Here is a 48,438-nt window from a genome sequence, read left to right as displayed (position 1 = left end):
TCGCCTCTCGTGCAGCCGACCAGCCCATCAGCAAGCGCGGCACGCGGCGTCCGGGTCACGGCGATCACGGCCGCGGTCACCGGACTGCTCGGGCTCCTGTTCGCGCTCCTCACCCCCGTGATGCCGGTACACCAGACCACGGCGGCGCTGAACTGGCCGCAGCGCGGCACGCTCCAGTCGGTGACGGCGCCGCTGGTCTCGTTCGTGCCCGACCGGATCGAGGCGTCGGTGCCGTGCGCGGCGGTCGATCACCTGCCGCACGGTGTGGGCGTGCTGGTCTCGACCGGCCCACCGGAGTCCGACGACACCCTCGGCCGCGCGCTGCTGATCCAGGTCTCGGGCACACCGGACGCCCCACCCGACAAGCGCACCCTCGAGGTGATAGTCCGCAACACCCCGCTGGTCACGGCCACGGTGGCGCAGGTCCGGCAGGCGGGATGCGACCGCATCACGTTCACCGGCTCGTCCGACCGCGTGTACGGCGAGATCACCGGTATCAAGGATCCGCGCGGCGGCACCTACAAGGGTGAGAAGGAGAACGGATTCGACTACCGCCCACAGGTCGTCGGCGTCTTCTCCGACCTCACGGGCCCGGTCACGTCCGACACCGCGATCGACTTCCATGCACGTATAGACACCCGCTACACCACCACGCCGACCCTGCTCCGATGGATCACGATCGTCCTGGCCGTAGCTCTGATCGCGATGTCCCTCGCGACCCTGCACCGCCTGGATCAGGCGACCGACGGCCGACGCCACCGACGGATCTTCCCCCGGCACTGGTTCCGCCCGACGAAGCTCGACACCACCGTCCTGGTGACGCTGGCCGCGTGGCACATGATCGGCGCGAACACGTCCGACGACGGCTACATACTCACGATGGCCCGCACCGCCGGCCACGCCGGCTACACCGCCAACTACTACCGCTGGTACGGGGCGCCCGAGACGCCGTTCGGCTGGTACTACGAGGCCTTCGGTCTGCTCGCGAAGATCAGCACGGCAAGTCCCTGGGTGCGCCTGCCCGCCCTCGCGTGCGGCATCGCGACATGGCTGATCATCAGCCGGGAAGTGGTCCCGCGCCTGGGCCGCGCTGCACGCAGCAGGTACGCACTCTGGGCCGCGGCAGGAGTCTTCCTCGTCTACTGGATGGCCTTCAACAACGGCCTCCGCCCCGAGCCGGTCATCGCCCTCGGCGCCCTCCTCACCTGGTGCTCGGTAGAGCGCGCCATCGCGACGGGCCGCGTCCTCCCGTTCGCCGTCGCCTGCATATTCGCGGGGTGGACTCTGGCCGCCGGTCCCACGGGCATCATGACCGTCGCAGCGCTCCTGGCCGGAGTACGCCCGGTCGGCCGAAGGATCATCGCCCGCGCCCGAGCATCGGACGAGGGCTTCCGCCTCACGCTCCTCGCATACGTCGCCCCGGTCCTCGCGGCCGGTGTGCTGCTCGTCCCGATCATCTTCTCCAAACTCACACTCGCCGCGTTCCTGGCGAAGTCGGCGATGCAGCAGAACATCGGCACGGTCGTACCGACCAAGCACTGGTTCAACGAGATCGACCGCTACTCGGCACTGTTCACCTTCACCGCCGACGGCGGCATCGCTCGCCGCTTCGCAGTGCTCGCGACCCTCGCGTGCCTGGCCATCGCCGGCGCCGTCGTACTGCGCCGCTCCCACGTCCCCGGCGCGAGCCTCGGCCCGGGCCGTCGGTTGATCGCGGTGACCTTCGGGGGCCTGCTGCTGCTCATGTTCACACCCACCAAGTGGACGCACCAGTTCGGCGCGTTCGCGGGCCTGGCCGGTGCACTCGCGGCGCTGACCGCCGTCGCCCTGTCCCGGCACGCGATGCGCACTCCGCGCAACCGCGCGCTTGCGACGGCGGTGGTCCTGTTCGTCCTCGGCCTCAGCTTCTCCGGGCCGAACGGCTGGTGGTACGTCGCCAACTACGGCGTCCCCTGGGGCACGTCCACGGTGCTCGGCCTGGGCGGGGTGTTCTTCGTCCTGGCCGGCCTGGCGGTGCTCTACGCCGGCTGGTTGCACTTCCACGAGGACAGCCCCGGACCGCACCTCGAACCCCATGCGGTCGGCGAGAAGGCGGACGGCCGGCTACAGCGCATCGGCCGGTTCGCCGCCAGCCAATCCCCGATCACGTGGGCCTCCGGCCTCGTCGTGGTGCTCAGCGTCGCCACGCTCGCGGTCACGGCGACGGTGACGATGCACTCTTCGTACTCGGTCGGCAAAGCGAACTTCCGTGCCGCCGCGGGCAAGGGATGCAACTTCGCCGACTTCGTGATGACCGAGCCGGATCCGAGCGGCGGCCTGCTCACTCCCATCGCGGGGGCGCAGAAGGACTCGCTGGCCGGACCGGGAACCGTGGGGGTGACCCCGGACGGCGTACCCACGGACATCACCGCCACATCCACCGCGAGCGACTCGCAGACCAGCCTCGACGCCATGGCGTCACTGCCTCAGGAGACGACGTCGGGACGCACCGCGACGGCTGGCGTCAACGGTTCGCACATCAAGCTGCCGTACGGCCTGGACCCTGCGGTGACGCCGATCCTCGGCTCCTACTCGCCCGACATCCAGACCCGTGCCCGGATCGATACGGCGTGGTACCGGCTCCCGGCCGCGCAAAAGGACCAGGATCTGATCACGTTGTCCGCGGCGGGCAAGTTCACCGGCGACGAGCTCTACCTCGAGTACTCGACCGACGGCGGGGCCACCGTGGCCGGCAAGAAGTCGTTCATCGACATCGGTCCGGATCCCGCGTGGCGGAACCTGCGGCTGTCCCGCGGGGACCTCCCGAAGAACGCGACCGCCGTGCGGATCGTCGCGGTCGACGACGACCTCGCGATCAATCACTGGTTGGCGATCACGCCGCCGCGCATGTCGAAGCTGGAGACGCTGCAGCAGCTCGTGGGATCGAAGGATCCGGTGCTGATCGACTGGACCTCCGGCCTGGCGTACCCGTGCCAGCGGCCGTTCGACCATCGCGACGGTGTCGCCGAGGTGCCCAAGTGGCGGATCATGCCCGATCAGAACCTCTCGCCCGTCACCACCGACTGGGAGGGCAACGTCGGCGGTGGGCCGGTCGGCTGGGTCGAGCTCTTGATGGACGAGACCAAGGTGCCGGCGTACCTCCGCGGCGACCTCGGACAGGACTTCGGCGAGCTGGAACGCCTCGTCCCGTACGACTCCACAACGCGGCCCGCGGACATCACGACGGGCACCGAACAGGTGTGGGGCGTAGACCGAGAAGCCCCGATCCGGCAGGACTGAGAACCGCCGCGAAACTGAGAACCCCCTGATGAAGGGGTCGCTGAGCCGAGCCGGAACACAGGCGGCTCAGGCCGAGCGCCTACGATGGGCACCCGTGTCAGTGACGTCTGCTCAGAGCTCGAACGGGGATGGGGGCTCAAACAGGGATGGGGGCTCGATCGGTGACGGGGGGAACCCCCGATCCGGCGCCCGCCGGCCGGGCAGACCGATCGCTAGAGCGGTGGCCGTTGTGGCGGGGCTGGTGGGACTGGTCCTCTGCGTCATCACACCGCTCCTGCCGGTTCAGCAGCACACCGCGCAGCTGAACTGGCCGCAGCTCTCTGGGGCCACCGACACCGCGAACCTCACGGCGCCGCTCGTCTCGCAGTCCCCGCAGGAGCTGCACGCAACGGTGCCGTGCCGCGCGATCGCGGACCTGCGCGAGGGCGGCACGGTGCTCTCCACCGTCTCGGGGAACGCCGACGCGGGCAGCGGCCTGGGTATGAAGGTCGTAGTCGCGAACAAGACGGCGACGGTGACGTTCCGCAACACCGTCGTCGCAGCGGCACCGGTGAACAAGCTGAACGGCTGCACCACGTTGCGACTGTGGTCGACCATGAAGGACGTGGGCGCGAGCTTCGACGGCCTCGGCATCGACGGCACGTCGAAGACCGAGGACCGCCCCGTCGTCGCGGGTGTGTACACCAATCTCACCCCCGATCAGGTGCGTTCCGCGGGCGCTGGACTGAAGCTGAACGCCACCGTCGACACCCGCTTCGATCTCTCCCCGTCCCCGCTCAAGCTGGCAGCCATCGTCATCGGACTGCTGGCCGTCCTCGCCTCGGCGGTGGCGCTCTTCCTACTGGACCACGGCTTCGGCTACCACCGCCGCGTCGGACTGTTCGGGTGGCGTTCCCTGGTGCGACCACGGCCGGTCGACGCAGCCGTGATCGGCGGCCTGATCCTGTGGGACCTGCTCGGCGGCGGCACATCCGATGACGGCTACATCCTGACCATGGGCAAGGTTGCCGACAAGGCCGGCTACCTGCCCGACTACTACCGGTTCTTCGGCGCCCCCGAGGCGCCCTTCGACTGGTACTACAGCCTGCTGGGTCACTGGTCCTCCATCTCGTCGGTAGGCGTCTGGACGCGCATCCCCTCGGTCGTCGCGGGGATCGTGACGTGGCTGCTGCTCTCGCGCGTGATCCTGCCGCGGCTCGGGTCGGGCGTGCGGCGCTTCCCGCTCGCCATCTGGGCCGCGGGCGTGATGCTCCTGGCGTTCTGGTTCCCCATGAACTCGGGCCTGCGATCCGAGCCGATGATCGTGCTCGGCACCGTCGTCACCTGGGCGGCGATCGAGCGCACCATCGCGACGCACCGCGCCCTGCCGGCCATGATCGCCACCCTCGCGGCGGGCATGACGTTCGCGCTCGCCCCGCACGGGATCATCGCGGCGGCCCTTCTCGTCGCGTCGGCAGCGCCGGTCCTGAAGGTGCTGATCACGCGGCGGCGCGAGGCCGGGGTCGCGGCCCTGCTACTTCCCGTGCTCGCCGCGGCCGCGGTGTGGGTGCCGATCGCCTTCCGCGACCAGTCGCTCGCCTCGGTCGCGGAAGCGATCCGCATCCGGGTCGAGGTCGGGCCCGCGTCGGCATGGACTCAGGAGTACCTGCGGTACTACTTCCTCACCGTGACCACTACCGACGGCTCGCTGGTGCGCCGGGTGCCGGTGTACCTGCTGGTGGTCTGCCTGTTCGTGGCGACGTTCGTGATGCTGCGCGCCAAGCGCATCCCGCGCATCGACCCGGGGCCCGTGTGGCGGATGATCGGCGCGGTGTTCATCGGCGCCGCGCTGATGAGCCTCACCCCCACCAAGTGGACCATCCAGTTCGGCGGGTACGCAGGCTTCGCGGCCGCGCTCGCGGCTGTGGCGACGGTGGGCGTGGTCGAGGCCGCGCGGCATTCGATCCGTAACTTCACATTCTTCCTGTGCGGCATCCTGTTCGCGCTCGCAGCCGCGTTCGCCGGCTACAACAACTGGATCTGGCCGTACGCGTGGGGGGTGCCCTGGTTCGACCGGCGGCCGCAGCTCCATGCGATCACGTTCTCCAACGTGCTGCTGGTGCTGGCGGGCCTGGCCGGCGCCGTCGCGGCGTGGCAGCACTTCCGGATCGACTTCCGCCAGCGCGGCCACGGGGGCCTGGCCGACGAGGCGGTCGTCGACGCAGCGGACGCAGACCTCGCGGGACGCAGTTCGGCAGACCAGAAGCTCGCGCGCCGGGGCCGGCGACGCCTGCAACTCGCATCCCTGCCCCTGACGGTGGTCCTCGGCCTCCTGGTGGTGGGCGAGGGTCTCATCTTCGTGAAGGCCGGGGTCTCGAACCACAACACCTTCTCCGTCATGGACTCCAACCTGGCGGCGCTCCGCGGCGACCGCTGCGGCATGGCATCGAAGGTCCTGGTCGAGACCGACCCCAGCGACGACCTGCTCCAGCCCGCCGACGGCCACCCGGCCGCCCAGGCCCTTACGGGAGAGGGCACGCACGGCTTCACGCCAGACGGTGTCTCGTCCAGTCTCAAGCCGCAGCCCTCGGGAGCGGCACCCGGACAGATCAACGTCGCGTCCCCCGTCATGATCCCGTTCGCGTCCGCCGCGACGACCGCGGGCACGGGCGGCGGCACCGGGCCGCGCACCATCAACGGCTCCACCGCCGCGCTCCCCTACGGCCTGGATCCCGCGCGGACGCCCGTCGTAGGGAGCTACGGCGAGAACAACGCGCCCGCGGAGCTCTTCTCCGACTGGTACACGCTGCCTCAGCGCTCCGCCGACGCGCCTCTGGTGTCGTTCTCCGCGGCCGGCTCGATCGCATCGGTGGACGCGACCGGCAACTCCACGTACGGCCAGCAGGTCTTCCTCGAGTGGGCGCACCGCGACGCCACCGGCGCCGTGACGAAGCAGGGCAAGACCGCGCCGATCGACCCGGGCCCCAATATGCCGTGGCGCAATCTGCGCGTGCCGATGACGGCGATCCCGTCCGACGCCAACGTGGTCCGCCTGCATGTCATCGACTCGAACCTCGGTGCGCAGCAGTGGGTCGCCGTGACGCCCCCGCGTGTGCCGCGTATGCAGACGTTGCAGCAGGTCGTGGGCAGCGACGATCCGGTGCTGCTGGACCTCCTTGTGGGGCAGCAGTTCCCGTGCCAGCGCCCCGCGGGCATCGCGGGCGGGGTGTGGGAGGTGCCCAAGTGGCGCATCCTGCCGACCCGCAAGGACGCGATCGCCTCGTCCCGGACGTGGCAGGCGACGGAGGCGGGCGGCCCCCTGATGCTGCCGGACACACTCCTGAAGACGACGACGTTGCCGACCTACATGATGGGCGACCTGCAGCGCGACTGGGGCGACCTGCAGCGATATCGCGAGGCCTCGCCCGCGCCGGCCGCGCACCTGAGGGTGGGCACCGCGACTCGCTCCGGGTGGTGGCGCCCCGGCCCGATCCGGGCGATCACCGACCAGACCGTCTACACCGGACACTAGGACTGACATGGCTTCCGCGACTGACATTGCTGCCGCCGGGTCGGCCCGGGGCGTTCTGCGCTACGGACGTTGGCGCATCGTCGCCGCCGTGTTCGGCGTGCTGGGTTTCCTCCTCGCCTGCCTGACGCCGCTGCTTCCGGTGCACGAGCGCACGACGACGCTGAACTGGCCGCAGGGCGGCCGAGTCGCCAGCGTGGCGGCGCCACTGGTCTCATACGTGCCGGTCGACCTGCACTTCTCGGTGCCGTGCAGCGTTGTGAAGGACGTTCCGCAGCGCGGCGGGCTGATCCTGTCGACGCTGCCACCCCAGGGGGAGCGCCCCACGCTGCAGGGCATGTTCGTGCGGGCGACCGCCGACGATGTCACGGTCAGCGACCGCGACGTCCCGCTCATCTCCGCGAAGCGCTCCGACCTCCTCTTGACGCCCGGCTGCGCGATCACCGTCGACGCCAACCCGACCAACACGGTCGCGTCGTTCACCGGGATGAGCGGGCCGAACACCTCGAAGACCGTGAACGATCCCAACATGCGGCCGCAGATCACCGGCGTCTATACGGAGCTCCCGGCCGGAACGTCCACCGCGGGTATGAGTCTGACGGCGAAGGTGGACACCCGGTTCAACACGTCGCCGACCCTGATCAAGCGGCTGGCGATCATCGTGGGACTACTGTCGACGATCCTGTCGGTGGTAGCGCTCGGCTTCCTCGACCTGCGCGACGGCCGCGGCGCGGTGCGGACCATGCCGCGCGGATGGCTGAAGCCGCGACCCGTCGACCTCACGGTCATCGGAATCCTGTTGCTGTGGTGGTGGATCGGACCCAACACCTCCGACGACGGCTACCAGTTCACCATGGGTGGCCAGGCCGGACACACCGGCTACATGATCAACTACTTCCGCAGCTTCGGCGTACCGGAGAATCCGTTCGGCTGGAACGACTACATCTTCACCGCCATCATGCATTTCACGAGTGCGGCGCCCGCGCTCCGGCTGCCCGGTCTGGTCATGGGGCTGCTGTCGTGGCTGGTGATCTCGCGCGAGATGATCCCGCGACTCGGGCGCGCGGTGGTGCGTTCACAGGCCGGGCTGTGGGCTGGCGCAGCGGGATTCCTGCTCATCTGGCTGCCGCTGAACAACGGCCTGCGGCCCGAGCCCGCTGTCGTGCTGTTCTCGCTTCTGACCTGGGTGTCGATCGAACGCTCGATCGCGACGGGGCGCCTACTGCCGGTGGCGATCGCGCTGCCGTGCGCGGCGCTCACGCTCGGCGCGGCGCCCGGTGGCCTCATCGCCGTGGCCGCGATCCTCGCGGCCTCGCGGCAGATCATCACCCGGATCGTGAAGCGCCGGAAGCGCGACGGCCTCGTCGCACTCGTCGCGCCGCTGCTCGCCGCGGGCGCGTCGTATCTGTTCTACGCCTTCTACACGCTCACGCTCGGGGCCACTCGCGAGGCATTGTCGGTGAAGACCGTCACCGGCCCGACCCTCGAGTGGTACGAGGAGGGCGTCCGCTACTACTACCTCATGATCGACACCGTCGACGGCTCCGTGAACCGCCGGATCGGCGTCCTGGTCGCCTTCCTGTGCCTGCTCACGGTGCTCACCGTGATGCTGCGGCGGCGACGCCCGACGGGGATCTCCGCCGGCCCGGTGTGGCGACTGATGGCCGTGTTCTTCGCGACGATCATCATGCTCGCATTCACACCGACCAAGTGGACGCACCACCTAGGCCTGTACGCGGGCTACGCGGGCGGCATCGCCGCGCTCGCGGGCACCATGACGGCGTGGCCGCTCATGCGCTCCAAGCGCAATCGCGTGCTCTTCACCGCAGCGGTGCTGTTCGTTATGGCGGTGTCCTTCGCGGGCATCAACGGCTACTACTGGGCCGGCATCTACGGCGTCTCGTGGGGCGACAGGCCGGTGCAGCTGTTCGGGATCCAGGTCTACTGGGTGCTGTTCGGGATCTCGATCCTGGTGGCGCTGTACGGCCTGTACCTGCACTTCCGCCGGGACTACGCCCCGGAGCCGGTGCACCGTGGCCGCGTGATCCCGGTGCTCGCGCTCCTCACGCTGCTGGTGGTGGCCTTCGACGTCGTGACCGTCGCCAAGGGTGCCGTGAACCAGCGCGGCAGTTTCTCGTGGGCGGCCTCGAACGCCCGGGCGCTGCAGGGTAAGACGTGCGGCATGGCCGACGACGTGCTGATGGAGACCGATCCCGACGCGGGTCAGCTCGCGCCGCTCGCGTTGCCGGGCGGCCGCGTGCCGACCGCTGCGGCCACGCTGGCCGGCGAGAACACGGGTTTCACCCCCAACGGCGTTCCGGCGTCGGTACATCCGGTCAAGTCGAACCCGGGCCACAACACCGACAACACCAACACCGACCTGGTGGACACCGTCACCGCGGGCGGCGGCGGCACCGACGCGACGTCGCAGGGCGGCGCATCCAGCGGCGCCGCGGGCACCGATCCCAACGGTGTGAACAGCGGCTCCAACGGAACGAGCGGCTCCGGTGGCAGCGGCACGTCCGGCTCGTCCTCGGACGACTCGTCGACCGGATCATCGGACGAGGCGGGCAGTGCCGCAGACAAGGCCACCGGGGCCGCGGCGAACGCCCCGTTCGGCGCCCCGATCACCGTCAACGGCTCGAACGTACCGCTGCCCTTCGGGCTGAATCCGAAGACCACGCCGGTGCTCGGCTCGAACGGCGCCGTCGGGCCGGCGAACCTCACGACGGGCTGGTATTCGCTTCCGGCGCGCACCGACCGCACGCCGCTGGTCACGCTCTCGGTCGCGGGCTCCGTCGCTGCGACCGGCCTGAACAAGGCCCAGAAGCCGGGCCGGACACTCTCACTCCAGGCCGGCCGCGCCGCCCCCGATGGACACGTCACGCCGCTCGGTTCCCTGAAGCCGATCGACGCGTGGGACGCCCCGTGGTGGCGCAATCTGAGGTTCCCGACGGCATCGCTACCGAAGGGCACCAACACTGTTCGCGTCGTGATCGATGACAAGACACCGTCTCCCAACTTCGTGGCTCTCACCCCGCCACGCATGACGTCGATGCGCACCGCGCAGGAGGTCTTCGGCCGGGACACGGTGGTGCTGGCCGACTTCATGGTCGCTTTCGCGTTCCCGTGCCAGCACCAGATGCGGGCCCTCGGCGGCGTCTTCGAGACACCGGAGTACCGGATATCCCCGGATTTCAACGCCACCCGCCAGACGTCGAACACATGGCAGGGCTGGAAGACCGGCGGGCCACTGGGCTTCACCGACGCGACCATGCAGGAGCAGGTGGTACCGAGTTACCTGCGCGGCAACTGGTACATCGACTGGGGCACCATCACCAAGCTGACGCCGTGGATGAAGACCGAGCCGGCGCAGTTCCAGCACGGGGAGGCGACGCGGAGCGGTTGGTACACCCCCGGCAAGATGCGTTCCGCACCCTACTGATCCACCACTCCTTAGTAAGGAACCGCCTCCCGCCTGTTATTTCAGGTGGGAGGCGGTCATCTACTAGGGAGGGCTAGCGGAGACCGTCCCACAGGGCGCGTCGCTCGGGGTGCGGGTCGGTCTCGGTGCGTGACTCGAGGTCGAAGACGCGCACGGTGCGGGCATCGGGGGTATACGGCGCCCACCCCGGGTCGCCGTCGACGATGAAACGCACCCAGGCCGCGTGCATCTCGTCCGCGACCGACTGCGGTGGGTTCGGTCCCGCGAGGGCTTCGAGGCCCTCCGTCCCGAGGGTATCGAAGGCGAACCCGATCTCCAGAGCGTGGCAGGAGCCGAGGATGCCGCCGCGCACCGGGGACGCCCAGTCGAAGCGGTAGACATACGACGTATCGGGCGCCGCCTCCGCCAGGCGGACCGCGGGGATACCGAAGAACCAGTCGCCGATCAGGGCGGCGGCGGCGAGGCCGGCCGTCGGGTGCCGGTCGTCCCGATAAGCCTGCACCGCAGCGAGCGGGTCGACGAAGCCGTACCTCGCGATCATGGCCGCCGCAGCTTCGAAGCCGGCCGCATCGACGCCGGCGACGATGCCTGGAATCGCCAGGAAGAACAGCATCTCGTCGGCGTTGTGCCCCACCAGGACTCGCACACCCGAGCCAGCACCCGCCCGCACCGATTCAATGGGCGTGCGCGGGACCACGTCGTCACCGAGGCGCGGCTCGAACGGCATCGTATCGGCGACGATCTCGCCCCACTTCTCGGGATCGGGATCGGTCTGCACAGCGAGGCCGAGCTTCTCCTGCGCAGCCAGAAGCTCGGCTACCGGGAGCGCGGCGAACGCCTCCCGCGTACCGTCGACGCCGAGTTCGTCTGCAAGCCAGGAGCTCACGGCCCTGGCGGTGCGCTCCGACAGCGCGAACTGGCCCGCCCCGCTCTGCGCGATGACGCCGCGGAACATCCCCTCGGCCAGCGGCGACGCCAGCAGCGACGTGACGCTCATACCGCCCGCGGACTCGCCGCCGATCGTGACCCGCTCGGGGTCGCCGCCGAACGCCGCGATGTTCTCGCGGACCCAGCGCAGCGCGCAGATCTGATCGCGCAGGCCCACATTCGTCTCGCCGTCTCCCGTATCGAGGAAGCCGAACAGTCCCAGCCGATAATTCATGGTCACGCACACGACGCCGTCGCGGGCGAATGCGCTGCCGTCGTACTGCGGCACCGAGCCCGAGCCGTTACGGAAGGCACCGCCGTGGATCCAGACGAAAACCGGTGCGGCCCCGTCTGTCCCGGGCGTCCACACGTTCAGGACTAGGCAGTCGTCGCCTGGGGCGTCGGGTTCGGCCAGCAGCTCCCGTGAGGGTATGGGGTAGGGATTCTTCGGAACCGTCGCTCCGTGCTCGAGCGCCGGTCGCACGCCCTCCCAAGGCGGCGCAGGCACGGGCGGGCTCAGCCAGCCGCTCCGCGCGGGCGACTCGGCATAGGGGATACCGAGGAAGCGGGCGACCCCACCCTCAATCACGCCCGACAGCGCGCCGGAAGCGGTCTGCACGATCGTCTGCACGATGTCCGAGTCAACGCGCCGCATCACGAGGTGTCAATGGCGGGCACCCGCCCGACACGCCGCCGCAGTGCCCGTTGCAAGGGGTTGCAACAGACCATCTCGAGGAGACGGGTTCGCATCGGCCGGTCCTTACCAGTATCTTCGTACCAACGAAAGCCGAAAGGGGGCCCGGTGGCTGCCATCCGCGCGGCGACTGACGGTACGCCGATGGGGCGCGCTGAGGTCGCTCAGCACTGGGCGCTGTCCGTCGATGCGCGCCACGCGCTCGGGGACGAGGTCGATTCGGCCGCACGCAGGATGAGTCGCGTCCTCAGCGAGATCGCCCGGCTCGCTGCACAACCCGACGGAGCCGCCACGGCCGCCGAGCGGTATGACCTGGGTGGACTGCTTACGCAATCGCCCCTCGACCGCCTCCCTCCGCTGGTCGCGGAGACGTTCGCGGCGTTCGCCGCGGCCACGCCCGATGGTGCGGAGGGTGCGGCCTGGACGTCGGTATGCGCCGACGTGCTGGCTGGATACTCCGACGCACTCAGCGAGCTGGCCCTCGCCGCGCAGGAGACCACGCTCGCCGCCGCGATCTCGCACCGTGAGCGCGCGATCGAGGCGCTACAGCGGACCGTCGAGCATCGGGCCACGCACGATCCGCTCACCGGGTTGCTCAACCGCGCGGCGTTCGACGAACTGCTGCGCAGCATGTACCTCGATCGTGGGCACCGAGCGCTGAGCGTCCTGGTGCTCGACCTCGACGGGTTCCACCGCATCAACGACTCGTACGGGCATGTGGTCGCCGACCAACTGCTCAACGCCGTCGGCGAGCTGCTCGTCGGGGAGGCCGGCGGCGCGGCCGTGATCTCCCGATACGGCGGCGACGAGTTCACGATCGCCGTGCACAACGGCACCGTCGAGACCGATGAGCTGGCTGCGCGGCTCCTCGAGGCGCTGACCGAACCCTTCGAGCTCTCGGCCGGATCCGTGACGGTGGACGCCTCCGTCGGCATCGCGACCGCATGGCCGGGGGTCGCCCTGAGCGACTCCGACCTGATGCACCACGCCAATCACGCTCTGGCCGAGGCCAAGTCGGCAGGTGGCCGGCGCGCGGCCCGCGACGATGTGCGCTCCGATGTCGACCACGACCGCAACCGGAGGCAACTCCGCGAACGCCTCGAGGTCGCGGCCGCCCTGCGTCACGCCGCGACCGACGACAGTCTCGTGCTGCACTACCAACCCATCGTCGACACGACCACGGGCCGCGTCGTCGCCTTCGAGGGACTCGTACGCTGGCGGTACCAGGGCACCCTGCGGCGGCCCGCCTTCTTCATGGACATCGCCGAGAACTCCGCGATGATCGTGGACATCGGCCACTGGGTGATCGACACGGCGCTCGGTGACCTCGCCCGGCTGCGTGGTGCCGCCGGCGGAGCCGACGTGACCATGTCCGTGAACGTCTCCGCGCGGCAGCTGCGCGACCCCGGCCTGATCGACTGCGTGACCTCCGCGCTCGAGCGGCACCAGCTGCCACCGTCGGCACTGTGGCTGGAACTGACGGAGACGGCCCTCATCGCCGACGTGGAGAACGCGGGCGAGACACTGACCGACCTCGCCCAGCGGGGGATTCGGATCAGCCTCGACGACTTCGGTGTCGGCTACTCGGCGCTGTCCAACCTCAGCAGCTTCCCTATCAGCATCGTGAAGATCGACAAGTCGTTCGTGACCGCGCTGCGCGGCGGGGACAGCCTGCAGGAACGGCGTCGGCGGATCATGCTGTCGTCCATCCAGTCGATGGCAGACGACCTGGGCATCGACACGGTCGCCGAGGGCGTCGAGGATCTGGACCTGCACCGTCGAATACGGAAGACGGGCTGCACGTATTCGCAGGGTTGGTTCCACGGCATTCCGCAGCCCTGGGACCGTGCCTTCGAATGGTTCGGCCGGGGGGCCGGCCAGGCATGAACGACCGGGCCGCACGGGCCGGGCCTGACGGGCCGGGCGCGTCGGCCGCGTGAGACCCTGATCGAAGACCAACGGCGGTTCGACGAGAGGTGAGGCGCAATGCGCATCGGGCTGGGCATCAACTACGCGGGCGGATTCAAGGAGGTCGCGGCCGAGGTCGCCGACCTCGAGAAGGCGGGGCTCGACATCGTCTTCGTTCCGGAGGCGTACTCCTTCGACGCGGTGAGCGCACTGGGCTACCTCGCCGGCCGCACCGAGAGGGTGCAGCTGGCCTCGGGAATCCTGCAGATCTATACCCGGACGCCCACCCTGACCGCGATGACCGCGGCGGGCCTGGACTACGTGTCCGACGGCCGATTCGTGCTGGGGCTCGGTGCGTCGGGACCGCAGGTGATAGAGGGCTTCCACGGCGTGCGCTACGACGCGCCGATCGGCCGCACGCGCGAGATCATCGAGATCTGCCGCAAGGTGTGGAAGCGCGAACGCCTCGAGCACCAGGGCAAGTACTACACGATGCCCCTGCCCGCCGATCAGGGAACGGGCCTGGGCAAGTCGCTCAAGCTGATCAACCACCCTGTGCGCGAACGTATCCCGGTCCTGCTGGCGGCGCTGGGGCCCAAGAACGTCGCACTTGCTGCCGAGATCGCCGAGGGTTGGCAGCCGATATTCTTCCTGCCGGAGAAGGCCCGCGACGTCTGGGGTGAGTCCCTCGATGCCGGATTGGCGAAGCGCGACCCGTCGCTTCCGGACCTGGACGTCTACGCCGGGCCCGTCCTGGCGATCGGCGAGAACGTCGAGCATCTGCTCGAGCTCGTCAAGCCGAACCTCGCGCTGTACATCGGCGGTATGGGCGCCAAGGGCAAGAACTTCTACCACACGCTCGCCACCCAGTACGGCTACGGCGCCGAGGCCGACCGCATCCAGGAGCTGTACCTCGCGGGCGACAAGCAGGGTGCGGCGCAGGCCGTTCCGACCGAGCTCGCGCGCTCGATCTCGCTCATCGGCCCGGAGTCCTACGTGCGCGAGCGGATCGCCGCCTTCGCCGAGGCCGGGGTGACCGTGCTCAACGTCGTGCCACTGGCCGAGGACCGTGCAGGCCGCGTGGCCCAGGTGGAGAAGCTGCGCACACTGGTGTGAGCGCGGCCCGGCGCGTCACGGCCTGCTGGCGAGGCGCTCGAGCAGGGCGGCGGCGTCGCGCAACGTGCGGCATTCGTCGTCGGTACACCGCTCCTCGATGACCTCCGAGAGCCAGCCGTGCCGCGCCACACGGTTGCCGGCCTCGGCATCGCGTCCGGCATCGGTGAGCGCCACGATGCGCCTGCGGCCGTCGTCGGGGTCGGACATACGCTCGATCAGACCCAAATCCTCGAGCGATGCGATCGTCGTCGCCATGGACTGCGGGCGGACGCCCTCGACCTCGGCGAGGCGCGCGGCATTGGCGGCCTCGCCCTTACCGATACGAGCTAGGACGGACGCCTGCGCGGCGCTGAGCTCACCCTCGGTGCTGACCTCGCGAAGGCGGCGGATGACGCGCTTCATCGCTACCCGGAGCTCCATGCCCGTCTGCTGTGCAATGGGTCGTTTCGCCATATTTGCCAGTCTAGACTGATCAGGCTCTGCTGACTATATTGGGGCTATGACCACAGCACTGCTTGTCATGGACTTCCAGAACGGCATCGTCGAGCGCCTCGGCTCACCGGACGTGCTCGCCGCCGCCGACCGCGCGGTCGAGGCCGCGCGGGCGGCCTCCATCCCCGTCGTCTTCGTCCGGGTGGCGTTCCGCCCCGGCTTTCCGGAGGTCGCGGAGTCGAACCTCGGGTTCGGCGGCCTCGCCGCGAACGGCGGCGAGGCGATGACCGTCGATCACCCGGCCACCCAGATCCATGCGGATCTGGCCCCACGCCCCGACGAGCCCGTAGTGGTGAAGCGCCGTGTCAGCGCTTTCAGCGGAAGCGACCTCGAGGTCCTGCTGCGCGGACTCGGTGCCGACTCGCTGGTGTTGGCAGGCATCAGCACCAGCGGCGTCGTGCTCTCGACCCTGCGCCAGGCCGCGGACCTCGACTACAAGCTGACCGTGCTCGCCGACGCCTGCGCGGACGGCGACGCCGACGTGCACAGCGTGCTCACGGAGAAGGTCTTCCCCCGTCAGGCCACCGTGACGTCGGTCGACGAATGGTCGTCCGCAGTCGCCTGAACGTGCGCGGGCCCCGTGCCCGTCCGGTCGAACGCCGGTGCGTACAGCAGGCGCAGGCCGCCCAGTCCGACTAGCACCGTCGAGCCCTCGTGCCCCGCCACGCCGAGCGGTAACGGGAGGTGCCCGACGAGGTCCCACACCACGAGCGCGCCGATGCACGTCGCGGCGATCATCAGGTTGGCGACAACGGCGCGGCGAGCTCGTCGGGCCAGGTCCAGCACTGCAGGAACGCCGCGCAGATCGTCTCCGACGACCACGACGTCTGCTGCGTGCAGCGCCAGGTCGGAACCTACGCCGCCCATCGCGATGCCCACGCCTGCCGCTGCGAGAGCCGGTGCGTCGTTGACGCCGTCTCCTACCATCGCGGTGTGCCCGCCGCGTAGCGCCGCGACCTTGCCGTCGGGCAACAGCCCGGCACGTACGTCCGTGATGCCGACCCGAGCGGCCACGGCGTGCGCAGGGGCCTCGCCGTCGCCGGTGAGTAGGACGGGTGGAGCGCCGGTCACCGTGGCGACCCGCGCGACGGCGGCGCGCGCGTCCGCGCGCACGCGATCGGCGAGCGCGATCAAACCCGCGGGCGCACCGTCGACGGTGACCAGGACCACCGTCTCCCCTCGCCCGCGCGGTCCCGCTGCCTCCCGACGATCGCCCGCCGACTCGACGGTGACCGTCCGGCCCTCGACGGTCCCCGTCACACCGCGGCCGGGTAGGGCGCGAAAGTCAGTGACAGGCGGTGCATCGGGTGCCAGCGCGCGGATGGCCCTCGCGAGCGGATGCTCGCTGGGTCCCTCGACGGCGGCGGCCAGCAGCGCGACGTCGAGCCCTTCTGCGAGCGTGACGACCTCGGCGACGCGCGGTTCGCCGCGAGTGAGCGTCCCGGTCTTGTCGAAGGCCACCGCGCTGACCGATGCGAGGCGTTCCATCGCGATGGCCGACTTGACCAACACGCCGTGACGGCTCGCGTTCGCGATCGCCGCGAGCAACGGCGGCATGGTGGCGAGCACGACGGCGCACGGCGACGCGACGATCATGAACGTCATCGCTCGCAGAAGCGCCTGCCGCACCCCTTCGCCGAACGTGAACGGCACCGCGAACACCAGCAGCGTGGCGACCACCATGCCCACCGAATACCGCTGCTCGACCTTCTCGATGAACAGCTGCGTACGTGCCTTCGTCGCAGACGCCTCCTCGACCGTCACGGCGATCCGCGCGACGACGGTGTCCCCCGCCTCCCGCTCGACGAGCACGCGGAGCGTCCCGGTCCCGTTGAGTGTTCCGGCATACACGCGGTCGCCTACTGCGACGTCGACCGGGAGTGCCTCGCCCGTGATGGTCGACTGGTCGATCTCGCTAGCGCCTCCGACGACCGTTCCGTCCCCGGCGATCCGCTCACCGGGGCGAACGATGAGGACGTCGCCGATCGTCAATCCGGCCGCATCCACACGCTTCTCACGCGGCCCCTCGACGATTGTGGCCGTGTCCGGCGCGAGGTCGAGCAACCCGCGGACCGAGTCCTCGGTGCGGGCCTTCGCTACCGCCTCCAGTGCCCCGGACGTGGCGAAGATGACGATGAGCAGGGCACCGTCCATCACCTGCCCGATGGCCGCTGCACCGATCGCCGCCACCACCATGAGGAGATCCACGTCGAGTGTCCGTTGCCGCAGGGCGCGCAGCCCGGCGAGCCCCGGCTCCCAGCCACCGGCCGCGTAACAGGAGGCGTACAGCATCCAGCACGACCACTGCGGCGCCCCGCCGACCTGCGCCGCGAGGCCCAGCACGAACAGCGCGAGAGCCGCGGTTGCCCAGCGCGTCTCGGGCAGCTGCCAGGGGCGGGTACGGCGGGCGGTCACGCCCGCTACCATACCAGCACGTCTGCACAGCTCTTCAGATATATTCGCCTCGCGATAGGTACCATCGTCCCGTGGGTCACGGAACCGCCGCGGGCGACGAGCGACCGGCGGTCCGCCTCGACGCCGGTGCGGCAGAGCGCGTCGCCACCACCCTGCAGGCCCTCGCGACGCCCAGCAGGCTGCTCATCCTGTCGGAGTTGCGGCACGGCGAACTGCCGGTCAACGACATCGCCGCCGCCGTGGGCATGGAGCCGTCCGCGGTGTCGCATCAGTTGCGGCTACTACGGAACCTGGGCCTCGTCGTCGGCACGCGGTCCGGCCGGTCGATCGTGTACAGCCTCTACGACAACCACGTCGCGCAGTTGCTAGACGAGGCGGTCTACCACAGCGAGCACCTGCGGCTCGGCCTCGCCGATCGCTAGCGGTCCACCGTGCCGGTCTACGACGACGGCGCCACCGACCGGATCCAGCCCTCGAGGGCGCGCGGGTTCCGGGTCTGGAGGAGGATCCGGCCGGGTCCGGTGAACTCGAAGACCAGTCCCTCCCCCGACTTCATCGACTGGAGCCATTTGCCCTGCACCGCGCGGCGCAGCTCGAAACGCATGTTCAGGTCGTATGCCACGACGTGCCCCGTGTCGATCACGACGCCCTCCCCCGGCTGCAGGTCGAGCACGTCGATCGCGCCGTAGCAGGAGACCAGCACCTCGCCCTGGCCCGCCGCCTGCAGGCCGAACGCACCCTCGCCGCCGAAGAACGAACGGGCGCCACCGAACTGGGTGCTCACCTGCGCGCCGTGCGAGCTCGCGAGCCACCCGCCGCGGGTGATGTAGAAGGGCCGGTCGGGAGTGATCTGGAGGCTCGCGATATCGCCGGGCAGGGTGCCGGCCACGTCGACCCAGCCGCCCTGCGGCGGCGCAGTGAACGTCGAGACGAAGAACGACTCGCCCGACAGGATGCTGCGCCGCAGCCCCTGCATAATGCCGCCCTGCGCCTGGGACTGGATCTGGATACCGGCCGAATGCGCAACCATCGCACCGGATTCCACGGTCATCGGCTCATTGGGCTGGAGGAAACAGCGGGCGAGCGAGAAGGACGGGTTGTGTCGCAATTGCACCTGCATGCGACCAGCGTAAGGCGTGTCACGAAACGAGTCCTGAGGACGCGTATACCGGTATATAGCGAGATAGGCGTCCTCACGACCTGGTTCGTGACAGCTCGGGGGCGATCTCGCGGCCGAAGACCTCCAGCCAGCCGCGCTGATCGCGGGTCACGTTGTGGATGTGCACGGTGTCGAAACCCAGGCCCACCAGTTGGCGGAGCCGGGCGAGGTGCACAGACGGATCGGCAGACACCGTCATCCGGGCGGCGAGATCATCGGCCGACACCGCCCGCACCAGGTGCTCGACGTCGAACGGCGAGCGGATATCGCCTCGCGGGAAGCGCAGCCCCGCCATCGGCCATTCGCGCAGGGCCTGCTCGGCGGCCTCGGCATCGGTGGGCGCCCAGGCCAACTGGACATGCACCGCGGTGCGCATTCGACTCTCACGCCCGGACTCCCGCCTGCCGTCCCGCGCGGCACCGAGCAATCGCGAGAGCCGGTCCACGTCGGCATCTCCCACGACGATCCCGTCCGCCGTGCGGCCGGCGCGGCGCGCCGTGACCGGTCCGCCTGCCCACACCAGAACGGGCGGCACATCGCGACCTGTCCACAGGCGGCTGGACTCGAGCCGGTAGTGGGGCCCGGAATGCCGCGCGTCGGAGCCCCTCCGCGCGGTGCCGAGCAGCTTCCGGATCACATCGTGCGCGTCGAACAGCCGCTCGGCGCGCTCTGGCGCCTCGGGCCAGTAGCTGCCGACGACGTGCTCGTCGATCGCGTCCCCGCCCGAGAGCAGCAGCCGGTGCCGCCCCGGCCGGAGCGACTCGGCCGTCACCGTGGCCTGGGCTACCGAAGCAGGGTGCGCCCGGTAGCCCGGAACGGCCGACACGGCGATCCACGCGTCGGTGCGCTCCCCGACCGCGCCGGCGACGGTCCACACATGCGACGCGTTCCCGTGTGCCGGGAGCCACGGCTGGAAGCGATCCGCGAGCACCACACCGTCGAACCCGTGGCCGGCCGCGACCGCGGCGAGCTCGACCGCCTCCCGCGGCGAGTACTGTTCGAGCGACGCAACGAAGCCGATCTCCACCATGGTGGGAACGCTACGCGGGCTGGCTCTCGCGCGCCGCGAACGGCTCCGGGTCGAAGGTGCCGTTCAACCGCCGGAACAACTCGGCACGCTCCGGCCACACGAGGGTGAGGCGACCGGACGAATCGTCGAGATACCAACTGGCGCAACCGCCCTGGGTCCACACCGTACGCGCGGCGAGCCCGTCGACGAGCTCCGTGTATCGGGCCTCGGCCTCGGCCGTGACCTCTAGTACTCCGCCCGCGGCGTCCAGGTGCTCGAGCGCTCCCAGAACGTAGTCGAGCTGCGCCTCGATCACCTCGAATGCCGAATGATGCCCGAGCGCCGAGTTCGGCCCGTCCAATACGAACAGGTTCGGGAAACCCGACACGACGGTGGAGGCATGGCTCGTCATGCCGTCCGCCCAGTGCTCGGCGAGAGTGACGCCCCGTGCGCTGACGAGGTCGGCGAACGGGGGACGCGTCGTCTCGAAGCCGGTGGCGAGGACCAGAACGTCCAACTCGTACCGGGCACCCGACGCGGCAACAGCCGCCGATCCGTCCACGGCGGCGAGGGCGCTCGGCTCGAGGGCCACATGAGGCCGGGCCAGGGTGGAATAGTAGTCGTCGCTGAACACCGCACGCTTGCAGCCGATGTCGTAGTCGGGCGTCAGGGCGGCACGCAGGACCGGATCGGCGACCTGACGCTGCAGGTGCCCGCGCGCGACATCCTCGAGGGCACGTGCGGCATCCGATCCGGCCAGCCGTGCGGCGAACAGCCCCTCGGCTTCGGCCGCGAGTTCGCTACGCGTAGGCCGGGTCTCGTCCGGCGCGTAGGCGCGATCGCCACGCGGCAGCACCCACGCGGGCGTACGCTGGAAGACCACGACGGAAGCCGCGTCGCGTGCCACCTCAGGCACGATCTGCACGGCACTCGCGCCGGTCCCGACGATCCCCACCCGCAGCCCCTCGAGAGGCCCCGCGGCCCAGCGAGCGGAGTGGAAGACGTTGCCGGGGAACGACCCTAGCCCCGGCACCGAGGGTGTACGGGGCTCGCTCAGCCGTCCCGCCGCCATCACCAGGACTCGCGAGCGCACCGCCCCCGACGGTGTGTGCAGCGTCCACGCGTCGCCGTCCCACTCCGCCGAGTCGAGCGGCGTTTCCAGCCGCAGATGCGGCCCCAGCCCCTCGGCATCGGCCGCGTCCCGGAGATAGCCGTGGAGCTCGGAGCCCGTGGCGAAGCGGTGCGACCAATCGTCCTTGGGCCGGAAGGAGTACTCGTACAGATGGCTCGGGATATCGCATGCCACGCCGGGATACACGTTGTCGCGCCAGGTCCCGCCTACGTCGCCCGCGCGCTCGAGCAGTACGAAGTCGTCCCGGCCTGCACGCGCCAGCCGGATGCCCATACCGATGCCGGCGATGCCGGCGCCGACGATGGCCACGTCCCGGGTCATGACACCTCGCCGTAGACCGTGGTCCGCTGCCGTACGGGCCGTCCGAGATCCCCTGCGAGCACGGCGATGTCGGAGACGGTGAGCTGGCGCCCCTGTTCCGGACCGGCATGCGGGTCGATCGTGCCGTCCAGTAGGACTCCGCCCATATCGTCGGCGCCGCCCGCCAGCACGAGCTGCGCACCGCGCAGTCCCAGCTTGGTCCACGCGGCCTGGATATGGTCGATACTTCCCGCAAGCATCAAGCGGGCGACCGCGTGCACGGCCCGCGACTCGCGCAGCGAGGGTCCGCCGCGGGATCCGAGTACCTCGACCGGGGACTCGGTCGGCAGCCACGGCATCGCGATGAACTCGGTGAAACCGCGGGTCTCCCCGGCGATCCGGGCGATACGACGCAGGTGCGCGACCTGCTGTGCGGCGGACTCGATGTGGCCGTAGACCATTGTCGCCGTCGAGCGCAGACCCGCGGCGTGCGCGGCACGTATCGCCCGCTCCCACTCGTCGGCAGGGATATCCTGCCCGGCGGTGAGTCGTGCGCGCACGTCGTCGTCGAGGATCCGTGCGGCCGTCCCCGGCACGGTGTCCACGCCCGCGTCCTGCAACGCCGCAAGCCATTGCGGCAGCGACATGCCCGCTCGAGCGGCACCGTCGAGCACCTCCGCGGGGCGGAATGCGTGCAGGTGCACGGCCCCTGCCCCCTTCACCGCGCGCGCGAACGCGAGGTAGTCCGGCGACGGACCCTGCGCGCACACCTCGGTGGCGCCCAGGTCGACGGCCTCTGCCACCAGTTCGGCGACGCGGTCCAGCGGCAGCGCGGGATCGAGGTTGCGGTTCACGGCGTAGGTCACGGTGTCTCCGACGCCGGCCCGACGCACCCGATCAGCGAGCGCGGCAAGGGTTTCCAAATCGTCGCCGTCGGCGTGCAGGAGCGCGGTGTACTCGGCGTCGGTAAGTCCTGCCGGGTCGTCGGCAGCGCGCCGCAGGACCGATTCGAGGTACGCGTCGCGGCGTGCGAGTCCGTAGTCGTCGGCCTGCCGCAGCAGGTGCGGGGCGAGCCGATCGTCGAACCAGTCGGCCGTACCCTGCCCGCTCGCCGCGCTCCCGGCGCCCTCGCGACGTTCGGCGGCGCCACGGGCCGCGCGGATGTAGTGCGGATGCGCCGTGAGCCGCTCCCGCAACGTGTATCCGCCTGCGGCCGTGAGCCTCGCCAGCTCCTCGATCTGCGGCCACGGACGCTCGGGGTTGACGTGGTCCGGAGTCAGCGGGCTGACGCCGCCCCAGTCGTCGATGCCTGCGCGGACGAGAAGGGAGAGCTCGGCCTCGTCGGTGAGGTTCGGTGGCGCCTGCACCCGCATACCCGGGCCCAGCAGCAGCCGGGTCACCGCGACCGCGGCGGCGTACTCCTGCGTCTCCAGGTCCACGACGCCGCGCATCGCCGTCGACGGCTTGGCGCGGAAGTTCTGGACGATGACCTCCTGGATGTGGCCGTGCCTTTCGTGCGAATCACGCAGGGCCAGAACCGCATCCACGCGATCGGCATACGTCTCACCGATTCCCAGCAACACCCCGGTCGTGAACGGGATCCTCGACCGGCCGGCGTCTTCGAGAACCCGCAGCCGTACCGCCGGATCCTTGTCGGGCGAGCCGAAGTGCGCCTCGCCCCTGGTCTCCCAGATCCGGGTGGACGTCGTCTCGAGCATCATGCCCATCGACGGCCCGACCGGACGCAGCCGCTGCAGCTCCGCCCAGCTCATGACGCCCGGGTTGAGATGCGGTAGCAGCCCGGTCTCATCGAGGATGCGCCTGCCGACGGCGGCGACGTAGTCCAGAGTCGACGCGTAGCCGTGGTCGTCCAGCCAGGCCCGCGCCTCGGGCCACCGGTCCTCAGGCCGATCTCCTAGCGTCAGCAGCGCCTCCTTACAGCCCAGCTTCGCGCCCGCGCGCGCGACCTCGAGGACCTCGTCCTCCGTCATGTACATGCTCTTGCCCCCGCGCGCGAGCTTGCCCGGCGTCTGCACGAACACGCAGTAGTGACAGCGATCGCGGCAGAGGTGGGTCAGCGGGATGAACACCTTGCGGGAGTACGTGATGACGTCGGGCCGCCCGGCGTCGGCGAGACCCCGGTCGCGGACCACGCCGGCGGCTGCGAGGAGGCGGTCCAGATCGTTGCCACGCGCGTACAGCAGCAACTCGGCGTCCGCCCTCGACGGTGCACCGCCGCCCAACCTGTCGAGCGCGCCGTCGAGGCCCACGGGACGTGCGGACGGCGCGTCCGACCTACTGGGGCTGGGCGTGAGGTCGAGGTCGACGGCCATGGTTCTCCCGGTACTGCCGCTGGGGCGGCTCGCTGGTCCACGGGTGTGCAGGGGCCCGAGGGCTGACGTACCGGTCCCGCGCCCGCCAATCCCGGCTGAACGCGTCCCGGCGGCCCAGAACCGGGCCGAGGCGGAACACTGGCGGCCAGTCTACCGCGCGGACGCAGACACGTCGCAATGCGGAATTCGATGTTTCACGTGGGCACGTCACGCCGACGCCGCATCGACGGGGAGCAAGGCCCCTCTCTTTCAGATTATGGGGTACCCGGGGCCTTGCCGCAAGACCCCGGGTATGACGCACAATCGCTGTCCTCACTCTCTCCACCTGCGAAGACGGGAACCGATGACAGACGACTACCAGACGAATCTGCGGCACGAGCGCGAGTACGTCGCGGACCTCTACACACGGCTCGATGCGGAGCGGGCGCGGGCCAAGGCCCGGTTCGACGCGGCCCTGCGCACGCACGAGGGCACCGCGGTGGACCGGGAGGTCGAGACACATAGCTTCGCACGGGAACAGCGGCGGCTGTCGGTCTCCGACAACGGGCTGTGCTTCGGACGGCTCGACCCGGTGAGCGGTGCGGCCGCGTACATCGGCCGCACCGGCTTGTTCGACGACGACCGCGAGTACCTGATCGACTGGCGCGCGCCCGCCGCCCGCGCCTTCTACACCGCCACGGGTGCACACCCCGAGGGCATGGCACGGCGGCGCCAGTTCCTCACTCGCGGGCGCGACGTCGTGAGCTTCGACGACGAGGTATTCGGTAGGCCCGGAGACGGCGAGCACGGCGACGCCGCGCTCCTGGCTGCCGTGAACGCGCCGCGCGGCGACGGCATGCGGGACATCGTGGCCACCATCCAGGCCGAGCAGGACGCGATCATCCGCCTCGACGACGCGGGCGTGCTCGTCGTCGAGGGCGGCCCGGGCACGGGCAAGACGGCGGTGGCACTGCACCGCGTCGCCTACCTGCTGTACACACAACGGGACGCGATGTCGCGCCACGGCGTCCTCGTCGTGGGTCCGAATCCCGGCTTCCTGAACCATATCTCGCGCGTCCTGCCGTCGCTGGGTGAGACCGATGCGGTGTTCACCACCACGGGCGATCTCGTTCCCGGGCTGCATGTGACCTCCGTCGACGAGCCGGATCTGCAGCGGCACAAAGGTTCCCTGCGCATGCTCGACGTCCTTGCCGGCGCGGTGGCCGACCGGCAGCGGGTACCCGACGAGGCGATCGAGGTACGCCTCGGCGGCATCACTGGTCGCGTCTCCGCCGACGTCGCGGGGTGGGCGCGCGACGAGGCCCGCGCGAGCGGGCTCCCCCACAACACTGCCCGCGCCATATTCGTGGACGTGCTGACCTTTGCGCTGACGGAACGCGCGATCGGCCGAATCGGCAGCGGATGGCTGTCTCGGGACGAGAAGACCGCGTGGGAGGAGATGCGTGCGAGCCTCACGACCGAGCTTATGGGCAGCGAGGAGTTCACCGAGGTGATCGATGCACTGTGGCCTGTGCTCACCCCCGGGACGCTGCTCTCCCAGCTGTATTCGTCACACAGACGGCTACAGGCGGCCGGCGCTCCATCTCTCCTCTACCGTGCGGAAGGCGACGCCTGGACCGTGTCCGACGTGCCACTGCTGGACGAGCTCACCGACCTACTGGGCCCCGACCCCGCGGTCGAGCTGGCGCGTGCTCGCTCCGAGAGGGACCAGGCAGCGCAGGAGTCGGAGTACGCCGAGGGCGTGCTGAACAGTCTCGTCGGACGCGCAGACCACATGGACGACGACGATCATCTCTTCGCGACCGACCTGCTGTACGCCGAGGACCTGGCCGGGCACTTCGAAGAGCGCGATACCCGCGGGCTCGCGGAACGCGCTGCGGCGGATCGAGATTGGACGTACCGGCACATCGTGGTGGATGAGGCCCAAGAGCTGTCCGAGATGGACTGGCGGGTGCTCATGCGACGCTGCCCCGGACACTCGTTCACCGTGGTGGGCGATCTCGCGCAGCGACGCTCAGCGGCCGGAGCGCGCTCGTGGAGCGCGATGCTCGACCGCTACGTGCCCGGCCGTTGGCAATACCGTCCCCTCACCGTCAACTACCGCACTCCGGCGGAGATCATGGCGGTCGCGGGCCGCGTCCTCGCGGGTTTCGCCCCCGACGTAGCACCGCCCGAGTCGGTGCGTTCGTCCGGCATGCCGCCCTGGACGCGACGGGTGGACGAGAGCGGATTGGGTCCGGCCATAAGGGAGTTCGTCGCGTACGAATCGGACCGCGAGGGCACCGCAGTCGCCATCGGGCCGGTCGGCGTCGCCGGCACGATACCCCCGTCCGGGACCAAGGGCCTCGAGTTCGACGCGGTGCTGGTCGTCGAACCGGCGCGCATCCTGACGGAGGAGGGGCCGGCGGACCTCTACGTCGCGCTGACCCGGGCGACCCAGCGCCTCGGGATCCTGCACTCGGAGCCTCTCCCGGACACGCTCGCAGGCCTGGCCGACGCTCCCGCCGAAACCGCTCCCGCCGAAACGGCGGCGCGCGCGTAGCCTGGCGGCGTGAGCACCCCGGAACGCCCCGCCCTGCACCGCAGCCGCAGCATGGCGGAGTCGTTCGGCACCGATGCATCCGCCTACGATGCGGCGCGGCCTCAGTATCCCGAGGCACTCGTGGCGCGGATCGTAGCCGGGCTCGCCGGCCGCGAAGTCCTCGACGTCGGCTGCGGTACGGGTATCGCGGCCCGACAGCTGCAGGCGGCCGACTGCACGGTACTGGGAGTCGAGCCGGATCCGCGGATGGCCGGCTTCGCACGGGACACCGGCGTTCCCGTGGAGGTGGCGACCTTCGAAGAGTGGGACCCGCGCGGGCGGAGCTTCGATGCCGTGATCGCCGCACAGTCGTGGCACTGGGTGGACCCCGATGCGGGCCCGGCCAAGGCCGCCGAGGTCCTGCGGCCGGGCGGCCGGCTGGCGGTGTTCGGGCATGTCTTCGAGCCGCCGGCGACGGTGGCGGAGGCGTTCGCGGAGGCTTTCCGGGCCGCGGTCCCGGATTCGCCCTTCCAGGGCGGCCCACGTCCGGTCGAGGCGTACACCTCCGCCTACGACGCTGTGGCGCAACGGATCCATAGCACAGGCGCGTTCGAAGAGCCCGAGGTGTGGCGGTTCGACTGGCGACGCGACTACACGCGCGACGAATGGCTCGCTCTGCTCCCGACCACCGGGGGCCTGACCCGCGTCTCCCCCGGCGCGCTACACAGCGTGCTGGACGCCGTCGGCGTGGCGATCGACGCCCTCGGCGGCGCCTTCACGATGGAGTACGCAACGCTCGGCACGGCGGCGTCGCGGCTCTGACGACGCCCCCGCGGGCACCGGAGGATGCGCCGGTCCGCCCGGCACGGCCGGATCCCGGCGTGCGGCGTCGGCAGGATCATGGTGCTCCCGTGAACGATGCTCACTCCAGGCATCGCAGTGCAACCCGGACACAGCCGTTGACCAGGCGGTATGTCGGTCGTAGCGTCCGGCGAGGGGGCCGTAGAACGATCGGGACGACCATGAATCGATTCGCCGCACTCGCCTCGGGCGCACTCCTGCTGGGAGCGGCCGCATGCTCCGTCGGCCAGAGCGCGACGCCCTCGAGTTCGACGGCGCCCGGCCCCGCCGGGCAGTCCGCGTCGAGCCCGTCCGTCTGGGGCGAGCACGACGTGGCTCTCGCGCCGATGCCGACCGGCACCGTCACCCTCACCTGGGACAGGGCCACGCAGATGGTGTCGGCGAAGGTCGACATGACCGGCTTCACCCCGGGAGAGTCGCACGCGATGCACATCCACCCGGGGACATGCGCATCGCAGACCGCCCCGCCGTCGGTACCGTTCCCCGATATCACAGCCGACTCGACAGGCAGGGTGCACGAGACGGTGAAGTCACAGACCGAAGTGCCCAAGGGGATCCCGGCAGCGTCGTACGTGAACATCCATCTCGCGCCCAGTCCGGGCTTGGGATCCCCCGGCTCACTCGGATTCACGCCGATAGCATGCGCCGACATTCCTGCGGGCACGCCGGCAGGCGTCACGGCGACGCTTAAGGTCACAGCTCCAGCACGCGACGGCCACCCGCCCTCCGGCGCCGCGTCGCTCGCCTACGACGCGGCTACCCACAGACTCACCGTCGACGTACGAGCCACCGGGCTCCCGCCGAACAGCAGCCATGCGGTGCACATCCACGCCGGGTCCTGCGCGAGGCAGGGCGGCGTCGCGTACGGACTGCCTGATCTGCGCACCGATGCGTCCGGTACGGGCAACGAGAAGGCGACGGTCGCCGTCACCGGACCGCCCCCACCGACAGGCTGGTACCTCAACGTGCACTTCGGCCCCATGGCGAGGATCCTCGCCGGCGACAAGCCCACCATGGAGTTCGCACCCGTGCTGTGCGGGGACGTGCGCTGACCGGTTCCTCCCACTAATTGACAGGCTAGACTTCTAAGTTCAAGCTGTCGGTATGACCGATGCAGAACTGGGCGAGCTCGCCGCGTCCCTCCGCGTCAGCCTGGGGCTGCTGCGGCGCCGCCTTCGAGCCGCGACGACCGACGGTGCGCTGCCACTTCCGGAGTTGACCGCCATCGTGCGTATAGACAGGCTCGGGCCGATGACGACGGCCAGTCTTGCGCGGGTCGAACAGATCAGCCCGCAGTCGATGGGCGCGACGGTGCGCTCGTTGCAGGACAAGGGCTTTCTGGCCGGCGATCCGGATCCGACGGATGGTCGCCGGGTGGTGCTGTCGCTCACCGAGGCCGGCAGGGCCGCGGTCGAGGCCGAGCGCGCCGTGCGCAATCGCCACCTGACCCGTGCACTCCAGGCGACGCTCGATCCCGACGAGGTTCGCACGCTCGCGGCGGCGGTGCCACTGCTGCAGCGCGTAGCGGAGGAGCTGTGAGGGCGGGGCAGGTCGTGGACGCACCGCCCGCGCTCGGCGAGCGGTACCGGTGGATCGCGCTGGCCAACACCACAGCTGCGATGTTCATGTCGGCACTGGACGGGTCGATCGTCCTCATATCGCTCCCCGCGATCTTCCGCGGCATCCATCTGGACCCCCTCGCGCCCGGTAACGTCGGCTACCTCCTCTGGATGATCATGGGCTACAGGCTCGTTCAGGCTGTGTTCGTCGTGACCGTGGGGCGGCTGGGCGATATGTTCGGACGCGTCCGGATCTACAACGCGGGTTTCGCGGTATTCACCGTGGCATCGATCCTGTTGTCGTTCGACCCGTTCGAAGGCGCAGGCGGCGCCGATTGGCTGATCGGATGGCGGGTCCTCCAGGCACTCGGCGGGGCGATGCTGATGGCGAACTCGGCAGCGATCCTCACCGACGCCTTCCCGCCCGACCGTCGCGGATTCGCCCTCGGCGTGAACCAGATCGCAGGCCTGGCAGGCCAGTTCATCGGGCTCGTCGCGGGCGGACTGCTGACCCTATGGGACTGGCGAGCAGTGTTCTGGGTCAACGTGCCCGTGGGCGTGTTCGCAACCATATGGGCGTACCGCAACCTGCGCGAGACCGGCGTGCGGAAGCGCGGCCGGATCGACTGGTGGGGCAACGTCACCTTCGCCGTAGGGCTCAGTGCCCTGCTGATCGGCATCACCGAGGGCATCCATCCCTACGGCGGCCACGCGATGGGCTGGACGAACCCGGTAGTGATCGCCGAACTGATCGGCGGTGCAGCGCTGTTGGTCGCATTCGTCGTCATCGAGACACGAGTCGCCGAGCCGATGTTCCAGCTCGGCCTGTTCCGGATCCGGGAGTTCGCGTCGGGGAACCTGGCAGGCTTCCTCACGCGGCTGGCGCAGGGCGGCCTGCAGTTCGTTCTGATCATCTGGCTACAGGGGATCTGGCTGCCGCTACACGGCTTCGACTACGACCAGACCCCACTGTGGGCGGGTATCTTCCTGTTGCCGTTGACCATCGGCTTCCTGGTGGCCGGTCCCGTCTCAGGCGCCCTGTCCGATCGGCTCGGCAGCCGCAGGTTCGCCACGTCCGGGGCGTTGGTGTTCGCGGCGAGCTTCGTCGGCCTGATGCTGTTGCCGATCGACTTCCCCTATTGGCTGTTCGCGATTCTGGTGGCATGCAACGGGATCGGCGTCGGGATGTTCAGCTCGCCGAACTCGTCGTCGATCATGTCCAGCGTGCCGGCGTCGCAGCGCGGCGCGGCGTCCGGCATGCGCTCGACCTTCCAGAACACCGGTACCTCGCTGTCCATCGGCGTGTTCTTCTCGCTGATGATCGCCGGACTGGCGGGGTCGCTCCCGCATACCCTGACGAGCGGCTTGGCCGCACATGGTGTTCCGGGTCCGGTCGCGACTCAGATCGGCTCGTTGCCGCCGGTCTCGTCGCTCTTCGCCGCGATCCTGGGAGTGAACCCCATTCGCGAGCTGCTGGAACCGACCGGCGCACTTGCGCACGTCTCCGCCGCCGATCGGGCCACGCTCACCGGCCACACGTTCTTCCCGTCTCTGGTGGCACAGCCGTTCCATCAGGGGCTGATCGTGGTGTTCGGCGCGTCGGCAGTGCTCGGGGTCATCGCGGCGATCGCGTCCCTAGCGCGGGGGAAGCGGTCTACGTCGACGGCCTCAGCCGACGAGGTCCACTCGTGACGTCATCACCCCGGATACGGCGCGGCGCGGCGTCCGGCCCGCAAGGTCCCCGCCCACCACTCGAGTTGGTCCAGCATCGCATCGGCGTATCCGGGTACACCGGGATCCAGCGGGCGTCCGTTCTCCCACGCTGTGAAGTAGTTCGGAAAGGCCAGGCCGTCACGGACGGTCACGGCGTGCAACTCGGTGAGAACGTTCTCCAGGTGCAACACGGCGTGGCGACCACCGGCGGCGCCGCCATAACTCACGAACGCGACCGGCTTGGCCTGCCACTGCGTGAAGTGCCAGTCGATCGCCGTCTTCAGCGAGGCCGGATAGCTGTGGTTGTATTCCGGCGTGACGAGGATGAACGCTTCACCGTCCCACAATGCGGCAGTCAGTGACTCCATCCCCTCCGGGCGTGGATACTGCGCACCCGCGAGCTTGGGAGAGGCGTCGGGGAGCGCGAGCGGCAGCTCGATCTCGGCGAGATCCAGGATCTGCACATCGAAACCTCCATGGACTCTGGCTCGTTCAGCGATCCACGACGCGACGACGGGCCCGAACCGCCCTTCGCGGACGGAACCGATGATGACCACGAGCTTGTAAGTGTTGTCCATGCATCACAGCCTCGGTCTCGACGGCGCAACCGACCAGACCGGCGTGAGACTGGCCCCACCAGGGCCATGATCACGCGCGACACCCGGCGCGCGCGGCCGTACGCTTCGGCTATGGGCACTCCGCTGGGAGACTTCATCCGGACGATGCGCGATCGCACGCAACCCGAGACGTTGGGTCTGCCCAGTCATGAACGTCGGCGTTCACCGGGGCTCCGCCGCGTCGACCTCGCCGCACGCGCTGGTGTGAGTGTCGAGTACCTGACGCGCATCGAACAGGGCCGGGACATCAACCCGTCGGTGGCAGTCGTCAACGCACTCGCCGACGCGTTGAGTCTGAACACTGCGGAGCGCAACCACCTCCGGTACCTGACCAAGATCAGCGGTGGTGAATGCGTCGGCCACGCGCAGCCCGAGCCGCCCGGCCGCGAGGTACGGCCAGGCCTGACCGCGGCGTTGCGCCTGCTGGAGCCGGGGATCGCCGGCGTGACCAATCGCCTGGGCGACATCCTCGAATACACCTCCGGCTTCGGGGATCTCGTGCGTGGCTGCGGTCTCCTCGACACCGATGAGCCGAATCTCACCCGTTACGTCTTCACCGATCCACGAGCACGCACGTTCTTCGTGGATTGGGACGACGTCGCCGACGAGCAGGTATTCGACCTCTGGCTGGGGCCGTCGATCGAGAGCTCCAACTGGATCGTCGCAGAACTGGTGCACGCGGCCGGCGACGACTTCACGCGTAGGCTGCATCGGCACGCCGTGCCGGTACGCAAACCGTTGCGGCTCAACCATCCCGAGATGGGCGAGCTCCAGTTCGACCGCGAGATCCTGGAGGCTTCCGACGACAGGCAGCAGTTGGTCCTCTACCTCCCTGCCGACGACCGTACGGCGAGGAGATTCGAAGACCACCGGAGTCGGCGGAGGGATCGGCTCCGGACGATCTCCTGACCGTGGGACCGACCTCGTCGCGCGAGCAGGACCGGTCCACACCGGCGAGTCCGGAGCCGACAGACCGATCCTCGACTGGATCGATAGTGTCGTGGGCCGGTAGGTATGTCCCTCCACCTCATTCCCGATTCCCGAGCCGTCATGCACCGGTGTCTCCGGAAGTCGACTCATAGTGCGCGATTCGGCGGCCGGCGAGTGTGATGAGAACGGCTGCGGCCACCGCGCACGCGATATTGCCGGCGAGATCGATGGCACGCGCACCACCTCCGACCGGTTGGTGAGGAAATGCGATCCAGGCGTACGTCGCCATCGCGCCGGCTGCCGCGGCGAGTCGATGCATCGCGTCCCACCCCTGGCAGCGGGACCAGTAGATCAATCCGACGCTCAGCGCGCCCGCGGCGATACACCACGTGATCACACTGGTCCACTGGGACCAATCGGTCGGCCAGAACATCACGAGAACCAGCATGGCGCTGGTCAGCAGCAAGGTCGCAACCCCGACGTGCCATGCCCTGGGAGCACGTCGCTTCGCAGCCGGGAGACGCTGCGGAACCGTGAACGCCACAACGATCAGGATCGCGATCACCGCAATCGACACACTGTGTTGCACCGGCGATGCCCGGAACGGATCTTCGACCCGGGTGCCGACGAAGCCCAGCGTCACTCCGGCGCCGAACAGCATCGCTGCGGCACCCAGGCCCTTGCGTCCCAGCCACGGCGTCGTCCGGCGCTCCGGGAAGAGTGCCTCCACCAGGGCGATCGGCACGCAAATGCTCCAGATCGCGTGAAGCGACACCACAGCCTGTACCAGGGAAACGTTGGTCCCCAACGCTGGAAGGTAGGCGTCCCCCGCCAATGCATCATGTGCACCGCCATATGTGGGGTTCCATAGCAGCTGATCGACCGGGCCTTCTTCGATCAGCCCGTACGCCGCGGCGAGCAGAGCCATCGACGGCCAGCCTCGACCGGCCCGGCGGATGGTTTCACGGATGAACAACGCTCCGCCGCCATACAGCGGAACGAAGAGGACGAGCATCGGCAGCTTGTCGATGGTCAAGTTCCCGAGGAAGAACTCACCGATGGTCGGAGCCAGCCCCGCCAGCGCCAGTGCAGGCGCGCTCGTACGGATTCGGCTCTCACTTGCGGCGACGACGCCCGCAGCCTTGCCACCGGTGCCGCTCCTGTGTCTCATCACTGCCGGGCCGCCCTCATCCCGCCTCCGACGTCTCGAGGGACGCGCGCCGAGAGGTGGAACGACCCGGTATGAGCAGGTCGATCACCAACAGCGCGGCCGCGATCATGATCATGCAGTCGAGGTAGTGGCAGTAGAGCGCACCGACGTAGCCGGGGCCGCCCCAGGCGTTGACGGTGAACCCGGGATCGAGGCCGCCGACGACTTGCTCGCCCATGCGCCAGAGCAGGTACCAACTCAGCAGGAGCAGCAACGTCACGGCCACCGCCCGCGCCGGGTGCCGATAGGCAGCACGGACGCGTCGCACGAAATCGGCAGACAGAGGCATCGGTGGTCGCGGTCTCGGAGATCGCCGGGCCGCCGCGAGCCACGCTACGACGACGACGGTGAGCACGACATGCACGCCCCACGCACTCGTGCCGGGCAGGTGATCCGCGGCGGCGCGTCCACCGACCACGAACTCGACGGCTCCTGCGACCACGCCGAGACCGAACCCGGCCGCCGCGATGACCACTGCCGACAACGACCAATAGCTCTGTTGAAGCATGCCTCCACGATGCTCTTCGCGCCTCTACCGGCGCGTCCGCCGCACGGTCGATTCCTCCTCGCCCCCAGGGCCGACGCTCCGCCCGACAGGTCGTCCGACCGGAGGACGCGGATGTCCTCCTCAGGGCCGGTTCCATGAAGTCCACCGGCCCATATGGTGGATGGGATGAACGTATACAGGACTGGACTGATCAATGCCGCTGTGGCACTGATCTGCTTCGCCTCGTTCACCGGCCCTGTGATCGCCGGGCCGGCCCCCGGTACGCCAGCGTGGGGCGCGGGGGTCGTCGGAGCGGCAGCGATCGCCCCGACGATATGGAGCCATCGGTTTCCCCTGGCAGCGCTCGCCACGGTTACCGCCGTACTCATGGTCGCATCGCTGACGGATATCCGATTCACGGTTCTGGTCAGCAACGCCGGCCCGGCTTTCGGAATCGCAGTGGCGTGGTGCGCGTATCGCCTACCGTGGCGCACATCGCTCGCGATGTGTGCCCTCGCCTCCTTCGGCGTCACAGCGGTCGGTTTCACGGTCTGGGCTACCTACAGCCGGTATGACCAGAACGCCGTGCAGCTGGTCCTCGCAATCCCGGCGTGGCTCCTCGGCACGCTACTGAGTCGTGAACGCAGCCATCGCAATCAGCACGTCGATGAGCAACGCGAGATCGAAGCTCAGAAGGAGGCGCGCATCCGAGCGGAGGAACGGCTCCGGGTATCCCGGGATATCCACGACGTGGTATCGCACAGCCTCAGCATGATCGCTTTGCGCAGCGGAGTCGCCCGGGTGGTACTCGATCGCGACCCGCATGAGGCCCGAATCGCACTCGCCGCTATAGAAGAATCCAGTCGACGGTCTCTCGATGAGGTCCGCCGCGTCCTAGTGACGGTCCGCAATGAGGTGTCTCCGCTGAATCCCCAATTGTCCGATCTGACGTCCCTCACGTCCACGGCCTGGCCGGGAGCACTAGAGATCTATCTGAACGACTGCAGCGATCACGACAACCTCGATCCGCAGGTGCAGACAACCGCATACCGGATCGTTCAGGAAGCCCTCACAAACGTGGTGCGCCATTCGCACGCGGCACACGCCTCCGTCGAAATCTCATCGACCGGCACAAGCCTGACCGTGCGCGTGACCGACGACGGCGTCGGCGCCCCCGTCGGCGCCGGCCAGGGGCTCGGCCTGACCGGCATGCGAGAGCGGGTCGCGACTCACAACGGGACTCTGTTCACGGACAACGTCGACGGTGGGTACCGAATCGAAGCCGAGATCCCCTATGAGTGACGACATACGCGTACTGATCGCCGACGACGAAGCCCTGGTCCGCGCGGGGTTGCGTGCCCTCATACAGGCGTCGCCGGGCGTGGCGACCGTCGGCGAAGCCGCCACCGGAGACGAGGTACTGCGCGTGGCCGGTCAGACGGATCCGGATGTGGTGCTCATGGATGTCCGAATGCCCGTAATGAACGGAACCGAGGCGACGGCGCACCTCGTGACCCGGGGGCATCGAGCCAAGATCCTGGTGGTCACGACATTCGATGATGACGAAGTCGTCTTCGCGGCACTACGCGCCGGCGCCAGCGGTTTCGTGCTCAAGGACACCCCGCCGGAACGCTTGATCGAGGCTATCCGGACAGTCGCGGATGGAGACTCCCTCTTGAGCCCTTCGGTGACGCGCCGACTTGTCAGTGAGTTCGCAACCTACCGCCCCACGGCACGACCTACGCCGGAGCGCCTCGACACGCTGACCGAACGCGAACGAGACGTGCTCAGCGCCATCGCAGCGGGCCTGAACAACGCGGACATCGCGGCCGAACTGTTCATCAGTACTACCACCGTGAAGACCCACACCTCGAGACTTCTGGTGAAACTCGCGGTACGCAGTCGAACACAGCTGGTGATCGCCGCCTACGAAACAGGATTGGTCGTACCGGGCTCGCAATGATCGCCCGTGGGACGTCACCCCTTCGCCATGTCCACGAAGCGCGAGTAGTGGAGTTGGTGCGCGACGGTGACCGTCGCGGTGGGGCCCGCGCGGTGCTTCCCCAGGATGAAGTCGGTCTCGCCTGCGCGCGGGTCGTCCCGCTCGAACGCGTCGGGGCGATGCAGCAGGATGACCATGTCTGCGTCCTGCTCCAGCGATCCCGACTCACGGAGGTCCGCAACCTGGGGCTTCTTATCGGTGCGCTGCTCCGGCCCACGGTTGAGCTGAGCGACCGCGATGAGCGGCACCTCGAGTTCCTTGGCGAGCAGTTTCAACTGCCGGGAGAACTCGGAGACCTCCTGCTGGCGGGACTCGACCTTCTTGCCCGACGTCATCAGCTGTAAGTAGTCGATGGCGATGAGCTTGAGGTCGTGCCGCTGCTTGAGGCGGCGCGCCTTGGCGCGGATCTCCATCATCGTCAGGTTCGGCGAGTCGTCGACGAACAGCGGAGCCTCGGAGATCTCCGACATGCGCCGAGCGAGGCGGGTCCAGTCGTCGTCGGTCATCTTGCCGGACCGCATGTCCGCGAGCTTGATCCGCGCCTCGGCGGATAGCAGACGCATGACCACCTCGGTCTTGCTCATCTCGAGCGAGAACAGAGCGCTGGCCATGCCCTGCTCGATGGAACAGGAGCGCAGGATATCCAAGGCCAGCGTCGACTTACCCACACCGGGCCGCGCAGCGATGATGATCATCTGCCCCGCGTGCAGGCCGTTGGTGAGCGCGTCGAAGTCCGTGAAGCCGGTGGGCACGCCCTGGCTGATACCGCCGCGCGAGGCGATCGCGTCGATCTCGTCCATCGTCGGCTGCAGCAGCTGCTCGAGGACGACGTAGTCCTCCGACGTGTTGCGCTCGGTGACGTCGTAGACGGCGGCCTGCGCACGATCGACCACCTCGGCCACGTCGGCACCCTCCGAGCCGGAGTAGCCGTACTGCACGATCCTCGTGCCGGCCTCGACGAGCCGCCGCAGGATCGCCTTCTCCGCAACGATCTCCGCATAGAACCCCGCGTTGGCGGCGGTGGGCACCGTCGAGATCAGCGTGTGCAGGTAGGGCGCTCCACCGACTCGCTTCAACTCGCCCTTGCGGTCCAGCGTCGCCGAGACGGTGACGGCGTCCGCCGGCTCACCCGCGCCGTACAGGTCGAGGATCGCGTCGTACACGGACTGATGGGAGGGCTTGTAGAAGTCACCGGGGCGCAGGACCTCGAGCACATCGGCGATGGCGTCCTTGGACAACATCATCGCGCCGAGCACGGACTGCTCGGCCGCGATGTCCTGGGGAGGCTGCCGGCCGAAGTCCTCTGCGGGTGGCGCACCGTCCCGGGGCTCTCGGACCTCGGATCCCGAGAACTCCCTGTCGTCCACGACCGCCATGTGCACCTCTCCACTCGTACCGACCAACACGCCCCGTCCTCGCCGTCGGTTCTACCGCGGACCACCGACAGGTTTCCGCACGCGCGGACGGACGCGTGGAGACGCTATGCCGTACGAAGGCCTCTGCAAAGCAGGCCTGTGGATGGATCTGTGCAGACTGTGTGCACGACGCGCGGTCGACGTGTTGACCCCGGTGTGGACCGTTGGGGAAAACCTGTGGATGGATCAGAGGCCCGCACACAATCCCCAGGTCAGCGCTATCAGTATTCTTCGGACACCTGTGGAGTGAAATGTCTCAGCGTGTCGCGACGATATTGCATTCGGGCGTGTCGTGACTGCACCGTTTGGTTGGCTGTTCACGATCCGCACCGTCGGGTTCGCCACAGGTTCACCGTCCGGCCAGCTGCCTGCACAGACGGCGGCTGTACCGCCGGGCGACCACGACCGCACCGCGTATCCTGTTGTACGACTCACACACGGAAGGACGCATTAGACGATGCGCACACATCCGGCGGTAAGACGCACCGCTGCAGCCGCTCTCGGTCTCACTGCGGCAGCGACGATGGCGGCCGGCGCCGCCTCCGCTGCCCCCGCCAAACCGAAGCCCGCACCCAAGCCGGTCACCGCGACCGGCACGTGCACCAGCAACAACCCCGTCGGCCTCATCACGCACGACCAGGTGAAGTGGACCGTCAAGGCGGTGGTCACCAAGCCCGGTGTCGTCACCGTCTCGGGATCGGCAACGATCGGGCAGCAGGACGTCATCGTGCGTCAGTTCGGCGCCACCGCGGAGGTGAGCTGGAACAACACGAGCTCCGGCAAGTACGGCACCGTCGCGATGAGCGGTAACGGCGAGCGCCCCACCCTCTCCCCCACACCGATCGTCACGGGCAAGGGCCCGGTCACGTTGAACGCGGTGATCAAGGTCGGCGCCGGCGCCACCTGGATCGCCCCGCAGGTCTCGACCCCCTGCGTCGTCTCCATCCAGGTCTAGCGCCTGGACGCACGAAGACCCCACCTCCGCGGAGGTGGGGTCTTCCCTTGGTGCCGGGAAGTGCTACTTCGCAGCGACCGTCAGCGAGAACTTCGCACGCACATCGGGATGCAGCGAGACCTCGACCGGGAACGTGCCCGTCGACTTGATGTGCCCCTTGGGCAGCGTCAGGTTGCGCTTGTCCACAGAGGGACCACCGGCGGCCTTGAGGGCGCCGGCGACGTCGGCCGGAGTGACCGAGCCGAACAGCTTGCCGGACTCGGCGGTGGTGACCGCCAGGTTGACGGCCTCGAGGCCCTCGATGGCCTGCTTGAGCTCGTTGGCGTGATCGAGGCCCCGGACGCGCTTGGCCTCCTGGCTGCGTCGGATGCCCTCGACCTGCTTCTGCGCGCCGCGGGTCGCGACGATCGCGAAGCCGCGAGGCAGCAGGTAGTTGCGGCCGTAACCATCCTTGACCTCGACGGTGTCGCCGGGGCCGCCCAGGTTGTCGACGTCTGCGGTGAGGATCAGCTTCATGTTCGCCCTCCCCTATCGCGTGGTCGACGTGAACGGCAGCAGTGCCACCTCACGCGAGTTCTTGACGGCGATGGCGACGTCGCGCTGGTGCTGCACGCAGTTACCGGTCACCCGGCGGCTGCGGATCTTGCCGCGCTCGGACAGGAAGCGGCGTAGCAGCGTCGTGTCCTTGTAGTCGATGACGAGGTTCTTCTCCTTGCAGAACGTGCACGCCTTGGCCTTGACGGCCTTCTCGACGCGCACCTTCCGCCCATTGCCCTTACCGGCCATGGTGTCGATGCTCCTTGGTGAAAGTTGTTCGAATAGTTCCGAGAGTGCGGGCGCGGGCCGCGATCAGAACGGGGGCTCGTCCGAGCCGCCGCCGAAACCGCCGGCCGCGGGGGCGCTGCCCCACGGATCGTCCTGCGGCGCGTTCTGCCGGGGGGCGGACTGGCCGCCCTGCTGGCCACCGCCGTAACCGCCGCCCTGCTGGCCACCGCCCTGCGGACCGAAGTTGCCGCCGCCTCCGCCGCCGCGCGGGGTGCGCTGCGGCTTCGCCGTGGCGTATCGGAGGGAGGGACCGATCTCGTCGACCTCGAGCTCGACGACCGTGCGGCGCTGGCCCTCGCGGTCGTCGTAGCTACGCTGCTTCAGGCGGCCCTGCACGATGACGCGGGTGCCCTTGGTCAGTGACTCGGCGACGTTCTCCGCCGCCTCACGCCAGATGTTGCAGCGGAGGAAGAGCGCCTCCTGATCTTTCCACTCGTTGGTGTTCCGATCGAAGATGCGCGGGGTGGACGCCACCGTGAAATTGGCTACCGCTGCACCCGAGGGGGTGAAGCGGAGCTCCGGATCGGCGGTGAGGTTCCCGACGACCGTGATGATCGTGTCGCCTGCCATGTGGTCTCTCCCTAGTCCGTCGGTTGGGTGGACTTACTTCTTGCGCAGGACCTTAGTGCGCAGGACGGTCTCGTTCAGACCGAGCTGACGATCCAGCTCCGTCACGGTGGCCGGCTCGGCGTTCAGGTCGACGACGGCGTAGATGCCCTCGGCGTTCTTCTCGATCTCGTAAGCCAGGCGACGCTTGCCCCAGATGTCGACGTTCGTCACCGAGCCACCGTCCTTGCGGACGACGTTCAGCAGAGTCTCCAGTGCGGGGGCGACGGTGCGCTCGTCCAGGCTCGGATCCAGGATCACCATCAGTTCGTAATTTCGCATAGGCTTTGAGCCTCTCCTCCTATGGACTAATGCGGCCGCGGACTCTCCGCGGCAGGAGTGTCGCCGATCGGCAACCGCACCAGAGTACATCACGGCCTCCCGACCAGCGAAATCACGGCCACCGGGCCCGTTTCCGACGGGCCTAGTACTACTCGCCTAGAACTTCTGGGCCACGGCGCGGAATACGGAACGCCCACCAGGCGACGGCGCTGACGGTGAGAGCGCAGGCGCAGCATGCGACTAGCGCGGCGTGATAGCCGGCAGCGAACGCCTGCGCCGCCGACTCGTGTAACGGCGCCGGCGCAGCGGTTGTGCGGCCGCTGACCACCCCGGAGATCGTGTCCGGCCGCCGATCACCCGTGTGAGCCCTCCAGTGGGAGCGGGTGGCAGTGGCACCGATGACCCCGATGACGGCCAGGCCGACAGCCGTGCCGAGTTGCCGGGACGAGTTGAGGACCGACGACGCCGCGCCCGCTATCTCGCGGGGGAGATCTCTCATGGCGACGTGCGTGACGGCCGGGACCAGGAGACCGAATCCCGCACCCGCTGTCAGGTAGCCGGCGGCGGCCCCGAGGAACGTGGCGTTATTCGCCGCGGCGGCCAGCAGCGCGAAGCCGCTCGCCGCGAGTAGGCCTGCCGATACCACGATCCATCGTGTCGCCACGAACCGCTGGATCCATCCGGATGCTTGGGCGACGACCAGGAAGGGGATGTTCATCAGCAGCCACGACAGGCCGGTGCGCAGGGCGGACCATCCGTCCGCATTCTGGAACAGCAGCGTGACGTAGTAGAGGGCGCCGCTGAATCCGGTGTAGCCCAACAGATAGACGGCGCATGCGCCGACGAACGCGCGGCGCGCGCGTATCCGACGCGGCAGCAGCGGCTCGCGCGCGATCCGTTGTTGGAACACGAAGCCGATCAGTCCGACGAGGCCGGCTACGAGTGGGGCACCGATACGAAGGAGCCCGGCGTTCTGGCCGGCCGCTGTATTCAGCGCGAACGTGACGAGTCCCAATGACATCGACACGATCGCGAGCCCGAGCAGGTCGAGAGGGCGGCGGTCGGTCACGATCGAACCTCTCGGCACGGTGCGGGCGATGAGGACGACCGTCAGGCACACGAGCGGAACGTTGATCCAGAAGATCGCCGACCAACCGGTGACGGCCAGGAGGAGGCCCCCGACGATGGGGCCCGCCCCGAACCCGGCTCCTCCGATGGCTGCCCACCAGCCGATCGCGTGGCCGCGGTGCTCGGATGGGTAGATGTCGGTCAACACGGCGAGCGTGAGAGAGAGCATCGCCGCACCGCCCACGCCTTGCCCGATCCGCGCTACCGACAAGGCAGACGTCGTAGGCGAGAGCGCGGCGACGGTCGACGCGGCGCCGAAGACGATCAGGCCTGCGAGCAGGATCGCGCGGTGGCCGTAGCGGTCGCCGAGCGCACCGGTGAGAGGAATGAACACGGTCAGGCTGAGTGCGTAGCCGCCGATGACCCACTGGAGGGCGTTCGGCCCGGCACCGAGTCCGTGCTGGATCGCTGGGAGCGCGACGTTGACGATCGTCACGTCGAGTTGAATCAGGAAGCCGGCCAGGCACAGGGACATCAGGGCCAGCCGCCGCCGTGGCGGGGCCGGCGGGTGGTTCCGACGCGTCTGGCCGGGGGTGTCGACGGCTCTCACGAGGCTGCTCCTGTCACGTCCGGCGTCGTTGGGGTGTCATTGGAGTGACACCCCGACCAGCGAGGATGTGACCGATGAATACAGATGCGCAGCTCATCGCACGATTCGAGAGTTGCCGGCCGCACCTGCTGGCCGTGGCTGCGCGCCTTCTCGGCGACCGGGCCGGCGCCGAGGACGTCGTGCAAGAGGCGTGGCTGCGGCTCAGCCGCCCCGGCGCCACCGATCTCGACGCAATCGCCAACATCGACGGGTGGATGACCACGGTGGTCGCCCGCACGAGTCTCAACGCGCTACGCGCGCGCGGCGCACGCCCCGAGTACTCGGTCGCGGGCATCGGCTACGACATCGTCGTGCGGCCGGTAGGCGAGAACGCACCTGAAGATCAGGCGATACTCGCCGAGCAGGTCGCTTTCGCACTCGACCTCGTCCTGCGGAGACTGAGCCCACCGGAACGACTCGCGTTCATCCTCCACGACTCCTTCGGCATGGCGTTCACCGATATCGCGGGCCTGCTCGGAAAGTCGATCGACGCAACCCGCAAGATCGCCAGCCGCGCCCGGAACCGGGTTCGCGCCTTCGACCCCGCCGCGATGGAGACCGACCCCGCCGGCCAGCGCGCGGTCGTCGACGCGTTCTTCTCCGCGTCGATGGACGGCGACCTCGACGCTCTCGTCGACGTACTGCACCCGGATGTCGGCTTCTACGCCGATGGTGGCGCCACGCGCCCCGAGGCCACCGCCACACTCCACGGCCGACGTGACGTCTCGCGGCGGGCAGCGGCGTTCGCTGTTCCCGGTGCAAGTCTGTGCCCGGTCACGATCAACGGCGCGCAGGCGGTCCTCGTCCAGCGCGACGACCAGGTACGTGCCGCCATGGCGTTCACCATCAGCGAAGGCCGGATCCTCCAGATCTATTCGCTGCTGGACGATTCACGGCTGCGGCAGCTCATACGCACCCTCCCCGGCTGAACGAACGACGTCATGACCGCACCGACTAGGCCGCGGGGCCGAGCAGGATCTGCCGCACGAGGCCGTAGACGAACTCCTGAAAGGCGGGATCCGGGTCGAAGCGGCACGTACGGCCGACATCGAATACGACGGCGAAGGCCGCGTGCACCAGGTAGACCGCCTCCGCGCGCGACAGCTCGGGTCGCGCCGCCACGACGGCGTCGGCACAGCGCCCGATGTTGCCGCGCTGGAGACCCGCGAGCCGACGGCGGTCGGAGTCCGGGACGTTGCCTATCTCGCGGAAGTACACCGTCATCACCTTGCTGCGGCGGAACGAGAGTTCCACGTATGCAGCGCACATCCGGTCGAGCACGTCGCGCGGGTCGGTCCGCCCGGCCGCCTGTGCCTCGTCGATCGCGGCGATCGTCTCCGCGCCGACCGACTCCAGGACCCCGACCAGCATCGCCGCTTTGCTCGGGAAGTACCGGTAGACGCCGGATTGCACTATCCCGGCCGCGGTGCCGATCTGCCCCATGCTCACACTGTGATAGCCGTGGGCGAAGAACAGCTCGATCGCCGCGTCCAGCAACTCCTCTGCCCGATCCTGCTCGGGTCGCGGATCTTCCGGTGCTGCAATGTGATACAGCCCGACGGGAACGGGTTGCGGGTCGAATACGGCACGCGCGGCAGCGAGGAGCACCGCGCCTGCACGGCGCTGGGCGAGAACCGTGCGATGCGCGGTCACGCTGCCCGGCACGCTGAGGGCGGCGACGGTGCGGAGCTCCAACTCGGCCCGGGGCATCTGCGGGTACAGCTCGGCAGCGACGTCCGCCACCTGTCCCACCATGACGCCCAGTTGCCGGCGAATCCGTGCGCGGTCGTCGGCCTCGAGAATGCGCTGCTCCCAGCGGAACAGTCCGCCGGTGTCACGGCGCTGCACGGACACATCGAACGCGGCGGCGAGGGCGGCGTCGAGGCGGGCCGCCGGGGCCGCATCTGCGGCACCCGCGATCGCGTCGGCGACACCCGCCGTGAGCGCGTTGGAGAGCGTTGTGATCGCGTGCTCGAGCAGCGCGTACTTGTTGGAGAAGTGCCGGTACACCGCGGGCCCGGAGATGTTCAGAGCGGCGGCGATGTCCTCGATCCCCACGCCGTGATAGCCGCGCCGGCCGAAGTCCTCGGCGGCCGCCCGCGCGATCTGCTCGCGGCGGTCCTTCGGTCGCTTGCGCCGCTGCGGCGTCGTCATCGTCCCCGCACACCCTTTCCTCCTCGAGACGCCAACAGTACCTGGCATACGCCTGGTCCGGGCACGTACGGTGGAGCGATAGAAGTAAGTGGTCATTCTTTCACACCGCGACCGCCGCCGGTCCGAGAGGAGACCGAGATGAGAGCTCCCACAGAGGCACTCGCACCCGCGCAGGCCGTCGGATGCCGCATCGTGATCGACGCCCCGATGCGGCCGCGGCGCGTCCGCGCCCGCCTGCCTCATTCGGCTGAGCCGCTGTCCACACTCGCGGGTCCAGCCAACGTCGTCATGCAGTTGCTCTGGCCCGGCGTCGGTTACGGTGTGATGGAGTCGCGCGTCCACTCGGGCTCCCTGTACCGGCATCCGGTCAAACGCACCCGGACCACTTTCGCCTACCTCGCCGTCGTCATGTTCGGCAGCGACGCGGACCGCGCCCGGTACCGCGAGAGCGTGAACGGCCAACACCGGCAGGTGTTCTCGGACCGCACCAGCAAGAGCCCGGTCGATTACCACGCCATGGATCCGCGGCTCCAGCTATGGGTGGCGATGTGCCTGTACGTCGGTTTCGAGGACACGCACGAACTGCTGCACGGGCGCATGAGCGACGAGCAGAAGGAGCTCTTCTACCGCGGCTCCGCAGCGCTGGGAACCACGCTGCAGGTGCGGTCCGGCATGTGGCCGGTCACGCGCGCGGCTTTCGAGGACCAGTGGATCGAGATGTGCGCGCGGGCGCATGCGACGGACGCGATCCGAGAGTACCTGCTGCGCCTCGTCGATCTCGAATTCTTGGGAAACACAATCCTTCTCGCTCCGATCAGGCCGCTCGCGCGCTTCATGACCTCCGGATTCCTGGCGCCGGTGTTCCGGGAGCAGATGGGGATCGTGTGGACGGATTCGCAGCAACGCCGGTTCGATGCCGTAATGCGGACCGCTTCGATCGCGCAGCGGTTGATACCGCGGCCGATCGGAACATTGCCGTATCGGATGCTCGTGTGGGACCTGCGGCTTCGCCACCGACTGGGTCGGCCTTCGGTGTAGCCGGGCTCAGGCACCGTATTCACTCCGGAGGGCGGCCTTGGTCACCTTGCCCGCGGCGTTGCGGGGCAGCGCCGCGACCACGACCACATCCCGGGGGTGCTTGTACCGCGCGATGCGACCGGCGAGGAATTCGGAGAGTTGGTCGGTGGTAACGGCTTCCGCGTCGGGGCGCAACTCGACCACGGCGACGACACTCTCACCCCACCGCTCGTCCGAGCGGCCGATGACCGCGGCCTCCAGAACAGAGGGGTGCGCCGCGACGGCGTTCTCGACCTCCACACAGTAGATGTTCTCGCCTCCCGAGATGATCATGTCCTTGGCCCGGTCGACGATGTAGACGAAGCCCTCCTCGTCCTGGCGCACCAGATCGCCGGAGTGGAACCAGCCGCCCTCGAAAGCCGCCGCGGTGGCCTCGGGCGCATTCCAGTAGCCGGCCATGAGATTCGGCCCGCGATAGACGATCTCGCCGACCTCGCCCACGGGGACGTCGATCATCTCGGGACTCACGACGCGCGCCGCGCACGTCCGGACGACACGGCCGACCGACCCCACCTTGCGGAGAGTGTCCGCACCGGTGAGCGCGCACGTGACGGGCGACATCTCGGTCTGGCCGAAGACGGCGCAGACGGTGGCCTCGGGGAACGTTGCGGACAAGGCCTCCAGGAGGGTTCGCGACGCCGGCGCGGCACCCCACCACACGAAGCGCAGCTTCAGCGAGCGAGGCCGGGCCTGCTGCTCCAGCACCACCTGCTGCCACTGGGCCGGGACCATGAACATCGTGGTGATGCCTTCGGCCTCCAGCGTGTCGAGGACCGCGGCAGGGTCGAAGGCGGTGAGCGGGAAGATCACGGCCGTGACTCCGTCGAGCACGATCGAGGACAGGACGCCGAGGGCGGCGATGTGGAACATCGGCACCGCGATCGCGCCGACCGCCTCATGGTCGACGTGGCCGGGGGCGACGAGGTTGTTCATCGCCTGGGCCTGCATGTTGGCGTGCGTCAGCACCGCGCCCTTGGGCCGGCCCGTTGTGCCCGAGGTGTACATGATCAGTGCGGGGCTGTCATCGGGCACGTCGATCAGCGGCTCTGGGCGTCCCTCGGCGATGAGATCGTCGTAGCCCTCCGCAGCCACGCCGTCGGGGAGTTCCGCGGCACCGTCGAACCTGACGCGCACGCCGAGGTCGATCCCCTGCCCCGCGACGGCGGCCACGAGCGGGTCGAACGGCGCCTCGAAGACGATCGCGCACGCCGCGGTGTCCGCCGCGAGATAGGCGACCTCGGGTGGCGCCATACGGAAATTGATCGGCACCGCGATCGCACCCAGGGCGTTGACTGCGAGGACCGCCTCGACGTATTCGGGACGGTTCAGACCGAGGACGAGCACGCGGTCGCCGAAACCTACGCCCCGTTCGGCGAGTGCCCCGGCCAGCCTGCCGTTCCTCTCGGCGAGCTGCGACCACGTGGTCGCAGCTCCGCCGAAGCGCAGCGCGACCGAATCACCTCGCATGATCGCGTGCATACGCACCTGGTTGTTCCAGCTCTTGCGCTGGGAGAACCTCGGTTCCTCGAGGCGTGGGAACGAGGGGAGGGCGGTGTCGGAATCGGCCACATGTGGGATTGTTACCCCCGACCGCGTCCGCCCGGACGGAGTTGAGCGAAGTGAGAGAATGTTGCTTAACTTCTCGCTATGGTGGACGGCACGTGTGACGCAACGAGAGGAAGACCGTGTCCGAGGCATACATCTACGAGGCGATACGGACGCCGCGCGGTAAGCAGCGCGGCGGGTCGCTTCATGCGACCAAACCGATCGATCTCGTGATCGGTCTGATCGACGAGATCAAGGCCCGCAGCCCCCAACTCGATCCTGCCGAGATCGACGACATCGTCATGGGCGTCGTCTCCCCCATCGGAGAACAGGGTGCCGTCATCCCCCGTGCCGCGGCGCTCGCGGCCGGCCTGCCGGACACTGTCGCGGGTGTGCAGATCAACCGGTTCTGCGCATCCGGCCTCGAGGCCACCAACATGGCGGCCCAGAAGGTACGGGCGGGCTGGGACCAGCTGGTGCTGGCCGGCGGCGTCGAGTCGATGTCCCGCGTACCGCTCGGGTCCGACGGCGGCCCGATGTTCCAGGACGTCACGACCAACTACGACGCGTACTTCGTGCCGCAGGGCATCGGCGCCGACCTGATCGCGTCGATCGAGGGCTTCTCGCGCGAGGACGTCGACCGCTTCGCCGCCGAGTCGCAGGAGAAGGCGGCACGAGCCTGGGACGAGGGCCGCTTCGCCAAGTCCGTCGTTCCGGTCAAGGACATGAACGGCCTGACCGTGCTGGACAACGACGAGCACCGTCGCCCCGGCACCACTGTGGAGACCCTGGGCAACCTCAAGCCCGCCTTCGAGGGTATCGGCGCGATGGGCGGATTCGACGCCGTCGCGTTGCAGAAGTACTACACCGTCGAGAAGATCGACCACGTGCACACGGGCGGCAACAGCTCGGGCATCGTCGACGGCGCCGCCCTGTTGCTGATCGGCAACGAGGAGGGCGGCAGGAAGGCCGGACTGAACCCGCGTGGCCGCATCGTCGCGACGGCCGTCACCGGCTCGGACCCGACGATCATGCTCACCGGCCCCACGCCGGCCACCGAGAAGGCCCTGGCGATGGCCGGGCTGACCCCCGGCGACATCGACGTGTGGGAGCTCAACGAGGCGTTCGCGTCCGTCGTGCTCAAGTGGATGAAGGACTTCAAGCTCGACCGCGAGCAGGTGAACGTCAACGGCGGCGCGATCGCGCTGGGTCACCCGCTGGGCGCGACCGGCGCGATGCTGGTCGGCACCGTGCTGGACGAGCTGGAGCGCACGGGTGGCCGTTACGGCCTCATCACGCTGTGCATCGGCGGCGGCATGGGCATCGCGACCATCATCGAGCGGCTCTGAGGGAGAGAATTCATATGTCTGACAACATGATCCGCTGGGAGAAGGATGCCGACGGCGTCGTCGTGCTGACGATGGACGATCCCACCAGCTCCGCGAACACCATGACCGAGCTCTACGGCCGGTCGATGCATGAGACCGTCGACCGCCTAGAGGCCGAGAAGGACTCGATCACCGGCGTCGTCATCACCTCCGCCAAGAAGACGTTCTTCGCGGGCGGCAACCTCGAGCTGCTGAGCAAGGCCACTCCCGCCGACGCGCAGGCGTACTACGACCAGTCGATGGCGATAAAGGCGGACCTGCGCCGCCTCGAGCAGCTCGGCAGGCCCGTGGTCGCCGCGATCAACGGCGCGGCGCTGGGCGGCGGCCTGGAGATCGCGCTCGCGACGCATCACCGCATCGCGGCCGACGTCAAGGGCTCGGTCATCGGCCTGCCGGAGGTGTCGCTCGGCCTGCTGCCCGGTGGCGGCGGCGTGACTCGCACCGTCCGGTTACTGGGCCTGCAGGGCGCCCTCATGGGCGTGCTGCTGCAAGGCCAGCGCATGCGTCCCGAGAAGGCCGAGCAGGTAGGCGTGGTCGACGAGCTCGTGGGCTCGGTCGATGAGCTGCTTCCCAAGGCCAAGGAGTGGATCAAGGCCAACCCCGAGGCGGTACAGCCCTGGGACGTCAAGGGTTACAAGATCCCCGGCGGCTCGCCCAAGTCCCCAGCGATCGCCGCGAACCTTCCGGCGTTCCCCGCGAACCTGCGCAAGCAGCTCAAGGGCGCGCCCATGCCGGCGCCGCGCGCGATCATGGCGGCCGCCGTCGAGGGCGCGCTCGTCGACTTCGATACCGCACTCGTCATCGAGGCCCGCTACTTCGTGTCGCTGGTCGTCGGCCAGGTCTCGAAGAACATGACG

General features: G+C 69.0%; 38 protein-coding genes. 20 read left to right on the top strand and 18 right to left on the bottom strand.

The window, feature by feature from the left end; genetic code table 11:
• The 3 genes from P0W64_RS18940 to P0W64_RS18930 form a co-directional block, all read left to right on the top strand.
• The coding region (locus P0W64_RS18940; RefSeq protein WP_343232884.1) for an arabinosyltransferase domain-containing protein at positions 1-3,279 on the top strand (3,279 nt) is incomplete at its 5' end.
• A gap of 229 nt (positions 3,280-3,508) precedes the next feature.
• The gene (locus P0W64_RS18935; protein WP_275481720.1) at positions 3,509-6,790 is read left to right on the top strand and encodes an arabinosyltransferase domain-containing protein; all 3,282 of its coding nucleotides are present in this window, start codon (positions 3,509-3,511) and stop codon (positions 6,788-6,790) included.
• Between the two features lie 7 nt (positions 6,791-6,797).
• On the top strand, positions 6,798-10,232 hold the full coding sequence (locus tag P0W64_RS18930; RefSeq protein ID WP_275481719.1) for an arabinosyltransferase domain-containing protein: 3,435 nt from the start codon (positions 6,798-6,800) through the stop codon (positions 10,230-10,232).
• Between the two features lie 73 nt (positions 10,233-10,305).
• On the opposite strand, the gene P0W64_RS18925 is transcribed toward P0W64_RS18930, so the two are convergent.
• On the bottom strand, positions 10,306-11,814 hold the full coding sequence (locus P0W64_RS18925; RefSeq protein WP_275481724.1) for a carboxylesterase family protein: 1,509 nt from the start codon (positions 11,812-11,814) through the stop codon (positions 10,306-10,308).
• Between the two features lie 147 nt (positions 11,815-11,961).
• On the opposite strand from P0W64_RS18925, the gene P0W64_RS18920 reads away from it, so the two are divergent.
• Together P0W64_RS18920 and P0W64_RS18915 are read left to right on the top strand one after the other, a co-directional pair.
• Positions 11,962-13,740 (top strand): bifunctional diguanylate cyclase/phosphodiesterase, encoded by a 1,779-nt coding sequence (locus P0W64_RS18920; protein WP_275481718.1) that lies wholly within the window; start codon positions 11,962-11,964, stop codon positions 13,738-13,740.
• Positions 13,741-13,839: 99 nt separating this feature from the next.
• Entirely contained in the window at positions 13,840-14,877 is a 1,038-nt protein-coding gene (locus P0W64_RS18915; RefSeq protein ID WP_275481717.1) for an LLM class F420-dependent oxidoreductase, read from the top strand.
• A gap of 15 nt (positions 14,878-14,892) precedes the next feature.
• Here the strand turns inward: P0W64_RS18915 and P0W64_RS18910 are convergent, their stop codons facing one another.
• Positions 14,893-15,330, bottom strand: a complete 438-nt coding sequence (locus tag P0W64_RS18910) for a MarR family transcriptional regulator (RefSeq protein WP_275481716.1) — start codon at positions 15,328-15,330, stop codon at positions 14,893-14,895.
• A 46-nt stretch (positions 15,331-15,376) separates the two neighbouring features.
• On the opposite strand from P0W64_RS18910, the gene P0W64_RS18905 reads away from it, so the two are divergent.
• Positions 15,377-15,934 (top strand): isochorismatase family cysteine hydrolase, encoded by a 558-nt coding sequence (locus P0W64_RS18905; RefSeq protein WP_275481715.1) that lies wholly within the window; start codon positions 15,377-15,379, stop codon positions 15,932-15,934.
• On the opposite strand, the gene P0W64_RS18900 is transcribed toward P0W64_RS18905, so the two are convergent.
• Positions 15,886-17,796 carry a heavy metal translocating P-type ATPase gene (locus tag P0W64_RS18900; RefSeq protein ID WP_275481714.1) on the bottom strand — a complete coding sequence of 637 codons (1,911 nt, stop codon included), beginning with the start codon at positions 17,794-17,796 and terminating at the stop codon, positions 15,886-15,888. The genes P0W64_RS18905 and P0W64_RS18900 overlap by 49 nt on opposite strands.
• 59 nt (positions 17,797-17,855) lie before the next feature.
• Between P0W64_RS18900 and P0W64_RS18895 the strand changes: the two genes are divergently transcribed.
• Positions 17,856-18,206, top strand: coding sequence for a metalloregulator ArsR/SmtB family transcription factor (locus tag P0W64_RS18895; protein WP_275481713.1), 351 nt, complete (start codon positions 17,856-17,858; stop codon positions 18,204-18,206).
• Positions 18,207-18,223: 17 nt separating this feature from the next.
• Here P0W64_RS18895 and P0W64_RS18890 read toward each other — a convergent pair whose 3' ends face one another.
• The 4 genes from P0W64_RS18890 to cofG all read right to left on the bottom strand — a co-directional run bounded on the left by P0W64_RS18890 (position 18,224) and on the right by cofG (position 23,717).
• Complete coding sequence (locus tag P0W64_RS18890; RefSeq protein WP_275481712.1) at positions 18,224-18,904, bottom strand: TIGR00266 family protein; 681 nt, start codon at positions 18,902-18,904, stop codon at positions 18,224-18,226.
• Between the two features lie 73 nt (positions 18,905-18,977).
• The gene (locus P0W64_RS18885; protein WP_275481711.1) at positions 18,978-19,973 is read right to left on the bottom strand and encodes an LLM class flavin-dependent oxidoreductase; all 996 of its coding nucleotides are present in this window, start codon (positions 19,971-19,973) and stop codon (positions 18,978-18,980) included.
• Between the two features lie 10 nt (positions 19,974-19,983).
• Positions 19,984-21,405: an NAD(P)/FAD-dependent oxidoreductase gene (locus P0W64_RS18880; protein ID WP_275481710.1), complete on the bottom strand. Its 1,422-nt coding sequence runs from the start codon at positions 21,403-21,405 to the stop codon at positions 19,984-19,986.
• Positions 21,402-23,717, bottom strand: a complete 2,316-nt coding sequence (cofG, locus tag P0W64_RS18875) for a 7,8-didemethyl-8-hydroxy-5-deazariboflavin synthase CofG (RefSeq protein WP_275481709.1) — start codon at positions 23,715-23,717, stop codon at positions 21,402-21,404. Before cofG ends, P0W64_RS18880 begins: the two co-directional genes overlap by 4 nt.
• A 343-nt stretch (positions 23,718-24,060) precedes the next feature.
• Here cofG and helR point away from each other — a divergent pair, with 343 nt between their 5' ends.
• The 5 genes from helR (at position 24,061) to P0W64_RS18850 (ending at position 30,350) form a co-directional block, all read left to right on the top strand.
• Positions 24,061-26,259: an RNA polymerase recycling motor ATPase HelR gene (helR, locus tag P0W64_RS18870; RefSeq protein ID WP_275481708.1), complete on the top strand. Its 2,199-nt coding sequence runs from the start codon at positions 24,061-24,063 to the stop codon at positions 26,257-26,259.
• A gap of 51 nt (positions 26,260-26,310) precedes the next feature.
• Positions 26,311-27,060 carry a class I SAM-dependent methyltransferase gene (locus tag P0W64_RS18865; protein WP_275481723.1) on the top strand — a complete coding sequence of 250 codons (750 nt, stop codon included), beginning with the start codon at positions 26,311-26,313 and terminating at the stop codon, positions 27,058-27,060.
• A 200-nt stretch (positions 27,061-27,260) separates the two neighbouring features.
• Positions 27,261-28,151 (top strand): CHRD domain-containing protein, encoded by an 891-nt coding sequence (locus P0W64_RS18860; protein WP_275481707.1) that lies wholly within the window; start codon positions 27,261-27,263, stop codon positions 28,149-28,151.
• Positions 28,152-28,203: 52 nt separating this feature from the next.
• Positions 28,204-28,638: a MarR family transcriptional regulator gene (locus tag P0W64_RS18855; protein WP_275481706.1), complete on the top strand. Its 435-nt coding sequence runs from the start codon at positions 28,204-28,206 to the stop codon at positions 28,636-28,638.
• A 14-nt stretch (positions 28,639-28,652) separates the two neighbouring features.
• Entirely contained in the window at positions 28,653-30,350 is a 1,698-nt protein-coding gene (locus tag P0W64_RS18850; RefSeq protein WP_343232883.1) for an MFS transporter, read from the top strand.
• Positions 30,351-30,355: 5 nt separating this feature from the next.
• Here P0W64_RS18850 and P0W64_RS18845 read toward each other — a convergent pair whose 3' ends face one another.
• Positions 30,356-30,949, bottom strand: coding sequence for an NAD(P)H-dependent oxidoreductase (locus tag P0W64_RS18845; protein WP_275481705.1), 594 nt, complete (start codon positions 30,947-30,949; stop codon positions 30,356-30,358).
• A 111-nt stretch (positions 30,950-31,060) separates the two neighbouring features.
• Here P0W64_RS18845 and P0W64_RS18840 point away from each other — a divergent pair, with 111 nt between their 5' ends.
• A complete protein-coding gene (locus P0W64_RS18840; protein ID WP_275481704.1) occupies positions 31,061-31,897 on the top strand; it encodes a helix-turn-helix transcriptional regulator in 837 nt (278 codons plus the stop codon).
• A gap of 139 nt (positions 31,898-32,036) precedes the next feature.
• On the opposite strand, the gene P0W64_RS18835 is transcribed toward P0W64_RS18840, so the two are convergent.
• On the bottom strand, positions 32,037-33,092 hold the full coding sequence (locus tag P0W64_RS18835) for a hypothetical protein (RefSeq protein WP_275481703.1): 1,056 nt from the start codon (positions 33,090-33,092) through the stop codon (positions 32,037-32,039).
• Between the two features lie 13 nt (positions 33,093-33,105).
• Positions 33,106-33,636: a hypothetical protein gene (locus tag P0W64_RS18830; protein ID WP_275481702.1), complete on the bottom strand. Its 531-nt coding sequence runs from the start codon at positions 33,634-33,636 to the stop codon at positions 33,106-33,108.
• 165 nt (positions 33,637-33,801) lie between these two features.
• On the opposite strand from P0W64_RS18830, the gene P0W64_RS18825 reads away from it, so the two are divergent.
• The gene (locus P0W64_RS18825; RefSeq protein ID WP_275481701.1) at positions 33,802-34,917 is read left to right on the top strand and encodes a sensor histidine kinase; all 1,116 of its coding nucleotides are present in this window, start codon (positions 33,802-33,804) and stop codon (positions 34,915-34,917) included.
• Complete coding sequence (locus P0W64_RS18820; RefSeq protein WP_275481700.1) at positions 34,910-35,578, top strand: response regulator transcription factor; 669 nt, start codon at positions 34,910-34,912, stop codon at positions 35,576-35,578. Before P0W64_RS18825 ends, P0W64_RS18820 begins: the two co-directional genes overlap by 8 nt.
• A gap of 14 nt (positions 35,579-35,592) precedes the next feature.
• Here the strand turns inward: P0W64_RS18820 and dnaB are convergent, their stop codons facing one another.
• A complete protein-coding gene (gene dnaB, locus P0W64_RS18815; protein WP_275481699.1) occupies positions 35,593-36,993 on the bottom strand; it encodes a replicative DNA helicase in 1,401 nt (466 codons plus the stop codon).
• A gap of 496 nt (positions 36,994-37,489) precedes the next feature.
• Between dnaB and P0W64_RS18810 the strand changes: the two genes are divergently transcribed.
• Positions 37,490-37,987 (top strand): hypothetical protein, encoded by a 498-nt coding sequence (locus tag P0W64_RS18810; protein ID WP_275481698.1) that lies wholly within the window; start codon positions 37,490-37,492, stop codon positions 37,985-37,987.
• A gap of 63 nt (positions 37,988-38,050) precedes the next feature.
• Here P0W64_RS18810 and rplI read toward each other — a convergent pair whose 3' ends face one another.
• The 5 genes from rplI to P0W64_RS18785 all read right to left on the bottom strand — a co-directional run bounded on the left by rplI (position 38,051) and on the right by P0W64_RS18785 (position 41,378).
• A complete protein-coding gene (gene rplI, locus P0W64_RS18805) occupies positions 38,051-38,503 on the bottom strand; it encodes a 50S ribosomal protein L9 (RefSeq protein WP_275481697.1) in 453 nt (150 codons plus the stop codon).
• 12 nt (positions 38,504-38,515) lie between these two features.
• Entirely contained in the window at positions 38,516-38,773 is a 258-nt protein-coding gene (gene rpsR / locus P0W64_RS18800) for a 30S ribosomal protein S18 (RefSeq protein ID WP_275481696.1), read from the bottom strand.
• A 63-nt stretch (positions 38,774-38,836) separates the two neighbouring features.
• Positions 38,837-39,382: a single-stranded DNA-binding protein gene (locus P0W64_RS18795; RefSeq protein WP_275481695.1), complete on the bottom strand. Its 546-nt coding sequence runs from the start codon at positions 39,380-39,382 to the stop codon at positions 38,837-38,839.
• A 33-nt stretch (positions 39,383-39,415) separates the two neighbouring features.
• Positions 39,416-39,700, bottom strand: coding sequence for a 30S ribosomal protein S6 (gene rpsF / locus P0W64_RS18790; RefSeq protein WP_275481694.1), 285 nt, complete (start codon positions 39,698-39,700; stop codon positions 39,416-39,418).
• Between the two features lie 148 nt (positions 39,701-39,848).
• Entirely contained in the window at positions 39,849-41,378 is a 1,530-nt protein-coding gene (locus tag P0W64_RS18785; RefSeq protein ID WP_275481693.1) for an MFS transporter, read from the bottom strand.
• 74 nt (positions 41,379-41,452) lie between these two features.
• Here P0W64_RS18785 and P0W64_RS18780 point away from each other — a divergent pair, with 74 nt between their 5' ends.
• Positions 41,453-42,346, top strand: a complete 894-nt coding sequence (locus P0W64_RS18780) for a sigma-70 family RNA polymerase sigma factor (RefSeq protein ID WP_275481692.1) — start codon at positions 41,453-41,455, stop codon at positions 42,344-42,346.
• Between the two features lie 25 nt (positions 42,347-42,371).
• On the opposite strand, the gene P0W64_RS18775 is transcribed toward P0W64_RS18780, so the two are convergent.
• Positions 42,372-43,571 carry a TetR/AcrR family transcriptional regulator gene (locus P0W64_RS18775; RefSeq protein WP_275481691.1) on the bottom strand — a complete coding sequence of 400 codons (1,200 nt, stop codon included), beginning with the start codon at positions 43,569-43,571 and terminating at the stop codon, positions 42,372-42,374.
• Between the two features lie 138 nt (positions 43,572-43,709).
• On the opposite strand from P0W64_RS18775, the gene P0W64_RS18770 reads away from it, so the two are divergent.
• Complete coding sequence (locus P0W64_RS18770) at positions 43,710-44,609, top strand: oxygenase MpaB family protein (RefSeq protein ID WP_275481690.1); 900 nt, start codon at positions 43,710-43,712, stop codon at positions 44,607-44,609.
• 6 nt (positions 44,610-44,615) lie between these two features.
• Here P0W64_RS18770 and P0W64_RS18765 read toward each other — a convergent pair whose 3' ends face one another.
• Positions 44,616-46,127 (bottom strand): AMP-binding protein, encoded by a 1,512-nt coding sequence (locus P0W64_RS18765; protein WP_275481721.1) that lies wholly within the window; start codon positions 46,125-46,127, stop codon positions 44,616-44,618.
• 206 nt (positions 46,128-46,333) lie between these two features.
• Between P0W64_RS18765 and P0W64_RS18760 the strand changes: the two genes are divergently transcribed.
• Positions 46,334-47,542: an acetyl-CoA C-acetyltransferase gene (locus tag P0W64_RS18760; RefSeq protein WP_275481688.1), complete on the top strand. Its 1,209-nt coding sequence runs from the start codon at positions 46,334-46,336 to the stop codon at positions 47,540-47,542.
• A 14-nt stretch (positions 47,543-47,556) separates the two neighbouring features.
• The coding region (locus P0W64_RS18755) for an enoyl-CoA hydratase/isomerase family protein (RefSeq protein ID WP_275481687.1) at positions 47,557-48,438 on the top strand (882 nt) is incomplete at its 3' end.

Source organism: Tsukamurella sp. 8F, from assembly GCF_029167375.1.
GTDB lineage: Bacteria > Actinomycetota > Actinomycetes > Mycobacteriales > Mycobacteriaceae > Tsukamurella.
This window is presented reverse-complemented; position numbering and strand designations above follow the sequence as displayed.

Bases quoted from the DNA above. Each gene is read 5' to 3' on its own strand.
- P0W64_RS18890 (WP_275481712.1), bottom strand. From the start codon at position 18,904: ATGCAGGTGCAATTGCGACACAACCCGTCCTTCTCGCTCGCCCGCTGT.
- rpsF (WP_275481694.1), bottom strand. From the start codon at position 39,700: ATGCGAAATTACGAACTGATGGTGATCCTGGATCCGAGCCTGGACGAG.
- P0W64_RS18810 (WP_275481698.1), top strand. From the start codon at position 37,490: ATGCGCACACATCCGGCGGTAAGACGCACCGCTGCAGCCGCTCTCGGT.
- P0W64_RS18885 (WP_275481711.1), bottom strand. From the start codon at position 19,973: ATGGTGGAGATCGGCTTCGTTGCGTCGCTCGAACAGTACTCGCCGCGG.
- P0W64_RS18855 (WP_275481706.1), top strand. From the start codon at position 28,204: ATGACCGATGCAGAACTGGGCGAGCTCGCCGCGTCCCTCCGCGTCAGC.
- P0W64_RS18765 (WP_275481721.1), bottom strand. From the start codon at position 46,127: ATGCACGCGATCATGCGAGGTGATTCGGTCGCGCTGCGCTTCGGCGGA.
- cofG (WP_275481709.1), bottom strand. From the start codon at position 23,717: ATGGCCGTCGACCTCGACCTCACGCCCAGCCCCAGTAGGTCGGACGCG.
- rpsR (WP_275481696.1), bottom strand. From the start codon at position 38,773: ATGGCCGGTAAGGGCAATGGGCGGAAGGTGCGCGTCGAGAAGGCCGTC.
- P0W64_RS18860 (WP_275481707.1), top strand. From the start codon at position 27,261: ATGAATCGATTCGCCGCACTCGCCTCGGGCGCACTCCTGCTGGGAGCG.
- P0W64_RS18820 (WP_275481700.1), top strand. From the start codon at position 34,910: ATGAGTGACGACATACGCGTACTGATCGCCGACGACGAAGCCCTGGTC.
- P0W64_RS18865 (WP_275481723.1), top strand. From the start codon at position 26,311: ATGGCGGAGTCGTTCGGCACCGATGCATCCGCCTACGATGCGGCGCGG.
- P0W64_RS18925 (WP_275481724.1), bottom strand. From the start codon at position 11,814: ATGCGGCGCGTTGACTCGGACATCGTGCAGACGATCGTGCAGACCGCT.
- P0W64_RS18905 (WP_275481715.1), top strand. From the start codon at position 15,377: ATGACCACAGCACTGCTTGTCATGGACTTCCAGAACGGCATCGTCGAG.
- P0W64_RS18910 (WP_275481716.1), bottom strand. From the start codon at position 15,330: ATGGCGAAACGACCCATTGCACAGCAGACGGGCATGGAGCTCCGGGTA.
- helR (WP_275481708.1), top strand. From the start codon at position 24,061: ATGACAGACGACTACCAGACGAATCTGCGGCACGAGCGCGAGTACGTC.
- P0W64_RS18840 (WP_275481704.1), top strand. From the start codon at position 31,061: ATGGGCACTCCGCTGGGAGACTTCATCCGGACGATGCGCGATCGCACG.
- P0W64_RS18845 (WP_275481705.1), bottom strand. From the start codon at position 30,949: ATGGACAACACTTACAAGCTCGTGGTCATCATCGGTTCCGTCCGCGAA.
- P0W64_RS18930 (WP_275481719.1), top strand. From the start codon at position 6,798: ATGGCTTCCGCGACTGACATTGCTGCCGCCGGGTCGGCCCGGGGCGTT.
- P0W64_RS18830 (WP_275481702.1), bottom strand. From the start codon at position 33,636: ATGCTTCAACAGAGCTATTGGTCGTTGTCGGCAGTGGTCATCGCGGCG.
- P0W64_RS18775 (WP_275481691.1), bottom strand. From the start codon at position 43,571: ATGACGACGCCGCAGCGGCGCAAGCGACCGAAGGACCGCCGCGAGCAG.
- P0W64_RS18900 (WP_275481714.1), bottom strand. From the start codon at position 17,796: ATGGTAGCGGGCGTGACCGCCCGCCGTACCCGCCCCTGGCAGCTGCCC.
- P0W64_RS18825 (WP_275481701.1), top strand. From the start codon at position 33,802: ATGAACGTATACAGGACTGGACTGATCAATGCCGCTGTGGCACTGATC.
- P0W64_RS18880 (WP_275481710.1), bottom strand. From the start codon at position 21,405: ATGACCCGGGACGTGGCCATCGTCGGCGCCGGCATCGCCGGCATCGGT.
- rplI (WP_275481697.1), bottom strand. From the start codon at position 38,503: ATGAAGCTGATCCTCACCGCAGACGTCGACAACCTGGGCGGCCCCGGC.
- P0W64_RS18795 (WP_275481695.1), bottom strand. From the start codon at position 39,382: ATGGCAGGCGACACGATCATCACGGTCGTCGGGAACCTCACCGCCGAT.
- P0W64_RS18770 (WP_275481690.1), top strand. From the start codon at position 43,710: ATGAGAGCTCCCACAGAGGCACTCGCACCCGCGCAGGCCGTCGGATGC.
- dnaB (WP_275481699.1), bottom strand. From the start codon at position 36,993: ATGGCGGTCGTGGACGACAGGGAGTTCTCGGGATCCGAGGTCCGAGAG.
- P0W64_RS18915 (WP_275481717.1), top strand. From the start codon at position 13,840: ATGCGCATCGGGCTGGGCATCAACTACGCGGGCGGATTCAAGGAGGTC.
- P0W64_RS18780 (WP_275481692.1), top strand. From the start codon at position 41,453: ATGAATACAGATGCGCAGCTCATCGCACGATTCGAGAGTTGCCGGCCG.